56 protein-coding genes (1 of these 56 only partly in view) are annotated in these 55,404 nt (G+C 68.7%); 36 read left to right on the top strand and 20 right to left on the bottom strand.

The genetic code is table 11. The annotated features are described in order from the left end of the window. Together obgE and proB are read left to right on the top strand one after the other, a co-directional pair. Positions 1-409: the 3' portion of a GTPase ObgE gene (obgE, locus tag ACM9LD_RS14865; RefSeq protein WP_415677392.1), read on the top strand. The gene continues 1,052 nt to the left of window position 1, outside the view; only the last 409 of its 1,461 coding nucleotides appear in the window; its start codon lies off the left edge, out of view; it ends in the stop codon at positions 407-409. Beyond that, positions 406-1,542, top strand: coding sequence for a glutamate 5-kinase (gene proB, locus ACM9LD_RS14860; protein WP_415677391.1), 1,137 nt, complete (start codon positions 406-408; stop codon positions 1,540-1,542). The genes obgE and proB overlap by 4 nt, the downstream gene beginning before the upstream one ends. Positions 1,543-1,559: 17 nt before the next feature. Here the strand turns inward: proB and ACM9LD_RS14855 are convergent, their stop codons facing one another. Beyond that, positions 1,560-2,006: an SRPBCC family protein gene (locus ACM9LD_RS14855; protein WP_415677390.1), complete on the bottom strand. Its 447-nt coding sequence runs from the start codon at positions 2,004-2,006 to the stop codon at positions 1,560-1,562. A 192-nt stretch (positions 2,007-2,198) separates the two neighbouring features. On the opposite strand from ACM9LD_RS14855, the gene ACM9LD_RS14850 reads away from it, so the two are divergent. The 3 genes from ACM9LD_RS14850 to ACM9LD_RS14840 all read left to right on the top strand — a co-directional run bounded on the left by ACM9LD_RS14850 (position 2,199) and on the right by ACM9LD_RS14840 (position 4,497). Next, positions 2,199-3,185: an AurF N-oxygenase family protein gene (locus ACM9LD_RS14850; RefSeq protein WP_224651875.1), complete on the top strand. Its 987-nt coding sequence runs from the start codon at positions 2,199-2,201 to the stop codon at positions 3,183-3,185. Between the two features lie 113 nt (positions 3,186-3,298). Then, positions 3,299-3,916, top strand: coding sequence for a ClpP family protease (locus ACM9LD_RS14845; RefSeq protein WP_415677389.1), 618 nt, complete (start codon positions 3,299-3,301; stop codon positions 3,914-3,916). Next, complete coding sequence (locus ACM9LD_RS14840; RefSeq protein WP_415677388.1) at positions 3,913-4,497, top strand: ClpP family protease; 585 nt, start codon at positions 3,913-3,915, stop codon at positions 4,495-4,497. Before ACM9LD_RS14845 ends, ACM9LD_RS14840 begins: the two co-directional genes overlap by 4 nt. Positions 4,498-4,501: 4 nt before the next feature. On the opposite strand, the gene ACM9LD_RS14835 is transcribed toward ACM9LD_RS14840, so the two are convergent. Genes ACM9LD_RS14835 through ACM9LD_RS14820 form a run of 4 tightly spaced genes read right to left on the bottom strand, consistent with a single transcriptional unit; the run spans position 4,502 to position 9,055 of the window. Beyond that, positions 4,502-4,849: a helix-turn-helix domain-containing protein gene (locus ACM9LD_RS14835; RefSeq protein WP_211131320.1), complete on the bottom strand. Its 348-nt coding sequence runs from the start codon at positions 4,847-4,849 to the stop codon at positions 4,502-4,504. A gap of 60 nt (positions 4,850-4,909) precedes the next feature. Next, positions 4,910-7,120, bottom strand: a complete 2,211-nt coding sequence (locus ACM9LD_RS14830) for a glycoside hydrolase family 3 C-terminal domain-containing protein (protein WP_415677387.1) — start codon at positions 7,118-7,120, stop codon at positions 4,910-4,912. A 28-nt stretch (positions 7,121-7,148) separates the two neighbouring features. After that, positions 7,149-8,015, bottom strand: coding sequence for a Sir2 family NAD-dependent protein deacetylase (locus ACM9LD_RS14825; protein ID WP_415677386.1), 867 nt, complete (start codon positions 8,013-8,015; stop codon positions 7,149-7,151). Between the two features lie 23 nt (positions 8,016-8,038). Then, positions 8,039-9,055, bottom strand: coding sequence for a magnesium and cobalt transport protein CorA (locus tag ACM9LD_RS14820; protein ID WP_415677385.1), 1,017 nt, complete (start codon positions 9,053-9,055; stop codon positions 8,039-8,041). A gap of 112 nt (positions 9,056-9,167) precedes the next feature. On the opposite strand from ACM9LD_RS14820, the gene ACM9LD_RS14815 reads away from it, so the two are divergent. Both ACM9LD_RS14815 and ACM9LD_RS14810 read left to right on the top strand, forming a co-directional pair. Then, positions 9,168-10,538 (top strand): MFS transporter, encoded by a 1,371-nt coding sequence (locus ACM9LD_RS14815; RefSeq protein ID WP_415677384.1) that lies wholly within the window; start codon positions 9,168-9,170, stop codon positions 10,536-10,538. 13 nt (positions 10,539-10,551) lie between these two features. Then, positions 10,552-11,907, top strand: a complete 1,356-nt coding sequence (locus tag ACM9LD_RS14810; RefSeq protein ID WP_415677383.1) for an MFS transporter — start codon at positions 10,552-10,554, stop codon at positions 11,905-11,907. Positions 11,908-11,940: 33 nt separating this feature from the next. Here the strand turns inward: ACM9LD_RS14810 and ACM9LD_RS14805 are convergent, their stop codons facing one another. After that, on the bottom strand, positions 11,941-12,726 hold the full coding sequence (locus ACM9LD_RS14805) for a hypothetical protein (protein WP_415677382.1): 786 nt from the start codon (positions 12,724-12,726) through the stop codon (positions 11,941-11,943). Between the two features lie 285 nt (positions 12,727-13,011). Between ACM9LD_RS14805 and ACM9LD_RS14800 the strand changes: the two genes are divergently transcribed. Further along, on the top strand, positions 13,012-13,713 hold the full coding sequence (locus ACM9LD_RS14800; protein ID WP_415677381.1) for a hypothetical protein: 702 nt from the start codon (positions 13,012-13,014) through the stop codon (positions 13,711-13,713). Between the two features lie 26 nt (positions 13,714-13,739). Then, positions 13,740-14,345, top strand: a complete 606-nt coding sequence (locus tag ACM9LD_RS14795; RefSeq protein WP_415677380.1) for a TetR/AcrR family transcriptional regulator — start codon at positions 13,740-13,742, stop codon at positions 14,343-14,345. 3 nt (positions 14,346-14,348) lie between these two features. On the opposite strand, the gene ACM9LD_RS14790 is transcribed toward ACM9LD_RS14795, so the two are convergent. Further along, a complete protein-coding gene (locus ACM9LD_RS14790; RefSeq protein WP_415677379.1) occupies positions 14,349-15,101 on the bottom strand; it encodes an isocitrate lyase/PEP mutase family protein in 753 nt (250 codons plus the stop codon). A gap of 92 nt (positions 15,102-15,193) precedes the next feature. Here ACM9LD_RS14790 and ACM9LD_RS14785 point away from each other — a divergent pair, with 92 nt between their 5' ends. Then, complete coding sequence (locus ACM9LD_RS14785; RefSeq protein WP_415677378.1) at positions 15,194-17,185, top strand: ATP-binding cassette domain-containing protein; 1,992 nt, start codon at positions 15,194-15,196, stop codon at positions 17,183-17,185. Then, complete coding sequence (locus ACM9LD_RS14780) at positions 17,182-17,952, top strand: energy-coupling factor transporter transmembrane component T family protein (protein WP_415677377.1); 771 nt, start codon at positions 17,182-17,184, stop codon at positions 17,950-17,952. Before ACM9LD_RS14785 ends, ACM9LD_RS14780 begins: the two co-directional genes overlap by 4 nt. 75 nt (positions 17,953-18,027) lie before the next feature. Here the strand turns inward: ACM9LD_RS14780 and ACM9LD_RS14775 are convergent, their stop codons facing one another. The 5 genes from ACM9LD_RS14775 to ACM9LD_RS14755 all read right to left on the bottom strand — a co-directional run bounded on the left by ACM9LD_RS14775 (position 18,028) and on the right by ACM9LD_RS14755 (position 22,129). Next, positions 18,028-18,417: an ectoine synthase gene (locus ACM9LD_RS14775; RefSeq protein ID WP_224646148.1), complete on the bottom strand. Its 390-nt coding sequence runs from the start codon at positions 18,415-18,417 to the stop codon at positions 18,028-18,030. Then, entirely contained in the window at positions 18,414-19,712 is a 1,299-nt protein-coding gene (gene ectB / locus ACM9LD_RS14770) for a diaminobutyrate--2-oxoglutarate transaminase (RefSeq protein WP_415677376.1), read from the bottom strand. The genes ACM9LD_RS14775 and ectB overlap by 4 nt, the downstream gene beginning before the upstream one ends. A 38-nt stretch (positions 19,713-19,750) precedes the next feature. Then, positions 19,751-20,281, bottom strand: coding sequence for a diaminobutyrate acetyltransferase (ectA, locus tag ACM9LD_RS14765; protein ID WP_415677375.1), 531 nt, complete (start codon positions 20,279-20,281; stop codon positions 19,751-19,753). Positions 20,282-20,390: 109 nt separating this feature from the next. Further along, entirely contained in the window at positions 20,391-21,269 is an 879-nt protein-coding gene (locus tag ACM9LD_RS14760) for a Vgb family protein (protein ID WP_415677374.1), read from the bottom strand. Further along, positions 21,266-22,129, bottom strand: a complete 864-nt coding sequence (locus ACM9LD_RS14755) for a PfkB family carbohydrate kinase (protein ID WP_415677373.1) — start codon at positions 22,127-22,129, stop codon at positions 21,266-21,268. The genes ACM9LD_RS14760 and ACM9LD_RS14755 overlap by 4 nt, the downstream gene beginning before the upstream one ends. A gap of 40 nt (positions 22,130-22,169) precedes the next feature. Between ACM9LD_RS14755 and ACM9LD_RS14750 the strand changes: the two genes are divergently transcribed. Then, positions 22,170-22,550 carry a VOC family protein gene (locus ACM9LD_RS14750; protein ID WP_224646152.1) on the top strand — a complete coding sequence of 127 codons (381 nt, stop codon included), beginning with the start codon at positions 22,170-22,172 and terminating at the stop codon, positions 22,548-22,550. Positions 22,551-22,649: 99 nt separating this feature from the next. Continuing rightward, positions 22,650-24,053 (top strand): LLM class flavin-dependent oxidoreductase, encoded by a 1,404-nt coding sequence (locus ACM9LD_RS14745; RefSeq protein ID WP_224646153.1) that lies wholly within the window; start codon positions 22,650-22,652, stop codon positions 24,051-24,053. Here ACM9LD_RS14745 and ACM9LD_RS14740 read toward each other — a convergent pair. Beyond that, positions 24,026-25,630, bottom strand: a complete 1,605-nt coding sequence (locus ACM9LD_RS14740) for an alkaline phosphatase D family protein (protein ID WP_415677372.1) — start codon at positions 25,628-25,630, stop codon at positions 24,026-24,028. The two genes, ACM9LD_RS14745 and ACM9LD_RS14740, sit on opposite strands and share 28 nt — an antisense overlap. A 235-nt stretch (positions 25,631-25,865) precedes the next feature. On the opposite strand from ACM9LD_RS14740, the gene ACM9LD_RS14735 reads away from it, so the two are divergent. The 9 genes from ACM9LD_RS14735 to ACM9LD_RS14695 all read left to right on the top strand — a co-directional run bounded on the left by ACM9LD_RS14735 (position 25,866) and on the right by ACM9LD_RS14695 (position 33,254). Further along, a complete protein-coding gene (locus ACM9LD_RS14735; RefSeq protein ID WP_415677371.1) occupies positions 25,866-27,263 on the top strand; it encodes an MFS transporter in 1,398 nt (465 codons plus the stop codon). Between the two features lie 22 nt (positions 27,264-27,285). Beyond that, a complete protein-coding gene (gene rsmD, locus ACM9LD_RS14730) occupies positions 27,286-27,846 on the top strand; it encodes a 16S rRNA (guanine(966)-N(2))-methyltransferase RsmD (protein ID WP_415677370.1) in 561 nt (186 codons plus the stop codon). Next, positions 27,843-28,316, top strand: coding sequence for a pantetheine-phosphate adenylyltransferase (gene coaD / locus ACM9LD_RS14725; RefSeq protein ID WP_068742524.1), 474 nt, complete (start codon positions 27,843-27,845; stop codon positions 28,314-28,316). The genes rsmD and coaD overlap by 4 nt, the downstream gene beginning before the upstream one ends. Positions 28,317-28,448: 132 nt before the next feature. Beyond that, the gene (locus tag ACM9LD_RS14720; RefSeq protein ID WP_415677369.1) at positions 28,449-29,240 is read left to right on the top strand and encodes a DivIVA domain-containing protein; all 792 of its coding nucleotides are present in this window, start codon (positions 28,449-28,451) and stop codon (positions 29,238-29,240) included. A gap of 57 nt (positions 29,241-29,297) precedes the next feature. After that, positions 29,298-29,876, top strand: coding sequence for a YceD family protein (locus ACM9LD_RS14715; RefSeq protein ID WP_415677368.1), 579 nt, complete (start codon positions 29,298-29,300; stop codon positions 29,874-29,876). Next, on the top strand, positions 29,873-30,655 hold the full coding sequence (gene rnc / locus ACM9LD_RS14710) for a ribonuclease III (protein ID WP_415677367.1): 783 nt from the start codon (positions 29,873-29,875) through the stop codon (positions 30,653-30,655). The genes ACM9LD_RS14715 and rnc overlap by 4 nt, the downstream gene beginning before the upstream one ends. Beyond that, positions 30,655-31,512, top strand: a complete 858-nt coding sequence (gene mutM, locus ACM9LD_RS14705; protein ID WP_415677366.1) for a bifunctional DNA-formamidopyrimidine glycosylase/DNA-(apurinic or apyrimidinic site) lyase — start codon at positions 30,655-30,657, stop codon at positions 31,510-31,512. The genes rnc and mutM overlap by 1 nt, the downstream gene beginning before the upstream one ends. Positions 31,513-31,695: 183 nt before the next feature. Next, positions 31,696-32,289, top strand: a complete 594-nt coding sequence (locus ACM9LD_RS14700) for a PadR family transcriptional regulator (RefSeq protein ID WP_415677365.1) — start codon at positions 31,696-31,698, stop codon at positions 32,287-32,289. Between the two features lie 149 nt (positions 32,290-32,438). Continuing rightward, complete coding sequence (locus ACM9LD_RS14695; protein WP_415677364.1) at positions 32,439-33,254, top strand: alpha/beta fold hydrolase; 816 nt, start codon at positions 32,439-32,441, stop codon at positions 33,252-33,254. An 11-nt stretch (positions 33,255-33,265) separates the two neighbouring features. Here ACM9LD_RS14695 and ACM9LD_RS14690 read toward each other — a convergent pair whose 3' ends face one another. The 4 genes from ACM9LD_RS14690 to ACM9LD_RS14675 are packed head-to-tail and all read right to left on the bottom strand — an operon-like array spanning position 33,266 to position 35,688. Then, positions 33,266-34,168, bottom strand: a complete 903-nt coding sequence (locus tag ACM9LD_RS14690; protein WP_415677363.1) for an alpha/beta hydrolase — start codon at positions 34,166-34,168, stop codon at positions 33,266-33,268. A gap of 50 nt (positions 34,169-34,218) precedes the next feature. After that, a complete protein-coding gene (arr, locus tag ACM9LD_RS14685; RefSeq protein ID WP_102101563.1) occupies positions 34,219-34,641 on the bottom strand; it encodes an NAD(+)--rifampin ADP-ribosyltransferase in 423 nt (140 codons plus the stop codon). After that, positions 34,638-35,138 (bottom strand): DUF1648 domain-containing protein, encoded by a 501-nt coding sequence (locus tag ACM9LD_RS14680; RefSeq protein ID WP_415677362.1) that lies wholly within the window; start codon positions 35,136-35,138, stop codon positions 34,638-34,640. The genes arr and ACM9LD_RS14680 overlap by 4 nt, the downstream gene beginning before the upstream one ends. A 10-nt stretch (positions 35,139-35,148) precedes the next feature. Then, the gene (locus tag ACM9LD_RS14675) at positions 35,149-35,688 is read right to left on the bottom strand and encodes a DUF1648 domain-containing protein (protein WP_415677361.1); all 540 of its coding nucleotides are present in this window, start codon (positions 35,686-35,688) and stop codon (positions 35,149-35,151) included. 93 nt (positions 35,689-35,781) lie between these two features. Between ACM9LD_RS14675 and ACM9LD_RS14670 the strand changes: the two genes are divergently transcribed. The 11 genes from ACM9LD_RS14670 to ACM9LD_RS14620 all read left to right on the top strand — a co-directional run bounded on the left by ACM9LD_RS14670 (position 35,782) and on the right by ACM9LD_RS14620 (position 50,704). Further along, positions 35,782-36,219 (top strand): OsmC family protein, encoded by a 438-nt coding sequence (locus ACM9LD_RS14670; protein WP_224646170.1) that lies wholly within the window; start codon positions 35,782-35,784, stop codon positions 36,217-36,219. Positions 36,220-36,222: 3 nt separating this feature from the next. Next, positions 36,223-36,504: an acylphosphatase gene (locus tag ACM9LD_RS14665; protein ID WP_336670646.1), complete on the top strand. Its 282-nt coding sequence runs from the start codon at positions 36,223-36,225 to the stop codon at positions 36,502-36,504. Positions 36,505-36,507: 3 nt separating this feature from the next. Beyond that, a complete protein-coding gene (locus tag ACM9LD_RS14660) occupies positions 36,508-37,338 on the top strand; it encodes a hypothetical protein (protein ID WP_415677360.1) in 831 nt (276 codons plus the stop codon). Further along, positions 37,338-38,543: a glutathionylspermidine synthase family protein gene (locus ACM9LD_RS14655; protein WP_415677359.1), complete on the top strand. Its 1,206-nt coding sequence runs from the start codon at positions 37,338-37,340 to the stop codon at positions 38,541-38,543. Before ACM9LD_RS14660 ends, ACM9LD_RS14655 begins: the two co-directional genes overlap by 1 nt. Next, positions 38,540-38,998, top strand: coding sequence for a DUF350 domain-containing protein (locus ACM9LD_RS14650; protein ID WP_068524835.1), 459 nt, complete (start codon positions 38,540-38,542; stop codon positions 38,996-38,998). Before ACM9LD_RS14655 ends, ACM9LD_RS14650 begins: the two co-directional genes overlap by 4 nt. Before the next feature lie 10 nt (positions 38,999-39,008). Beyond that, on the top strand, positions 39,009-40,028 hold the full coding sequence (locus tag ACM9LD_RS14645) for a LacI family DNA-binding transcriptional regulator (protein WP_415677358.1): 1,020 nt from the start codon (positions 39,009-39,011) through the stop codon (positions 40,026-40,028). Between the two features lie 160 nt (positions 40,029-40,188). Next, positions 40,189-41,490 carry an MFS transporter gene (locus tag ACM9LD_RS14640; protein WP_415677357.1) on the top strand — a complete coding sequence of 434 codons (1,302 nt, stop codon included), beginning with the start codon at positions 40,189-40,191 and terminating at the stop codon, positions 41,488-41,490. An 11-nt stretch (positions 41,491-41,501) separates the two neighbouring features. Continuing rightward, positions 41,502-42,986, top strand: coding sequence for a glycoside hydrolase family 32 protein (locus tag ACM9LD_RS14635; RefSeq protein WP_415677356.1), 1,485 nt, complete (start codon positions 41,502-41,504; stop codon positions 42,984-42,986). Between the two features lie 51 nt (positions 42,987-43,037). Further along, positions 43,038-46,622: a chromosome segregation protein SMC gene (gene smc / locus ACM9LD_RS14630; RefSeq protein WP_415677355.1), complete on the top strand. Its 3,585-nt coding sequence runs from the start codon at positions 43,038-43,040 to the stop codon at positions 46,620-46,622. A 679-nt stretch (positions 46,623-47,301) separates the two neighbouring features. Next, entirely contained in the window at positions 47,302-48,201 is a 900-nt protein-coding gene (locus ACM9LD_RS14625) for a hypothetical protein (RefSeq protein ID WP_415677354.1), read from the top strand. Between the two features lie 571 nt (positions 48,202-48,772). Continuing rightward, complete coding sequence (locus ACM9LD_RS14620; protein ID WP_415677353.1) at positions 48,773-50,704, top strand: hypothetical protein; 1,932 nt, start codon at positions 48,773-48,775, stop codon at positions 50,702-50,704. On the opposite strand, the gene ACM9LD_RS14615 is transcribed toward ACM9LD_RS14620, so the two are convergent. Together ACM9LD_RS14615 and ACM9LD_RS14610 are read right to left on the bottom strand one after the other, a co-directional pair. Beyond that, positions 50,705-51,145 carry a (deoxy)nucleoside triphosphate pyrophosphohydrolase gene (locus ACM9LD_RS14615; RefSeq protein ID WP_415677352.1) on the bottom strand — a complete coding sequence of 147 codons (441 nt, stop codon included), beginning with the start codon at positions 51,143-51,145 and terminating at the stop codon, positions 50,705-50,707. It abuts the gene before it with no gap. After that, entirely contained in the window at positions 51,142-52,047 is a 906-nt protein-coding gene (locus tag ACM9LD_RS14610; RefSeq protein WP_415677351.1) for an HNH endonuclease, read from the bottom strand. The genes ACM9LD_RS14615 and ACM9LD_RS14610 overlap by 4 nt, the downstream gene beginning before the upstream one ends. A gap of 154 nt (positions 52,048-52,201) precedes the next feature. Here ACM9LD_RS14610 and gndA point away from each other — a divergent pair, with 154 nt between their 5' ends. The 3 genes from gndA (at position 52,202) to ACM9LD_RS14595 (ending at position 54,753) form a co-directional block, all read left to right on the top strand. Further along, positions 52,202-53,644 (top strand): NADP-dependent phosphogluconate dehydrogenase, encoded by a 1,443-nt coding sequence (gene gndA, locus ACM9LD_RS14605; RefSeq protein ID WP_415677350.1) that lies wholly within the window; start codon positions 52,202-52,204, stop codon positions 53,642-53,644. A gap of 138 nt (positions 53,645-53,782) precedes the next feature. Continuing rightward, on the top strand, positions 53,783-54,163 hold the full coding sequence (locus ACM9LD_RS14600; protein WP_415677349.1) for a WXG100 family type VII secretion target: 381 nt from the start codon (positions 53,783-53,785) through the stop codon (positions 54,161-54,163). After that, positions 54,160-54,753 (top strand): DUF3558 domain-containing protein, encoded by a 594-nt coding sequence (locus tag ACM9LD_RS14595; RefSeq protein WP_415677348.1) that lies wholly within the window; start codon positions 54,160-54,162, stop codon positions 54,751-54,753. The genes ACM9LD_RS14600 and ACM9LD_RS14595 overlap by 4 nt, the downstream gene beginning before the upstream one ends. 7 nt (positions 54,754-54,760) lie before the next feature. On the opposite strand, the gene ACM9LD_RS14590 is transcribed toward ACM9LD_RS14595, so the two are convergent. Next, the coding region (locus tag ACM9LD_RS14590) for a TetR/AcrR family transcriptional regulator (RefSeq protein ID WP_415677347.1) at positions 54,761-55,404 on the bottom strand (644 nt) is incomplete at its 5' end.

Raw genomic sequence — 55,404 nt, 5'->3', positions numbered from 1 at the left:
GCGCCGCCCCGTCATCCGGCCCATCGCGATCGACGAGTCCGGCTTCGAGGTCATCTCCGATCCGGACCAGCCGGGCGGCTTCATCGTGCGCGGCCCGCGGCCGGAGCGGTGGATCAAGCAGACCCCGTTCGACAACGACGAGGCCGTCGGCTTCCTCGCGGACCGGCTCAACCGGCTCGGCGTCGAGAAGGAACTGTTCAAGCTCGGCGCGGAGCCCGGCTGCCCCGTCACGATCGGCGACGTGTGCTTCAACTGGGAGCCCTCGCTGGGCACCATCGATGACGTGCCCGTCACGGGCCGCGGTACCGACATCCGCCTCGAGCAGAACGATCGTGTGGGGGCGGCCGAGCGGCGCCACCAGCACGACGTGCGCCGTGGCCTCGCGAGCGACGACGAGGACGACGAATGACGGCGGCGCCCGCGACCGGTGATCTCCTCGCCGGCGACATGCGCGCCGCGGTCGCGGGTGCCCGCAAGCTGGTCGTCAAGATCGGCAGCTCCGCGCTGACCGACCTCGAGCACGGCCTGGCCTCCGACCGGCTGGACGCGCTGACCGACGCCATCGTTGCGCGGCTGGACCGGGGGACCGAGGTCATCGTGGTCTCGTCGGGCGCGATCGGCGCGGGCATGGCGCCGCTGGGCCTCAAGCGCCGGCCGACCGACCTCGCCACCAAGCAGGCCGTCGCCTCCGTGGGGCAGCTGCAGCTCGCCAACGCGTGGGGTGCGTCGTTCCGCCGGTACGAGCGCATCGTCTCGCTGGTGCTGCTCACCGCGCACGACATCGGCCTGCGGGTGCACGCCGCGAACGCGCAGCGCACCCTGGACCGCCTCCGCACGCTGGGCGCCGTCCCGATCATCAACGAGAACGACGTGGTGGCCTCGAACGAGGTCCGCTTCGGCGACAACGACCGGCTCGCGGCCCTCGTCGCGCACCTCACCGGCGCGGACGCGCTGGTCCTGCTGTCGGACGTCGACGGGCTCTACGACGGTGACCCGCGCAAGGGCGACGCGTCGCTGATCGCGGCCGTCGACGGTCCCGAGGACCTGGACGGCGTCGTCGCGGGCTCCGGCGGCGCCCTCGGCACGGGCGGCATGGCCTCGAAGCTCTCGGCGGCCCGCCTGGCGGCGGACGCCGGCGTTCCGGTGCTCCTCACCGCCGCCGCGCTCGCCGATCGGGCGCTCGACGGCGCCGACGTGGGCACGGTCTTCCGGCCCCGGGCCGTGCGCCTCTCGGCGCGGCGGTTCTGGGTGCGGCACGCGGCCGACGTGCACGGCGACCTCACGCTGGACGACGGTGCCGTGGCCGCGGTGGTCGACCGGCGTCGCTCGCTGCTCCCGGCCGGCGTCACCGCGGTCAGCGGCACCTTCTCCGGCGGCGATGTGGTGAACCTGCGCGACCTGGGCGGCACCGTCCGGGCCCGCGGGGTGGCGGCCTACGACCACACCGAACTCGAGATGATGCTCGGCCGCGACACCACGGACCTGCCGGAGGGTCTGCGCCGCCCCGTCGTCCACGCGGACGACCTGGTGCCGGTGCGCTGACGCCCGCGCGCCGGGCGTCAGACCTGGGCGCCCTCGAGGTCGCGGCGGAGAGCGGCCTCGGAGGCCTTGACGGCCTGCACGGCGAAGGGCTCGATGATCATGCCGAGGGCCTTGCCGGCGAGCCCTCCGGGCAGCTCGTAGGTGAACTCGACGGCGAGCTCGGTGGCGGCGTTGCCGACGGCGCTGAACGTCCAGCGCGACGTGGTCTTGAAGCCCGCGATGGACGTCAGGGTGATCAGGCGGTCCTCCTCGAACTCGGTGACCTCGACGACGGAGCCGATCTCCTTCGGGCCGATCTTCACGGCCGAGTCGTAGGTCGCGCCGAGGCCGTAGTCCTTCTCGCCCTGCGGGACGAACTTGCTGATGCCGAAGAACCATTGCGGCACGGTCCGGTAGTCCGCGACGTGGGCGAACGCGGTGCTCAGGGGGACGGACGCCGATGCGGTGTGGTGGATGGTGGTCATGGAGGCCTCCGGTCTGGGCGAGCGACAGCGAACACGTGGGACCCGGTGTCCCGGGTGATCACCGGCGACCCTACATGCCCGACCAGCGCATTCATACAGACGGGTAGGAAATGTCCACGAACGTGGTACATTTTTGTCAGAACTGTGTCAGCCCAGCAGGAGGAGTCCGTCGTGGCACTGCACATCACCCACATGGGGCGCACCCGAGGCCGCCCGTTCGCCGGGCAGGCGGAGTACGAGCAGACCCTGCAGGACCTCTCCGAGGCCTCCGTCCAGCGCAACTTCGATCCCTACGTCGACATCGACTGGGACTCGCCGGAGCTGGCGGTCACGCCGGACGATCCGCGGTGGATCCTCGACTCCCGCTTCGACCCGATCGGCCGCACCGAGTGGTACCAGTCGCAGCCGCGGTCCAAGCAGATCGAGATGGGCATGTGGCGCCAGGCGAACGTGGCCAAGGTCGGCCTGCAGTTCGAGTCGGTGCTGATCCGCGGCATCATGCAGTACACGGCCCTGCAGCCGAACAACTCGCCGGAGTTCCGCTACGCCACCCATGAGGCGAAGGAGGAGTGCCAGCACACGCTGATGTTCCAGGAGTTCGTCAACCGGATCGGGATGGACGTGCCGGGCGGCCCGCTGTGGTTCCGCCGCCTGTCGCCGATCATCCCGCTGGCCGCGACCACCTTCCCGATGATCTTCTACATGGGCGTGCTCGGCGGTGAGGAGCCGATCGACCACGTGCAGAAGCAGTTCCTGCGCTCGGGGATCGAGCAGCATCCCACGATGACCGCGGTCATGCAGATCCACGTCGCGGAGGAGGCCCGCCACATCTCCTTCGCGCACCAACTGCTCGAGCACCGCATCCCCACGCGCGGCGCTTTCCCGCGCTTCCTGCTCTCGCTGGCGCTGCCGCTGGTGATGCGCTCGCTGCTCACCGCGATCGCGGTGCCGCCGCGCGAGTTCCGCAAGCGCTTCGAGATCCCGCGCTCCGAGTGGAAGCAGATGTACTGGCGCTCGCCGGAGTCGCAGGCGGTCAAGCGCGAGGTCTTCGGCGACGTCCGGCTGCTGGCCGAGAAGACGAAGCTGATGAACCCCGTCTCGCGGGTGCTGTGGCGCGTCCTGGGCATCGACGGTCGCGTCTCGCGCTTCCGCAGCGAGCCCGCCTACTCCGCCGGCTGACCCCCCGGCGGACCCGGACCCGACCGATCCGCCTGGAGCGGAGCTGCCGTGAGCGTTTCCGCCCCAGGCGGATTCGTCTGTCCGGGGGAGGGTTTCGGCGCCACGATGGGCGCATGAGTGAAAACCCGAAGATCCCGCACTTCACCGAACGGGTGCGCCGCGAGCTCTACGACCGCCGCGTCGTCGTCCTCGACGGTCCGCTCGACGACGACAACGGCTCCCTGCTCGCCACCCAGATCCTCTCGCTCGCGTCCACGAGCTCAGCCGACATCGCGCTGTGGATTCACTCGCCGGGCGGCTCCGTCCCGTCGATGCTCGCGATCCGCGACATCATGCGGCTCGTGCCGTGCGACGTCTCCACGCTGGTCCTGGGCATCGCGTACAGCGCCGGGCAGTTCCTGCTCTCCGCCGGTGCGCCGGGCAAACGTCGCGCGCTGCCGCACGCGCGGGTGCTCATGCACCAGGGTTCCGCGGGTATCGGTGGCACCGCGGTCGACATCGAACTGCAGGCCGGCGACCTGCGGCACACGCGCGACACCGTCCTCGGCCTCATCGCCGAGGACACCGGGCGGCCCCTGGAGCAGATCTTCGAGGATTCGCTGCACGACCGCTGGTACACGGCGGAGCAGGCGCGCGAGTACGGCTTCATCGACGAGATCGTGGAGTCCTTCGACACCGTGGTGCCGGGCCGGCGCAGGGCCGGCTTCGACCTGACGGGAGCCGCGCGATGAGCACCTACACGATCCCCAACGTCATCGATCGGCGCCCGAACGGCGAGCGGATCACCGACGTCTACTCGCACCTGCTGTCCGAGCGCGTCGTCTACCTGGGCACCGCGATCGATGCGGGCGTCGCGAACGCGATCGTCGCGCAGCTGCTCTTCCTCGCCTCCGACGGCGACGGCGAGATCCAGCTGTACATCAACTGCGAGGGCGGTGATCCCAGTGCGGCGCTGGCGATCTACGACACCATGCGCTACATCCGCCCGACGGTGGCGACCACGTGCGTCGGGCAGGCGGTCGCCGTGGGGGCGCTGCTCCTCGCGGGCGGTGCGCCCGGGCGCAGGATGGCGCTGCCGCACGCGCGGGTGGTGCTGCACCAGCCCTCCGCGCAGGGCCGCGGCACCATCCCGGACCTGATCCTCCAGGCCGACGAGGTGATCCGCGTCCGCGGGCAGATGGAGCGGGTGCTCGCCCGGCACACGGGGCGAACGCCGGAGGTACTGCGCGCCGATACCGACCACGACCGCGTCTTCACCGCCGAGGCGGCCGTCGACTACGGGCTGATCGACGAGGTGATCGAGGAGGCCTGACGGGTCACGCGGCCAGCGCCAGCAGGCGCGGTCCGGGGGAGGCCGGGGCGGGGGAGACCGGTCCCGCCGCCGGCCGGGCGGTGAGGTCGAGCCGCAGGACCGGGCGGGCGGCGCCCAGGCGGCGGCCCACCTCGACGGCGACGGCGCCCACGCCGGTGCCGAGCGCCCCGGCGATCGCCGCCAGCATCTCGCTCGACGGGTCCTTGAGGCCGCGCTCGATCTCGGAGAGGTACTGCGGTGAGATCCCCGCCCGCTCGGCGGTGTCCGCGAGGCGCTCGCCCCGCTCGTGGCGCAGTCGACGCAGGTGGGCGCCCAGTTCGTGCCGGAACAGTGCCTCGCCGTGGATCGTCATACCGGCAACGCTACGACTCCGGGGCGTGCGGCACCGTCGGATCTGCTCTGAGCAGCGCGGTCACTGCGCGGCGATGACGGCCTCCAACTGCGCGCGGGCCTCGTCGCCGGCCGGGCCCGGCAGCATGTCGAGGGCCTTGCCGAGTGGCATCGATCCGGCGAGCTCCAGCAACTGGTCGACGGGCAGGCCGCCCGCCGATCCCGCCAGCGCCGCCCGGAAACCCTCGCCCGCGACGGGATGCGCGGCCCACTCGGAGATCGTCGAGTCCATGTCCAGTCGCTGGGCGAGCACGTCCCCGTCGAGCGTGAGGGCGACGTCCGCGTCGATGTCCGCGCTGCTGCGGCCCACTTCGATCAGGTACTCGCCGGGCGCGACGACCCAGTCGCCGCGCGGCCCGTCCCAGTGGGCGAACGCGCGCCGCGGCAGGTCGAGGGTCACCGTCGTCGAGGCGCCGGGCTCGAGCGCCACCTTGTCGAAGGCGGCCAGCGACCGGCGCGGCCGGAAGACCGGGCCGGGCCCGCCGCCCACGTACAGCTGCACCACGTGGCTACCCGCCCGCTCGCCGGTGTTCGTCACGCGGACCGTGGCGGTGGCGCTGTCGTGGCCGGTGGCCTTGACCACGAGGTCGTCGACCGCGAACGTGGTGTACCCGAGGCCGTGCCCGAACGGGTACCGCGGCGCGATGCCCCGCGTGGTGTACCAGCGGTAGCCGACGAGGAGGCCCTCGCCGTAGCGCACGGTGCCCAGTTCGCCGGGGAAGTTCCCGAACGCCGGCGTCTCCTCGAGGCGGTGCGGAATCGTCTCCGCGAGCCGGCCCGACGGTGCCGCGAGCTCGAAGAGTAGGTCGGCGATCGCCGCGCCGCCGCCCTGCCCGAGGAGGAAGGCCTCGAGGATCGCGTCCACCTCGTCGTGCCAGGGTTCCAGCTCGATCACGCCGCCGCCGACCAGCACGACGACGGTGCGCGGCGCCGCGGCGGCGACCGCCCGCAGCACCTCCACCTGTCGCGGGTCGATCGCGAGGTCCGGCCGGTCGAAGCCCTCGGACTCCTCGGCCTCGGTGAGCCCGGCGAAGACCACCGCGGTCCCGCACCGCGCGGCGGCCGCGACGGCCTCGGCGCGGAGAGCGGCGTGGTCCTCGTCGCCGAGGCCGTAGCCCGCCGCGAACTCCACCGCGACGCCCAGGTCGGCGCCGCGCGCGGCGATCTCGTCGAGCGGCACGTCGACGCGGGTGGCGTTGATGTGGCTGGAGCCGCCGCCCTGGTAGCGCGGCGTGCGGGCCAGCTCGCCGATCACGGCGACCGAGCCCGACGCGGCACTGAGGGGGAGCGCGGCGTCCTCGTTGCGCAGCAGGACGGCGCACTCGGCCGCGGCCTCCCGCGCGAGCGCGTGGTGCGCGTCCAGGTCCGGCGCGGGCTCGTCGTCCGACGGCGCCCAGCGCGTCAGGTCGATCACCCGCTGCGCCGCGCGGGTCACGACGGCCTCGTCGAGCTCGCCGGACCCGACCGCGGCGACGATCCGCGCCGTGCTGTGCGGGCCGTGCGGCATCTCCAGGTCGAGCCCGGCGCGGACCGCGGCGACGGGGTCGTGCACCGCGCCCCAGTCGGAGACGACGAGCCCGTCGTAGCCCCACTCGTCGCGCAGCACCGTCGTGAGCAGCCAGGGATTCTCCGAGGCGTACACGCCGTCGATGCGGTTGTACGAGCACATCACCGTCGCGGGGGCCGCGTCCTTCACGATCCGCTCGAACGCGGGGAGGTAGATCTCGCGGACGGTGCGCGGGTCGGCGTCGACGCTCACGCGCATGCGCTCCGTCTCCTGGTTGTTGAGCGCGAAGTGCTTGACCGACGCGCCCGCGCCGCCGTCCTGCAGGCCCTGCACCTGGGCGGCGCCCAGTGCCCCGGCCAGCAGCGGATCCTCGGAGTAGTACTCGAAGTTCCGGCCGCACAGCGGATGCCGCTTGATGTTGACGCCGGGGCCGAGCACCACGGCGACGCCGAGCGCCCGCGCCTCCGCCGCCACGGCCCCGCCGATGCGCCGCGCCAGGTCCGGATTCCAGCTCGACCCCACGGCGACCGCCGGCGGGAAGCAGGTCGCGGGGGCGGCGGCGTTGAGTCCCAGGTGATCCGACGCGCCCACCTGGCGGCGCACGCCGTGCGGGCCGTCGGTCAGCACGATCGACGGGACGCCCGGGGCCGCGGCGGTGGTCCAGAAGTCGGCGCCGGTCAGCAGGCGGGCGCGGTCCTCGATCGGCAGGTCGGCGGCGGTGCTCACGGGGTGTCCTCTCGGTCGGGGCGGGGGTTCAGGGGGCGACGAGGCGGTGCAGCGCCGTCGCGACGTCCACGTCGACGGTGACGTCGGCCAGCCCGTCGCCCCGCGTGCGGCCGCGGTTGACGATGACGACGGGCGTGCCCTGCTTGTGCGCGTGCCGCACGAACCGGAGCCCCGACATCACGGTGAGCGAGCTGCCGAGCACGAGGAGGGCGTCGGCATCGTCGACCATGGTGAAGGCGCGCTCGACGCGCGGCTTGGGCACGGACTCCCCGAAGTAGACGATGTCGGGCTTGAGGATGCCGCCGCAGCGGCCGCAGTCGACCATGGTGAAGTCCGTCGTGTCCTCGACCACGACGTCGGCGTCGGGCGCCACCTCGACCGCGCCGCGGTCGGCGATGCGCGCGGCGAAGCCCGCGTTGAGCGGCTCGAGCTGCGCGTGCAGGCGGTGCCGGCTGATCCGGTTCTCACAGCTCAGGCACCGCACCTGCGCGTAGTTGCCGTGCAGGTCGATCACGCGGCGCGAGCCGGCCTTGAGGTGCAGCAGGTCCACGTTCTGCGTGATCACCCCCGTCACCCCGGGCAGCGCCGCCAGCGCCCGGTGCGCCGCGTTCGGCAGCGCGGCGTCCATGTGCCGCCAGCCGAGGTGGTTACGGGCCCAGTACCGCCGCCGGAACTCGGGCGAGCCGAGGAACTGCTGGATCGTCATCGGGGTTCGACGGGGCGCCCCCGGGCTGCGGTAGTCGGGGATGCCGGACGCGGTGGAGACGCCCGCCCCGGTCAGCGCGACGATGCGGCGACCGCGGAGCAGGGCCCGCGCGCGATCGAGCCGGTCGGCGTAGTCCGGGTCCGGCGCGGTCGCCTCAGCGGGTTCCCAGGCGGGCATCGCGGTGCGCACGTTCCCACGTTACGTCGGTCGGATCAGTCGGCGGCGCCCAGCGGATTCTCGGGCATCGACTCCTTGCGGCGCAGCCACAGGCGCAGCGCGATGAGCGGCACGAACAGGCCGCAGACGCCGAAGATCAGGAACTGCCAGGGCCCGCCGATGTGGTCGACGAGCCAGCCGAAGTTCTGCCCGAAGAAGCCGGTGACGAAGGTCAGTGGAAGGAAGATGGTGGAGAGCACGGTGAGCCGCTCGATGGTGGAGCTCTGCCGCGCCGCCGAGTGCGCCTGCTGCACCGAGACCACGGCGATGTTCGCCTGCAGGATCGTGCCGAGCAGGTCGCGCTGCGCGGAGACCTCCTCGTTGACGAGCTGCAACCGGTCGTAGACGTCGCGGAGGTACGGGGAGAGGCGTTCCTCTCCGAGGCTCTTGCCCACGGAGTTCACCACGGCGAGCAAGGGGTGCGCCGCCCGGTAGAAGTTGGTCACCTCGCGGCGCAAAAGGTAGATGCGCTCGGTGGGGGCGACCGCGCCCGAGAAGACCGTCGCCTCGATCTGCTCGATGTCGTGTTCCAGGCCGGCGACGACGGGCTCGTAGCCGTCCACGACCTGGTCGAGGATGGCCCACAGCACCGCGTCGGTGCCGAGCGCGAGGAGCTCGGGCTTCTGCTCGAGCCGGGCGCGGGCCTGGTGCAGCTCGCTCGCGACGCCCTGCCGCACGGTGATGACGAAGTTCCTCGCGACGAAGACGCTGATCTCGCCGAAATCGACCTCCTCGCGGGCGTCGTCGTAGCGGGCCGTTCGCAGGATGACCAGTTTCACCGAGGCTTCGAAGTCCTCGACCTTGGGCCGCAGGTGGTAGTCCTGCGCGTCCTCGACGGCGAGCTCGTGCAGGTCGAAGGCCTCGCGGACGGATTCCATCTCCTCGGGCGTCGGCTCGAACAACCCGAGCCAGACGAAGCCGTTCTCGGTGCACAGGCGCGCGGCGTCCAGCGGCGCGAGGGTCTCCTCGGCCTGCCGGGCGCCACCCAGGTAGTGGGCGCAATCGACGATCACCCCCGTGATTCAACTCCACGTCGGCCGCTCGCGTGGGGTATCGCACCGCTCATTCGCCCGGTGGTCACCGCCCGGAAACCGCTGTATTCGTTTACCGAAGTATATTTCGACGATGACCACCGAGACCTCGCAGGCGCCGTCGATCGCGGCGCGCCTGGACCGGCTGCCGATGACCAGGCTGCACTTCGCCGCGGTCGGCGTCATCGGGCTGGGCCTGTTCTTCGACCAGTACGAGAACTTCCTCGCCGCGACCATCGCGACGGTGCTCAAGAAGGACTTCGCGCTGGGGCCCGACGAGCTCAAGCTGCTGTTGGCGTCCGCGTTCATCGGCCAGTTCATCGGCGCCCTGTTCATGGGCCGCTTGGCGGACCGCTACGGCCGGCGCACCGCGTTCATGATCAACCTGGCCCTCTACTCGGCGATGTCGCTCGCGGGCGCGTTCAGCCCCAACGCCGCGTTCCTCGTGGTGACGCGGTTCGTCGCCGGGATCGGCATCGGCGGCGAGTTCGCGCTCGCCGACTCCTACCTCTCGGACATCCTGCCGAAGAACGTGCGCGGCAAGTACATCTCGCTCGCGTACGTGGTGTCCTTCCTCGGCGTCCCAGTGGTCGGCTTCGCCGCGCGCTGGCTCACCCCGCAGGTCTTCGATCTCGGTGGGGTGGAGGTCCAGGGCTGGCGGTTGTTGTTCGTCTTCGGCGCGTTCGGCTCCCTGCTGGTCTGGCTGGTCCGACGGGGCCTGCCGGAGTCGCCCCGCTGGTTGGAGGCGCAAGGGCGCTACGACGAGGCCGACGCCATCGTCCACAGGTTGGAGGCGCAGGCGGTCGCGGAGGGGAAGGTCCTCGCGGAGCCGGATGCGGCACTCCGGCCGGTGACCTCCCGGTCGATCACGATCCGCGCGCTGTTCCGCCCGCCGTACCGCCGGCGCACCGTCATGCTGTGGATCGTCTCCGCCCTGGAGGTCTTCGGCTACTACGGGTTCGGCACCATCGCGCCGCTCGTCCTCCTGGCCAAGGGGTACTCGATCCAGACCTCGTTGCTGTTCGTGGCGCTGTCGTACATCGGCTACCCGCTCGGCGCCGCGCTCGCGATGCCGATCGTCGAGCGGATCGAGCGGCGCTACCTCGTGATCGGCTCGGCGGGCCTGATGGCCGCCTTCGGCCTGTGGTTCGGTTTCGCCGCCAGCCCCGTCCAGATCGTGCTCGCCGGCTTCCTGTACACCCTCGCGTCGAACCTGTTCTCCAACGCGTACCACGTGTATCTCGCGGACTCCTACCCCACGGCGATCCGGGGGACGGCCGCCGGCGCCGCGTACTCGCTGTCGAAGCTGGTGACCGCGTTTCTTCCGTTCGTTCTGCTTCCGATTCTCGACGAGCGTGGCAGCGTGTGGGTGTTCGCGGTGGTGGCGGCGGCGATGCTCGCCCTGATGATCACGGTGGCCGCCCTCGGTCATCGGAGCACGGGCCGCTCCGCCGACGAGGTCTAGGACGGAAGGCATCATGACGGAATCGAGTGCGACGAAGCCTGTCTCGTCGCGGGCGGAGACCCGCCGGGCGATCTGGAACACGCTGCGCGGCAGCTCCGGGAACCTGGTCGAGTGGTACGACGTCTACGTCTACACGGTGTTCGCGACGTACTTCGAGAGCCAGTTCTTCGACAAGGCCGACAAGAACTCGACCGTCTACGTCTACGCGATCTTCGCGGTCACGTTCGTGATGCGACCCGTCGGCTCGTGGTTCTTCGGCCGGTACGCCGATCGCAAGGGCAGGCGGGCGGCGCTCACGATGAGCGTCTCGCTGATGGCCGCGTGCTCGTTCATCATCGCGATCGTCCCCGGCCGCGAGACGATCGGCATGGCGGCCGCGGTGATCCTCATCCTGTGCCGTCTGGTGCAGGGCTTCGCGACGGGCGGCGAGTACGGCACCTCGGCGACGTACATGTCGGAGGCGGCCACCCGCGAGCGGCGCGGCTTCTTCTCCTCCTTCCAGTACGTCACGCTCGTCGGCGGCCACGTACTCGCCCAGTTCATGCTGCTCCTGCTCCTGGGGATCTTCTCCAAGGCGCAGGTCTCCGACTTCGGCTGGCGCATCGCGTTCTTCGTCGGCGGCATCGCGGCGATCGTCGTCTTCTGGCTGCGCCGCACGATGGACGAGTCCCTGTCGGAGGAGCAGCTCGCCGCGATCCGCGACGGCGAGGACACCAGTTCCGGCACCATGCGCGAGTTGCTCACCGGCTACTGGCGGCAGCTGGTGCTGTGCTTCCTCGTCACGATGGGCGGCACGCTGGCGTTCTACGTCTACAGCGTCAACGCCCCGGCGATCGTCAAGACGGCCTACACCGATCACGCGCTGACGGCGACGTGGGTGAACCTGATCGGCCTGATCTTCCTCATGCTCATCCAGCCGATCGGCGGCATGATCAGCGACCGGATCGGCCGCAAGCCGATGTTGATCTTCTTCGGTGTGGGCGGCGTCTTCTACACGTACTTCCTCATCACGTTCCTGCCGAACATCCACGTCGCGATCGGGTCGCTCGCGATGGTGTGCGCCGGCTACATCATCATCACGGGCTACACGTCGATCAACGCGCTGGTGAAGGCGGAGCTGTTCCCCTCGCACGTGCGGGCGCTCGGCGTGGGCATCGGCTATGCGCTCGCCAACTCGATCTTCGGCGGCACCGCGCCGCTGATCTACGAGGCCGCCAAGAAGTCCGGTCACGTGCCCTGGTTCATCGCCTACGTCACGATCACCATCGCGATCTCGCTCTTCGTGTACATCTTCTTCCTGCACAACAAGTCCGAGACCTACCTCGATCGGGAGCGTGGCTCCGCCTGGGTTCCCGACGGTGCGCGGTAGCGCCCGTCGGCGCTGACGGGTTCGCGGTTCCGGTCAGCCGATCTCGCGGGTCGCGGCGGAGATCCAGTTCCCGAACTCGACGGCGAGGTGCCACTGGTGCTGTCGAAGGAAGTGCGCCGGCACCGCCGCCGGGAACTCGACGGTGAGCAGCGCGTCGAGGGTGCCGTCGTGATCGCGCAGCTGGTGCCGGACGCCGCCGATGCACGTCCCGTCGTCCAGGAGCGCGAGGCCGGCGATCTGGATCGGGTACGCGGGGTCGGCGGCGGTGGTCAGCCGGTCGCTGCGCGTGTAGTCGACGAGGAACCGCGACGCGGCGGGCGTGCCGCCCGTGGTCTCGACGACCTCCTGACGGCCGTCGCGGAGGCCGCGGAGCAGGTAGTGATCCGGGCACGCGGCGAGCATCGCGCCCTCGCGGTTCGACGCGGTGAGGTCGTCGAACCACTCCGCGAAGCGCTCCGCGGACACGCCCGGTGCTTCGAGGCGCGTGACCGAGGTCGCGGTCCGGCCGCGGCTCACCGCGACGGTCGCGCGCGTGGTGGCTTCCGAGACAGCGAGCTCGCGCCGGAGGAGGGCGTAGATCCCGGCGTGCCCCAGGCGCGTCTTCATCGCGGTGAGCGTGTCCCGCTGCACCTGGATCGGTGCGTGCCGTACGTCCGCGATCGACTCGTCGGGCAGCAGCTCGGCGGTCGCGCGGGCGCCGAGCCCGGAGGCGAGCCTGCGGAACGCGGCGCGGAGCCGGCGCTCCTCCCACGCGCGCACCGCCTCGGGTGCGATCGCGCGGTCGTCGATGAAGGTCCTGATGCCGGTGTGGTCGGTCATGGGTGTCGCCCGTTCCTCGAGTCTTGACAAGTGATCGCTGTCACCCCAGTCTATCCACTAACGCTATAAGGCCAAGCGTTAAGAGACGGGATCACGATGACGGTGTCGAGGCCGACGAGGCGGGGGTTCCTCGCAGGGGCAGTAGGAGCGGGGATCGCGGCGGCCGTCGTGACGCAGGGCGCCGGCCGGGCGCTCTCCGAACCCGCCGGGCAGGCGGGGCTCCGGACGCGTCTCGCCGGCGTATCCGTCTCCCGATCGAGCGTTCAGGCGTGGGAGCGCCGCCGCGTGCCGATCGCAGCCGCGCGCCTGCTGCGGGATTACCCGGGTGTCGCCGCGGGGGAGCTGCGCGCGCTGGCGGACCGCGGCGTCGCGACCCCGTCGGATCTGCCGGCCGCGCGTGCTGCGCTCGCCCGCACGCGCGAGCGGCTCGGGGTGGACCACATCCGCGAGCTGCTCGCGCCCGAGACCGCGCTCGCCGGCGCCGCGACGCTCGCCGCCAAGGCCGCGTCGGGAGGCCGGTGGGCGATCGCGGACACCGAGATCACCGCGACGCGGGGCACCGCCGCGGGCATGGTCGCGTGGTTCACCCGCGAGCGCACGACGGACGACCGCCCGACGTGGACCGGTGCGTGCCCCGACCACTACGTGATCGTCACCGGCGCCGACGGGAGACAGGAGGTGATCGAGGTGACCGGCGGTGCGGTGCTGCCCCTGCGCTTCTTCGTCGACTACACCGACGTGCGTGGCGTCCCGATCCCGCGCGACCCCTCGTATCCGCTCGAGATCGCCGGCACGGCCTCGCTCGCGACGGGCGAGATGATCGGCGGCGTGCGCCACCAGTTCCGTGACCTCCCGGGCGCCGGATTCCGCTGCCGGCTCCGCGTCGCCTTCCCCGTGGCGGTGCCGGGCCTGTACATCACCGAGCATCAATGGCATCTCGCCGCCGAGTTCGGCAACTGGGTCGACGACTACCTCGCCTCGGTGTGACGGCGGCGGTCGCGTAGAACTGGGGTATGGACCAGGAGGCAGGGCCCCGTCGGCGGACGGGCGGTCGATCGGCGCGCGTTCGTGAGGCGGTGCTGGCAGCGGCGCTCGCGCAGGTGGCCGAGCACGGCTTCGAGGGCCTGCGCATCGCGGAGGTAGCGGCCCGGGCGGGCGTCGCGGAGACCACCGTCTATCGACGGTGGCCCACACCGACGGCCCTCGTCGCCGATGCGGTCACCGAGCTGGCGGCGCAGGGAAATCCCGCCCCGGACACCGGTGACCTGCGCGAGGACCTTCTCCAGGTCGCGCGGCAGATCACCGCGCTCCTCGAACGGCCCGGACTGGCGCGGCTCCTCGGGACCACCCTCGCGATGTCGCAGGACCCCGAGGTCGACGCCGCGCGGATCAGCTTCTGGGACGCGCGATTCGCGAGCACGGCGCCGGTGATCGAGCGCGCGATCGCCCGCGGCGAGATCCCCGACGGGGTGCTCTCGCGCGACCTGCTCGAGTCCGTGGCCGCGCCCATCTACTTCCGCGTGCTGGTGGGCGGGGAACCACCGGACGACGCGTTCGTCACCCGGTGCGTCGACGACGCCCTGGCGCTCCTCGCGTCCAGGGCGTCGCGCGAGGCATGAGGATCAGCGCCAGCGCGCGAGCAGTTCGTTCGACCGCTCGGTGAGCGCCATCTGCCAGATCGGGCCGAAGCTGATCCGGCCCGCGCCGGCGGCGGCGAGCGCGGCCAGATCGTCGGTCGCCGGATTCGCGATCGCGTTCACGGGGAGCGGCAGGGCGTCCGCGAGGTGCCGGAGCGTGGCCGCGTCGTGGAACGCGACCGGGTAGAGCGAATCGGCGCCCGCGTCGGCGCACAGCTGCATCCGCGCGATGGCGCGCTCCACGCGGTCCTCCGCCTCACCCACCTGGTTCTTGAAGATGTCGGTGCGGGCGTTGATCACCACGTGCACACCCGCGGCGTCGGAGGCGGCGCGCAGCGCGGCGACCAGGTCGGCGTGCTCCTGCGCGTCGCGGAACCGGCCACCCTCGGAGTGCACCGTGTCCTCGATGTTCAGGCCCACCGCGCCGGCGCCGAGGAGGCCCTCGACGATCCGCTCCGCGGACTGCCCGTAGCCCGACTCGATGTCGACGGACACGGGAACGTCGACCGCCGAGGTGATCTGCGCGACGCGGGTCATCGCCTCGTCGAAGCTCATGCCCTCGCCGTCGGGGCGGCCGATCGAATCGGCCATCGGGTGCGAGCCCACGGTGAGCGCGGCGAAGCCCGCCGCGACCGCGGTGTTGGCGGACCAGGCGTCCCACGTGGTGGGCAGGACGACGGGATCTCCCTTGCGGTGCAGGGACTTGAGAGTGACGGCCAGATCGGCGAGCGAGGTCATGTCCCCAGTCTGGTCCATGCGCGCGCCCGGCGCACTGAATCGGACGGGCCCGTCGCCCCACCGATATGTGCGGTCGCGGATAGGGTGATTCGATGTCGGAAACCGAGTCGGGCCCGCTGCGGCCCGTCGAGCTCGCGCACGCCGCGGTCACGGCCGCCCTCATGTCGGCGATCGCGGTGCTCTCGATGGTCGTCCCGGGCGCCGTCGTCTTCGCCTGGGCCGGCGCCGTTCCCATGGGCGTGCTGGCTTTCCACCACCGCGCCCGGGTCGCGGTCGCCACGACGATGGCCTCCGGGACGGTGGCCTTCCTGCTCGCGGGCTTCGGCGGCCTGGTCTCCGCATGGACGTGCGTGTACATGGGCGTGATCTGCGGTCAGGTGCGCCGACGGGGCCGCGGGCGCGGCGTCATGCTCGGCGTCGCCGCCCTGTGGGGCGTCGTGGTCGCGACCGCGGTCCTCGCCTTCCTCGCGGTGTTCGCCGAGATCCGCACGGTGGTGCTCGGCGCCGTCGCCGCGAACGTGCGCGGCCTGGGCGCGCTCCTGCTGCCGCTCCCGGGCGGCGCCGGACCGGGGGCGGCGCTGCAGCGTCTCGCGGCCTTCGGGCTGCAGCACTGGCAGGTCTTCGTGTGGGTGTCGGTCTGGCTCATCGTGGTGATCGGCTGCTCCTTCGCCTGGCGCATCCTCACCCCGGTGCTCCGCCGGGTCCGGGCCACCAGCGCGGCGCCGCGCGACCTCTTCCCCCGCGAGTCCGAGGACGGTGCGCCCCGCCCGCTGCCGATGCGGCTGCAGGACGTCGCCTTCCGTTACCCGGAGGCCCGGCAGGACACGCTCTCGGGCGTCTCCTTCGGCGTGGAACCCGGCGATCACGTCGCGGTGACCGGCGCCAACGGCACCGGTAAATCGACGCTCATGCGCGTGCTGGCCGGGCTCCCGCCGACGGCCGGCATCGTCGACCGACCCGGCGCCGTGGGGCTCGGCCGGGTCGGTGGAACGGCCCTCGTCCTGCAGCACGCGGACAGTCAGGTGCTCGGGATCCGCGTCGCCGACGACGTCGTCTGGGGCCTGCCGGACGGGGTGGAGGTCGACGTCGACGGTCTGCTCGCGGAGGTCGGGCTCGGCGGTATGGGGGACCGGGACACCTCCGGCCTCTCGGGCGGGGAGGCGCAGCGCCTCGCGGTCGCGGCCGCGCTGGCCCGGCGGCCCGCGCTCGTCGTCGCCGACGAGGTCACCACCATGGTGGACCGGGACGGCCGCGAGGATCTGATGGCACTACTGGGCGGCCTGACCCGGCAGCACGACCTCGGCCTGGTGAACATCACCCACTACCCGGAGGAGGCGGCCGGAGCGGACCGCACCGTCGACCTCGGGAGCGCGCAGCGTGCCGCCCCTCCCGCGTCCACCGAGGGCGGGCGCGTCCGCCCCGCCCTCGGCGCGCCGCTGCTCGTGCTGCGCGGCGTGCACTACGAGTACGACACCGGAACGCCCTGGCGGCGCACCGCGCTCCGCGGCGTCGACCTCGCCGTGCGCGAGGGCGAGGCGGTGCTGCTCTGCGGCGGCAACGGGTCGGGCAAGTCGACGCTCGCCTGGGTGATGGCCGGGCTCCTCGAGCCGACCGCCGGCACCTGCGACCTCGACGGTGCGCCCGTCGCCGAGCACGTCGGCGCGGTGGCGCTCGCGCTGCAGGCGGCGCGCCTGCAGCTAGTGCGCGGGACCGCCGGCGACGCTCTCGCCGCGCTGGCCGGCCTCCGCGGCGACGACGCCACCGCGATCGCCCGGGCGCTCGCCTCCGTCGGCCTCCCCGCAGCGACGGCGGAGCTTCTCGTCGACCGGCTCAGCGGCGGCCAGCTCCGCCGGGTGGCGCTCGCGGGCCTGCTCGCGAGGGCACCGCGGCTGCTCATCCTCGACGAGCCGCTCGCCGGGCTGGACCTGCCGTCGCAGCGCGAACTGGTCGAGCTGTTGGTCGGGATCCGCGACGGCGGCCAGGCGATGGTGATCATCTCGCACGACGTCGACCACCTCGACCGGCTGTGCGACCGGACCGTCCACCTCGCGCGTGGCGCGATCGACGCGGAGGAGGTGGCATGAGCCGGGCGACGTCGTTGGTGCTGCGGCCGCTGCCGCAGCGCTCCTACCTGCACGACCTCTGGGCCGGCACGAAACTGTTGGCGGTGGCGGCGATCTCCGTCGTGCTCACGGTCGACCCGAGTTGGCCGGTGATCGGGCTGCTCGCCGCGCTGCTCGTCCTGGCCGCGGCCTCGGCCAGGATCCCGCTCTCGGTCCTACCGTCCGTGCCGCGGTGGGTGCTCGTGGTGGTGCTGATCGGCGGCTGCCTGATGGCGGCGAGCGGCGGTGCGCCCCACGTGGACGTCGCCGGCGCCACGGTGGGCCTGGGCGGCCTGCTCAACCTGCTGCGCGTGATCCTGCTGGGGTTGGTGCTGCTCGAGGCCGGCGCGCTCATCGCGTGGACCACCGATCCGGCCGATGTGGCGCCCGCCGTCGCGCGGCTGTGCGGGCCCTTGCGCCGGTTGCGGATTCCGGTGGACGAGTGGGCCGTCACGCTCGCGTTGGCGCTGCGCACGTTCCCGTTGATGATCGACGAGTTCCGGACGCTGTCGGCGGCGCGCCGGCTCCAGCCGCCGCCCGCAGTGAAGCGTTCGCGCCGTGCGGATCTGGTCGACCTCTGCGTCGCCGCCATGGTCGTCTCCCTGCGCCGCGCGACCGAGATGGGGGAGGCCATCGCCGCCCGCGGCGGCACCGGCCGCCTCGTCGTGCGCGCCGCCGGTCCCGGCCGCATCGACGCGATCACCGCAGTGGTCGTCCTCGCCGTCTGCGCCCTCGCCCTCACCCTCTAACGCAATTGAACGACGTTATGGAGAACCCGACCTGGGGTTTTACTCTCCATAACGTCGTTCAATTGCTGAGGGGTGTCAGTCGACGGCGACCAGGGGGTAGACGCCGTTCTCGTCGTGCACCTCGGTGCCGACGACGGGCGGGTTGAAGACGCACAGCATGCGCATGCGGGTCCTCGTGGTGACGGTGTGCCGCTCGTTGCCGTCCAGCAGGTACATGGTGCCGGGGGCGAGCGGGTACTCGACGCCGGTCTCCCGGTCCAGGAGCGTGCCCTCGCCCTCCACGAGCCATACGGCCTCGACGTGGTTGGCGTAGTGGAACTCGTTGACGGTGCCGGGCTCGATCACGGTCTCGTGGAAGGAGAAGCCGACCCGGTCGCCGCCGAGCACGATGCGCTTGCTGCGCCAGTTCCCGGCGGCGACGTCGCGCTCGGTGCCGGTGATCTCATCGGTGGTGCGGACGATCATGCGGACAGTGCCTTTCGGGTCGCGGTGGCGAGGATGTCGAGGCCGAGATCGAGCTCGGAGTCGGTGATGGTGAGCGCCGGAAGGAGCTTGACCACCTCGTCCGACGGGCCGGACGTCTCCGCGAGCAGGCCCTGCTGGTAGGCGGCGGCGCAGACCGCGCCCGCCTTGTCGGCGTCGGCGAAGACCAGGCCCTGCACCAGGCCGCGGCCGCGGTGGCTGAGCTGCTCGGGGAACTCGGCGCACAGCTCGTCGAAGCGCTTCTCGATGTGGGCGCCCTTGCGGAGCGTCTCCTTCTCGAGCACGTCGTCCGACCAGAACTCGTCGATCGCGTGCTTGGCGGTGACGAACGCGGGGTTGTTGCCGCGGAAGGTGCCGTTGTGCTCGCCGGGACCCCAGACGTCGAGCTCGGGCTTCATCAGCGTGAGCGCCATCGGCAGGCCGTACCCGCCGATCGACTTCGACAGCGTCACGATGTCCGGCGTGATCCCGGCCTCCTCGAAGGAGAAGAACGGACCCGTACGGCCGCAACCCATCTGGACGTCGTCCACGATGAGCAGCATGTCGTGCCGCTCGCACAGGTCGGCCAGTGCGCGCAGCCACTCGGCGCGCGCGACGTTGACGCCGCCCTCGCCCTGGACGGTCTCGACGATGACGCCGGCCGGCTTGTTCAGGCCCGAGCCGGAGTCGGCGAGCACGGCCTCGAACCACTGGAAGTCCGGTGCCACGCCGTCGAAGTAGTTGTCGAAGGGCATCGGCGTGGCGTGCACCAGCGGGATGCCGGCGCCGCCGCGCTTCATCGAGTTGCCGGTCACCGACAGCGCGCCCAGCGTCATGCCGTGGAAGGCGTTGGTGAAGTTGATGATCGACTCGCGGCCCTTGACCTTACGGGCCAGCTTCAGCGCCGCCTCCACCGTGTTGGTGCCGGTGGGGCCGGGGAACTGGACCTTGTAATCCAGGCCGCGGGGCCCCAGGATCTTGTCCTCGAAGGTCTGCAGGAACTCGCCCTTCGCCACGGTCGACATGTCGAGCGAGTGCGTGATGTGGCCCTCGGAGATGTACTCCACCAGGGCCTGCTTCAGCTTGGGGTGGTTGTGCCCGTAGTTGAGGGCACCGGCGCCCGCGAAGAAGTCGAGGTAGCGGCGGCCGTCGCGATCGATGAGCCATGAACCCTCGGCGCGATCGAAGACGGCAGGCCAACCGCGCGAGTAGCTGCGCACCTCCGACTCGCGGGTGCTGAAGATCGAGGGCTGCTCGAAATCTGCGGTGCTGGTGTTCTCGTCGGTCAGGGTGGACATGGTGATCCTCCTAGTGGGCCGGCAGCGGCCCCGCCGGGTCAGGCGGGGTCGATGATGTACAGCTGCTCGGGCTCGTGGGGGTCGGATTCAGTGGGGGAGATGTGGTGCGAGGCGAACAGATCGCGCACCGTGAGGGTGGAACGGCGCTTCTTCGCCACGGAGCCGAAGAGCTCCTGGGACGCCGTGTTGGACGCGGTGATCGTGGTCTCCAGGCGTGAAACGCCCCTCACCGCAAGATGATCCAACAGATCGATGAGCATACGCGAGGCGATGCCGTGGCCCCGATGGGCGGCATCCACCGCCACCTGCCACACGAACAGGGTGTCCGGGCGGTCGGGACGGCGGTACCCCGTGACGAAACCGGCGACGGCGCCACCGTGCTCGGCGACGATCGACGAATCGGCGAAGTCACGGCACAACAGCGTGTACGCGTACGTCGAATTGAGATCGAGAACCTCGGTGTCCCGGGCGATCTCCCACAGTCGTATTCCATCGTCGATCGACGGGCAACGGGTGGTGACCCCCGTTTTTGCGGGGGCAGTGGGATCGCTCTTGTGAGACGGGCTCATCACTTTCGACGCTAACAACCGGCAATGCGGAAGTCACCCGCGCTTCGGAATCGGTCAGCGGAACCCCGGGGTATCCCCAGCGAGCCGGGTCAATGTGAGATGGGTCACATCAGAGCTGTGGTGGGGCCAGTCGAGCGAGCGAACCGGCCTCCAACGCGGCCCACAGCGCACCGTCGGGTCCGAGGGCGATGCCGTGGGGCTCGGAGCCCGGCACGGGCAGCTCGTACCTGTGGATTCGTCCCTCGGCGTCGATGGAGCCGAGGGCGTTGCCGGCCCACTCGGTGAACCACATGCGACCGTCGGGCCCGGCGCAGATCCCGTGCGGGCGGGACGCGGCGTCGGGGAGCGGGTAGTGCGTGGCGGCACCGTCGGGCGTGATCCGGCCGATCCGGCCCGCCCCGATCTCGACGAACCACAGTGCCCCGTCCGGCCCTGCGACGATGCCGACCGGCGCGCAGCCGGGGGAGTCCAGGGCGAACACCGAGACCGTCCCGGTGGTGTCGATCCGGCCGATCGCGTCGGCCTGGTTGAGCGGGAACCACAGCGCGCCGTCCGGGCCGGCGGCGATCGCGGAGGGGAAGGCCCCAGGGATCGGCAGGTCGAACTCGGTGACCGTTCCCTCGACGGTGACCCGACCGATCCGGTTCGTGGCGGTCGCGGTGAACCACAGCGCACCGTCGGACCCCGTCGCCAGGCCGAACGGCCCGCACTCGGGCGGGAGGTCGACGTGCGAGACCTCCCCGTCGACGGTGATCCGGCCGAGGCGGTGGGAGCGGTACTCGGTGAACCAGAGCGCGCCGTCGGGCCCGGTCGTGATGATCGTGGGGCCGGTGTCCGGGCCGACGGGATACCGCACCGTCTGACCGGTGGCGGTGTCGTACCGCCCGATCTCGCCGCTCCCGACGAGCGTGAACCACAGTGCCCCGTCCGGCCCGGTGGTCAGGGCGTACGGGCCGACGCCGGGCACGTCGTGGACGGTGATCGTCATCGGGCGGTCTCCTGGTTGGCGAGGAAGGCGTTGACCTCGTCGGCGGTGGGGGCGGCCGCCGCGCCGGCGGCGGTGGCGGTGAGGGCGCCGGCCGCGTTGGCGCGGCGCAGCCGTTCGGCGGGTGGCAGGTCCCAGTGCGCCGCGAGCGCGCCGGCGAAGGCGTCGCCGGCCCCGGTGGTGTCCACGACGTCGACCGCGAAGCCCGGGGCGTCGACGGTGCCGTCGGGTCCGGTCGCTCGGGCACCGTCGCCGCCAAGGGTGGTGACGACGTGCGGCACGCGCCCCACGACCTCGGCGAGCGCCTTCTCCTCGTCCCGGTTGACGATCACGCCGTCGAGGAGCTCGACGAGCTCGTCGGGGAGGGGCTGCACGGGCGAGGGATTGAGCAGGACGACGGTGCCGGCCTCGCGCGCGGCGCGGGCGGCGTCGACGACCGCGGGGAGCGGGATCTCGAGCTGCAGGAGCAGCACGTCCGCGTCGGCGATCGCCGCGCGCGCCGCGTCGTCCACGCGGACCGCGGCGTTCGCGCCGGGCACGACCACGATGTGGTTCTCCCCGGAACCGTCGACGGTGACGTTCGCGAAGCCGGTGCTGCCAGGCGTGCGCGCGACGCGGGAGACGTCCACCCCCGCGCTCGCGAGGGAGTCCAGCACCGTGCCCGCGGCGTCGTCCTCGCCCACCGCGCCGACGAAGACGGTCGCCGCGCCCGACCGCGCCGCCGACCGGGCCTGATTCGCGCCCTTGCCGCCCTGCCCGAAGGCGACCGAGACACCCGTCACCGTCTCGCCCGGCTGCGGGAACCGCTCGCACACCGTGATCGCGTCCAGGTTCACGCTGCCCACCACGACCACCGATGTCATGCCCGCACCCTACGGCGCGCGCCGGACGTAGGCTCGCCGCATGACCATGATTCGTCCGTTCCTCATGTTCCAGGGCGCGGTCGCCGCGCAGGCGATCGACCTGTACGTCGCGACCTTCGACGGGGCGGTCCTGAGCTCGGTGCCGCACGCGGACCCGCAGCACGGAATCCAGCTCGCCGAGCTGGTGATCAAGGGCGAGCACGTGCTGATCAGCGACAGCTCCGTCGACCACGCCTTCGACTTCACCCCGTCGACGTCGCTGTTCGTGGACTGCGACGACCGCGAGGAACTGGAGCGTCTCACCGAGGCGCTCGGCGCGGGCGGGAAGACCTACATGCCACTGGGCGAGTACGGCTTCTCCACCGCCTTCGCCTGGGTGGGGGACCGGTTCGGCGTGTCCTGGCAGCTCAACCTGGCCTGACGGTGCGCAGTACCCTCGCGCAGGCCGGCGGGGCGGCCCTCGCGTCACGCTGAGCGCAAGCCTGGGCGGGCGCGGGCGCGCCGCCTAGCGTCGGCCTCCATGAGCCGTCAGATCCGTTTCAACGCCTTCGACATGAACTGCGTCGCCCACCAGTCCCCGGGCCTGTGGCGGCACCCGAAGGACCAGTCGCACCGCTACAAGGAGCTGAGCTACTGGACGGACCTGGCGAAGCTGTTGGAGCGCGGCACCTTCGACGGCATCTTCATCGCCGACGTCCTGGGCATCTACGACTCCTACAACGGCAACGGCGACGCCGCCATCAAGCACGCGGCGCAGGTCCCCGTGTCGGATCCGATCCTGCTGGCCTCGGCCATCGCGGGCGCGACGGAGCACCTCGGCATCGGCATCACCGCCGGCACCGGCTTCGAGCACCCCTTCCCCTTCGCCCGCAGGCTGACCACGCTCGACCACCTCACGAACGGCCGGATCGGCTGGAACGTGGTGACGGGGTACCTGCCGTCGGCGGCGAAGAACATGGGGCAACTCGACCAGCTGCAGCACGACGAGCGCTACGACCACGCCGACGAGTACCTCGAGGTGCTCTACAAGCTGTGGGAGGGCTCCTGGGAGGACGACGCGGTGATCCGCGACCGGGAGAGCGGCGTGTTCACGGATCCGTCGAAGGTGCACCCGATCAACCACCACGGCAAGTACTTCGACGTACCCGGCATCCACGTCGGCGAGCCCTCGCCGCAGCGCTCGCCCGTGATCTACCAGGCCGGGGCGTCGCCGCGCGGGCTGGCGTTCGCGACCGGCAACGCCGAGGCGATCTTCGTGGCGGCGCCCACCAAGGCCATCCTGAAGAAGGTCGTGCGCACGATCCGCGAGGGCCTCGTCGCGAACGGCCGCGACCCGTACTCGGCCAAGGTCTACACGCTGCTCACCATCGTCACGGACGAGACCGAGGCGAAGGCGCAGGCGAAACTCGAGGAGTACCACCGCTACGCCAGCATCGAGGGCTCGCTGGTCTTCATGTCCGGGTGGATGGGCGTCGACCTGGGCGCCTACGACCCCAGCGATCCGGTGGGCGACGTCAAGTCCAACGCCATCATCTCGGCCGTCTCCAACTTCCAGCAGGCGGATCCGTCGGGCAAGGACTGGACCGTGGAGGACATCGGCAAGTGGGGCCGCATCGGCGGCATGGGCCCCGTGCTCGTCGGCTCCGCCGAGCGGGTGGCCGACGAGTTGCAGGAGTGGGTCGAGGAGACCGACGTCGACGGCTTCAACCTGGCCTACGCGATCACGCCCGGCACCTTCGAGGACATCGTCGAGTTCATCGTCCCGGAGCTGCGCCGACGCGGCGTGTACCCGACCGAGTACGTGCCGGGAACGCTGCGACACAAGCTGTTCGGGCAGGGTGACCGGCTCGCCGCCGATCACCCCGCCCAGCGCTTCCGCTACGCGGGCGCGCAGGACTACGCCGGAGCGAGCTCCTTGGCGTAGAGCGAGGCGCCCTTGGCGTCGCGCAGGTGCACCGTCAGCGCCCGGGTGCCGCCGTCGATGGTGACGTGCCCGAAGTGCTGGAAGCCCTCGGCGGGGGAGACGTTCGCCTTGTCGGGGGCGTGCACGAACTCGTACTGCGCGCCGAAGGTCCCGTCGAGCGGGCTCTGTGGGAACGCGCCTGCGTTGAGCGGGCCGGACACGAACTCCCAGAACGGCGAGAAGTCCTGGAAGGCCGCCTTGTCCGGGTGGTACGAGATCGCCGCGGTGTAGTGCACGTCGGCGGTCAGGTACACGACGTTGTTCACGTCCTTGGTGCGGGAGAGGATGCGCGAGAAGGCGATCTCGCGGCCCAGGGGCGCGCCGTTGTCGCCCTGCGCGACGGCCTCCATCGACTTCGGGCCGCCGTCCTTGGGGTTCGTGGCGGCGTCGGGGACGACGATGCTCAGCGGCAGGTCGTTCGCGACCACCTTCCACACCGCCTTCGACGAGGTGAGGCCGTCGATGAGCCACTGGGTCTGCTTGTCGCCGAGGATGCCGGCGTCGTTGGACGTGGCCCACGCGTTGGGGTTCGGGTCCTTGTAGCTGCGCATGTCGAGCACGAAGACGTCGAGGAGCGGGCCGTAGGAGATCTTGCGGTACAGGCGCCCGTCGGCGGCCTCCGTGGGCTGCACCGGCTGCCACTCGCGCCACGCCTGGTAGGCGAAGTCCGCGAGCTTGTTCACGTCGGTCTCGGTGTAGCCCTTGCGGTTCTGCCCCGCCAGGCTCTCGCCCGGGAACCAGTTGTTGACCACCTCGTGGTCGTCCCACTGGATCAGCTGGGGCACGTTCGCCGCGAACCGCTTGTAGTGCTCGTCGGTGAGGTTGTAGGCGTAGTTGCCGCGGAACTGGTCGAGCGTCTGCGCCACCTGGTTCTTGGCCTCGGCCGTGACGTTGCGGTACGTGTTGCCGTCGTTCTGCTTCTGGGTCTCCGGCACGGGGTTGTCGGCGTAGATCGCGTCGCCCGAGTGCAGGAAGAAGTCGGGCCGCGCGTCGGCGATGGCGCCCATGATCGCCATGCCGCCGTCGCGGTTGATGCCCCATCCCTGGCCGACCACGTCGCCCGACCAGGCGAAGCTCACGTTCCCGTTCGCCGACGGTGCCGTCCGGAACGTGCCGGCCACCGGCTCGGATGTCGCGCCGTTCTCGCCCTCGAGGGTGACGCGATAGTGCACCGTCTGGCCGGGTTCGAGACCCGTGATGCGGAACCGCCCGGCGCCGTCGGACGACGGGTTCAGCTGCGGCCCCTCGAAACGGCGCGGGTTGCTGAAGGACTCTGACGAGGCCGTCTCGATGATCATCCGCGCGGGCGCGTCCGACCGCGCCCAGACCAGCGCGCCGTCGGTGCGGGGATCGCCGGACGCGATGCCGTGCGTGAGCGACGGGCGGCCCCGGACCACGCCGGGCGACGACGAGGCCGCCGCGCCGTCCGACGAGGTGCCGCAGGCCGAGAGCAGTGAGCCGGCCGGGATCAGGAGGGCGCCGGCGGTGCCGGCCTTGAGGAGCGAACGACGCGAGAACTGCGAATCACTGAGGGGCATTGCGGAAACGATGCCGCAGTCCGGTTCCCGGGCGGCGAACACCGGGTTACCAGCGAGGATGCCGGACAGTGTCCACCAGGTGAACCGTCCACACAAGAAGAGATCGTTGACTCTGTTAACGTCGAATGCGCGGTAATCACACGTCCGGTGGGCCCAGCAGTGTCTAGCCACAGGCAAGCCCGGTCCGCACGGTGACCAACGCCAGGGGCTGATCTGCATGCCTGATAACTCAAAAATGCCCTCCGTATCGTCCCCGCTCTCGGTGGCGGGACTGCAGGAGACCGAACAGCAGCGCAAGAGCAAGCTGCACAAGGCCATCGCGGCATCGGCGATGGGTAACTTCACCGAATGGTTCGACTACGGCGTCTACGCCGCGACCACCGCCTACCTGACGCAGGCGTTCTTCCCGGGGACCCTCGGCACGCTGGGCACGCTGCTCGGATTCGCCGTGTCGTTCGCGCTCCGCCCGCTCGGCGGCTTCGTCTGGGGACCGCTCGGCGACCGGCTGGGCCGGAAGGTGGTGCTGGCCACCACCATCCTGCTGATGGCAGGATCCACGGCGTTGATCGGCGTCCTGCCGACGCACGCCCAGGTCGGCGTCCTCGCGCCGGTGCTGCTCATCGGCCTGCGTGTCGTGCAGGGCTTCTCGACCGGTGGTGAGTACGGCGGCGCCGCGACCTTCATGGCGGAGTACTCCCCGGACAACAAGCGCGGCCGCTACGGCAGCTTCCTGGAGTTCGGCACCATGTGCGGTTTCGCGGGCGGCACCGCGTTCGTGCTGCTCCTGCAGCAGCTGCTCACGCGCGACGAGATGTACGACTGGGGTTGGCGCATCCCGTTCTTCGTTGCGATCCCACTGGGTTTCGTGGGCTGGTACCTGCGGCACCAGCTCGACGACACCCCGGTGTTCGAGGAGATGGCCGACGAGCAGGAGAAGCAGGGCTCCGCCTGGCAGCGCTTCGTGTCGCTGGTGCGTGACTACAAGCGCCCCATCATGATCATGTTCGGCCTGGTCATCGCCCTCAATATCGCGAACTACACGCTGATCGCGTACATGCCCACCTACCTGCAGGGTTCGATCGGGATGACCGAGTCCGACTCGTCGATCCTGATGCTGATCGGCCAGGTGCTGATGGCGCTGTGCATTCCGTTCTTCGGCGCCCTCTCGGACCGCACGGGCCGCAAGCCGATGTGGTGGTTCTCGCTCATCGGACTGCTGGTCATGGCGTGGCCCATGTTCTGGTTGATGGGCCAGGGATTCGGCTGGGCCATCCTCGGATTCGTGGTGCTCGGTCTGCTGTACATCCCGCAGCTGTCCACCATCACCGCAACCTTCCCGGCGATGTTCCCCACTCAGGTGCGCTACGCGGGCTTCGCGATCTCCTACAACGTGGCGACCGCCGCCTTCGGTGGTACCGCTCCGCTGGTGAACGACGCGGTGGTGGAGAACACCGGCTGGCTCCAGTTCCCGGCCTTCTACATGATGGGGGCCTGCGTGGTCGGCCTCATCGCGCTGCCCTTCCTGCAGGAGACGAAGGGCTGCTCGATCCGCGGCACCGAGGTGCCCGGCCCGGACACCGACGCCACGCGCCTCGCGCAGATCGAGGAGGCGAAGCTCGCCAAGGCGAGCTGACCGGCGTGACTAGAGTGGTGCGGTGACCAGGATCATCGCCGGGGCGGCACGCGGGCGCAGGCTCGCGGTGCCGCCCCGCGGCACTCGGCCCACGTCGGATCGCGTCCGCGAGGCGCTGTTCAGCGCGCTGCAATCGCGCCTCGACTTCGACGATCTGGCGGTCCTCGACCTCTACGCGGGATCGGGGGCCCTCGGCTTCGAGGCGCTCTCCCGCGGCGCCGCCCGCGCCGTGCTCGTGGACGCCGACGCCAAGGCGGTCGCGGTGATCAACCAGAACGCGCGCGCCGTCGGGCTGCCGGGGGCGACGGCGCACCGTCGGGCCGTGCGGGCGTACCTCGACCTCCCGGCCGAGCCGTACGACCTCGTCTTCCTGGACCCGCCCTACGACGTGCCGGCGGACACCGTCGACGGCGACCTCACCGCGCTGACCGCGGGATGGCTGGCGCCGGGCGCTCACGTGATCGTGGAGCGCTCCGCGCGGACGCCCACGGCGACGTGGCCCGAGGGCTTCGAGCTCGACCTGACGCGCGACTACGGGGAGACCCGCGTGGAGATCGCCGTCTGGCAGGATGACCGGGCATGAGCAAGGCGTGCTGCCCCGGATCGTTCGACCCCATGACCAACGGCCACCTGGACATCTTCCGCCGGGCCGCGCGGATCTTCGACGAGCTGGTGATCACCGTCGTCGTGAACCCCAACAAGCAGGGCATGTTCTCCATCGACGAGCGGATCGCGCTGATCGAGGAGAACGTCGCGGACCTGCCCGGCGTCACCGTCGATCGGTGGACGGGCCTGCTCGTGGACTACGCCCGGCAGGAGGGCGTCGCGTGCATCCTCAAGGGCTTGCGCAACTCGACGGACTTCGACTACGAGCTGCCGATGGCCGGGATGAACATGCACCTCACCGACGTCGAGACCGCCTTCCTCACCACCGCGCCGCAGTACTCGTACGTGTCGAGCTCGCTGGTCAAGGAGGTCGCGAAGCTGGGCGGCGACGTCTCCGCCCTGATCCCGCCCAACGTGCAGACCGCCCTGAGCGCCAAGCTGTCGTGAAATCGGCCGAATTCTGCGGTACGAGGCCGGATCGGGCTTCGTAGGTCAGGAATCAGCCGTTTTCACGACTCGACTCGACACGCGGCGACGGCGTTACGGCGAAACACCGGTCCCACCCGTCACAATGGGTGTATGTACCGCGTATTCGAAGCACTGGACGAGCTGGGCGCCATCCTGGAGGAGGCGCGCAGCGTCCCCATGACCGCCGGGTGCCTCGTACCCCGCGGTGATGTGCTCGAGCTCCTCGACGACATCCGCGACGCCTTCCCAGCCGACCTCGACGACGCGCAGGACGTGCTCGATCAGAAGGACCGCCTGATCAGCGAGGCGCGCACCCACTACGACACCACGGTGACCCAGGCCAACTCCGAGGCCGACGCCACCCTGAGCCGCTCCCGCGCCGAGGCCGACCGCCTCCTCGCGGACGCGAAGGCCCAGGCGGACCGCATGGTCGCCGAGGCGCACCAGCACGCCACCGGCCTGGTCGCCGAGGCCCGCGCGGAGGACGAGCGGATCCGACGCGGCGCCCAGCGCGAGTACGAGGCCGTCACCGGACGCGCCCGCGCGGAGGCCGAGCGCCTGGTCGCCGACGGCAACGCTGCGTACCAGCGGTCCGTCGCCGAGGGCATCACCGAGCAGGAGCGCCTCGTCGCCGAGACCGAGGTCGTGGCCGCCGCCAAGGGCGAGTCCGACCGGATCATCGACGCGGCGCACGCCGAGTCGGACCGCTTGCGCGGGGAGTGCGACGTGTACGTCGACACCAAGCTCTCGCAGTTCGAGGAGGTGCTGGGCGCCACGATGCGGTCGGTGAACCGCGGCCGCCAGCAGCTGCGCACCGCCGCCGGCGTGCACGACTACAGCGATCACGGCGCCACCGACGGCTACCTCGAGGAGTTCGCAGAGTCGCGGGTCGACGCGCGGTAGCCCGATTGACGTACAATCGGGTGTTTGGCTTGACCTGACGAGTTCCCGAGGATTGTTGTGAACGAACCCAATGCCGCCGTGCGACAGCCGGCCGGTAAGCCGTACGTACTCGACGTCCGCGCCTTCGGGCGTCGGCCTGGTACCTCTGCGCAGGTGCACCGCACGGTCGCCGCACCCGAGCGCGTCGGCGTCGACCTGATCGCCATCGAGTCCGGTGAGGAGGTCGATCTCGACCTCCAGGTGCAGGCCGTGTCCGAGGGGGTCCTCGTGACCGGCACCGTGAGCGCGAACACCGCGGGCCAGTGCGCCCGGTGTCTCGACCCGCTGTCGGGCGCGCTCAACGTCTTCGTGACGGAGCTGTACGCCTACCCGGGCAGCGAGACCGCGAAGACCACCGACGACGACGAGATGTACCGCATCGAGGACGACATGATCGACCTCGAGCAGGCCATCATCGACGCGGTCGGCATGGAGCTGGCCCTCGACCCCGTCTGCTCCGACGACTGCAAGGGCCTGTGCCAGGGCTGCGGCGAGAAGCTGGCCGACCTGCCGGCCGACCACCACCACGAGCAGATCGACCCCCGGTGGGCCGGGCTCGCGAAGTTCGCCACCGAGGGCGAGGCCGACGGCAAGTGAGCAAGCGCCTCCCTGCGCCGCCCGCCACGGACCGCGCCCCGCTGCTGGAAGCCCTGGGCGTCGGTCTCGACGACGAGCTGCTCACCCTGGCGCTGACGCACCGCTCCTACGCCTACGAGGCCGGCGGGCTGCCCACCAACGAGCGGCTCGAGTTCCTCGGCGACAGCGTGCTCGGCATCTCCGTGACCGAGTGGCTCTACGTGACCCACCCGGACAAGCCCGAAGGCGAGCTCGCGAAGATCCGCGCCAGCGTGGTCAACATGCACGCCCTCGCGCGCGTCGCGCGCGGGCTGGGGGAGGGCGGCCTCGGCGCCCACCTGTACCTGGGCCGCGGCGAAGAGCTCACCGGCGGCCGCGACAAGGATTCGATCCTCGCCGACGGGATGGAGGCCCTGCTCGGGGCCGTGCACATCGAGCACGGCATCGACACCGCCCGCGAGGTGGTGCTCCGGCTGTTCCTGCCGCTGCTGACGGCTTCGTCGTCGATGGGTGCCGGGTTGGACTGGAAGACGTCGCTGCAGGAGCTCGCCGCGGAGCGGGATCTCGGCGCGCCGGCGTACCGCATCACGTCGACGGGGCCGGACCACGACAAGGAGTTCACCGCCGTCGCGGTCGTGGACTCCAGCGACCTCGGCGAGGGCGTGGGCCGCACCAAGAAGGAGGCCGAGCAGAAGGCCGCCGCGGCAGCGTGGAAGTCGTTGGACGTGAACGACTCCGAGACTTCTGATGATAGTTCGGCGGCGGCGAGCGACGCCGAACAGGCGCCCGAGTCGGCCTAATGCCCGAGCTGCCCGAGGTCGAGGTCGTCCGCCGCGGCCTCGTCGATCACCTGGTGGGCCGCGGCGTCACTTCCGTGGAGGTGCTCCACCCCCGCGCCGCGCGGCGGCATGTCGCCGGCGAGGCGGACATGATCGGCCAGATCACCGGCGCCGACGTCGAATCCGCGGAGCGTCGCGGCAAGTTCTTGTGGCTGCCGCTCGCGCGCGGCGGCGCCCCCGCGGACGCCGCGATCGTCGTGCATCTCGGCATGAGCGGACAGATGCTCGTCGGGCCGGGCGACGACCGGCACCTGCGCATCCGGGCCGGGTTGTCCGACGGTGCCGTGCTCCGGTTCGTCGACCAGCGCACCTTCGGCGGCTGGGCCGTCGACCCGCTCGAAGAGGTCGCCGGCACGCTCGTGCCCGCGTCCGTCGCGCACATCGCCCGGGATCCCTTGGACCCCTTGTTCGATCGCGACGCGGTCATCGCCCGGATGAAGCGCAAGGACACCGAGGTCAAGCGGGTGCTGCTCGATCAGACCGTGATGTCCGGCGTGGGCAACATCTACGCCGACGAGGCCCTGTGGCGCTCCGGCGTGCACGGCCGCCGTCGCGCTTCCGCCCTCACCAAGCCCGCGCTGGGGCGGCTCATCGACGACGCCACCGACGTGATGCGGCAGGCTCTCGACCAGGGCGGCACCAGCTTCGACTCGCTGTACGTCAACGTGAACGGGCAGTCCGGGTACTTCTCCCGCAGCCTCGACGCCTACGGCCGCGACGGCGAACCCTGCCGTCGGTGCGGCACCATCATGCGGCGTGAGTCCTTCATGAACCGCGGCTCCCACTTCTGCCCGACGTGTCAGCGCACGCCGCGTTGACCAGGCACGGTCAGCCTCACATCGGGATCGGCGTGCTCATCGCGGCCAGTACGGGGATGCTCATATGCTTGAGCCTAAGAACGAGTGAACCGAGCGCAGGCAGCGCTTGCGCTGGCTGCTGAGGCGATTGAACTCATTGAGCAGCACGGAGCGAGTCCGAGCAGGTTGAGCGAAGGTGGGCGCATGTCGGCGACGAAGCTCTTGGTACTCGGCATCGTGCACCTCTCCGGCGGCGCGCATGGTTACCAGGTGCGGTCCGAACTGCAGAGCTGGGGTGCGGAGACGTGGGCCAAGATCAATCCCGGCTCGGTGTATCACGCGCTCAAGAAGGCGGCGGCTGATGGCCTCCTCACCGAACACGCCGAGCCGGGCAATTCCGGGCCGGAGAGAGTCCTGTACCGCGTGACAGCGCGGGGACGTGACGAGATGGTCGACATGGTCCGCGACGGTCTGCGGCGCACCCACGACGCGGACATGCTCAACGCGGCGATTGCGATGTTGCCCATGCTGACCAGGTCAGATGCCATCGCGCAAGTCGGCGAGCGGGTCGCGCGCCTGGAAGCAGAGCTCGTAGCGCAGGCCGAGTGGCGGAAGCACCCCAATCGGGACACCCCGGAGCACGTCCGCGAGCAGGCCGACCTGTGGGCGGGGCACGCACGCACCGAACTGGAGTGGGCGAAGAGCCTGAGCGGACGCCTCTCTGAGGGTGCCTACATCATGGCTGATGATCCGGGGTCGTGGCGAACGGTCCCTGATCACCTCAAGAAGAGCTCCTAATCAAGCTTGACTAGATGGTCCTCGAGGTGCACTCTGAGCTAGTAATCAAGTTTGACTAGAACGCTCAGCCAACGCCACCACCGGTGCCAAGCCCGGAACTCCCGATGCTCCGACGGTGACGACCGCGCATCGATAAGAGGAGAGAAGCAATGAACGAGATGACACTTCGTGTGACGTCCGTCGACGGTACGAGAATCGCCTACGACCGGACAGGCGCTGGCCCGGCGGTGATCCTCGTCGGCGGCACCCTGGACGACGGCACTGAGAACGCGCCGCTGGCCAGGTCCCTTGCCGACCATTTCACGGTCTACAACTACGCACGACGCGGCCGGGGAGCCAGCGGCGATGCGTCGCCGTACGCACTCGCGCGTGAGGTGGAAGACCTCGACGCGCTGATTGCGATGGCCGGCGGCTCAGCTCATGTGTACGGCTCGTCATCTGGCGGTGCTCTCGTGCTGGAGGCAGCTGCGGCAGGGTCGGCGATCGACAAGATCGCGGTGTGGGACGTGCCGTACGCGATCGGAGACGACCTGCGGCCGAGGTTCGATCAGTACCTCGCGGACACCCGCGAGGCGTACGAAGCCGGCCGGGATGAGGAGCTCCTGGAACTGTTCATGACATTGACCGGCGGACCCGACGCGGACATCGCGGCCAGCAAGCAACACCCGCTCTGGACCTCGTCCGTCGTGCTCGCCCACACGCTCGTCAAGGACGCCGTGGTCCTCAATGACTACACGATCCCCACTGACCGACTCACCCGCATCACGCAGTCGGTCCTGGTGACCACCGAGGGGTCGATCACCCAGCCCCAGCTGGCGGGCATGCCGACCGACTTCTTCGTCCGCGCCGCGAGCGCGATAGCCGCTGTCATCCCTCAGGCCGGACGACACACGCTGGACGGGCAGGGACACGTCGTCGCCCCTGAATCCATGGCCCGTGTGCTGACGACGTTCTTCACGCAGTGAATGGGCCTGGCTCAAGCACGCAGCCATGCGTCGACGGCAGCGGTGGCACTGCGACCCACTGGCGTGGGATGGTTCGAGAAGCCGTGCGGCACATCCGGATAGATCCGAAGATCCACGTCGTTCCCTGCGGCCGCCAGCCTCGCCGCCATGAGCAGACTGTCGGGGAGAACGACGTCGTCGCTGCCGACGGTCAGCAACGTCGGCGGCAACCCCTGGAGGTCGCCGTACGCGGGTGACACATCGGGATCGGTGCGGTCCTCCACCTCGCCGACGTACGCCTCGACGAAGTAGTCGTCGACGACAGCGGCCCCTGACGGATTGAGTCTGGTCAGGTCGTAGGTCCCGGCCTCCAGCACCGCTCCGCGGAAAGCGTCGCCGCGTCCTCCTGCCCGCAACCGCAGCAGGACGCATGCCGCCAGCGTCGCTCCCGCCGAGAAGCCGCTGATGAAGAGCCTGTCCGTTCCGAAGCGCTCTGACGCGCGTTCGATGAGCCACTCGGCGGCTGCGCAGCAGTCGTCCGGGGCTGCCGGCCACGGGTGCTCCGGCGCGAGACGGTAGTCGACCGTGACCACCGCGAGCCCTGTGGCATCCGCACGACGAGCGTTCCGCTCGTCGTCGGCGACCGCCGAGCTCATGTAGAACCCGCCGCCGGGGCAATGCAGTAGAACGCCGACGGCCGGACGCTGCTGCGGCTCGATGATTCGGATCGGTACGGCGTGCCCGGCGAGATCCGCAGACTCGGCTTCGGCGCGAACGGAACCGGCGAACCGCAGGCTTCGTTCGTGCCGGACCGCGATCAGCTCGTCGTAGCCGGCGATCGCCGAGCCACGAGGCCTTGCCGCGTAGAACTCGCGGGTGAGGGCCGCATCGGTGGCCGATACCGATTCGAGGAGACCGTTCAGCGCGAAATCCATACCTCAGGCCAACCGGGCTGAGGGCCGGTTCTCGCGGGACCCGGAGGTGATCAATTGATGATCTCGCCGCGGTCGGCGGGTGCCTTGGAGACGATCGTGTCGCGCCACATCTGCAGCGCCTCGGGGGTGAGCCGGGTCCAGTCGGTCACCTCGGCGACGACGCGCAGCGGCTCGGTGCTGCGGTACGAGCGGGTGGGATTGCCGGGGAACTTCTTGTCGGTGACGTTGGGGTCGTCCTCGAAGGCGCCGGTGGGCTCCACCTCGTAGACGCGCGGGGCGGCACCGTCGGACTTGAGCTCGGAGGCGAGCTCCGCGGCGAGCCCGGCACCGTCGCGCAGGGCGGTGAAGTAGATGTGGTTCATGACCACATCGGGGCGGTAGTTCGAGACGAAGCCCGCGCTGAGCAGGTCGCCGGGCTGGAGGTCTGCGGTGGTTCCGTGGAAGAAGGGGCCGGTTTCCGTGGAGGCGCTCATGCGGCCAGGTTATCCGCCGGCGGCCGGACCAGCCGCCACAACAGGTGACCGCTGCCCACGGCGATGACCGCGAAGACGGCCCAGATGCCGACGCCGAGAATCGGATTCCCCTCGGGGCTGACGATGGCACCGGTCACCGACACGGCAAGAAGGAGCAGCACCGCGGTCCCGACCGTGAGCAGGTATCGCTGCAGGAGGGCGTCGAGGCCGGGGCGATGCGCGGGATCGAGCCAGTACGCGCGAGCCGTGGGCGGAAGGTTGATGAGGCCGTCCGGGAGGGCGGACGTGCAGGCGGCGAGGACGCCGAACAGCGCCGCGAGGGCCGCCGCAGAGACGGCCAAGATTCCGACCGCCGAACCACGGGGACTCCAGGAGTCGGCTGTCCCACCGGCGCCCCAGTGCGTGGGGAAGGGATCGGGACCCGACGTCGCGGCCCAGGCGAGCGAGGCGCCGCAGAGCAGGACCGCGGCGAGGAAGATCCACCATCGAGGTCGCATGCGGATGACGTTACCTCGACGAACGATCTCCGGTGCGACCCGGGCGGACGCCCCGCGACGTCGTCGTCGACCGCTTCGGCGGGTGGGTGAGCAGCCAGATCAGGTAACCGATCGAGCCCACGAGCGCGACGAGGAAGAGGATGACCAGCGTCGACTTCGCGGCGGTCTCCGTGGGGTCGATGACCGTCACCACGAACGTCGCGCCCTGGAGGACGAGGAAGAGGCCGCCCGCCCAGAGCAGGAACCCGGAGACGATGTCGTCGAACGCGGGCCGGTGCTCGGGGGACAGCCAATAGTCGCGCCGCGGCGTGTTGATGATCGAGGTCGGGATCCGCGGCGCGATCAGTGCGAGCACCGCGATCAGGACGGCGACGCCCGCCGCGATGCCCGCGTGCAGGGACACGGCCTCGGCGCGCGGGGTCCACGAGTCCGGCTGCCCGGACAGGCCGAAATGCGTGGGGAACGGGTCCGGTCCGGAGACCGCCGCCCACGCGGCGGCGGCCGCGTACGCGAGGACTGTTCCGAGGAACGACCACCACCGCGCACGCATGTTCACAACGCTACCGGTCTCCCGCCGATAGGGACGGCCGAGCCCGGCCCTCCGAGCGCTGGTCGTGGACGGTGCTGCCGTAGATTGGGGCATATGGCCGACGACACGAACGCGCAGGCACCGTCCACCGAACTCTGGGTCGAGCGCACCGGCGTGCGCCGCTACACCGGGCGCAGCTCGCGCGGCGCCGAGGTGCTGGTCGGCTCGGCGGACGTCGAGGGCGTGTTCACCCCCGGTGAGCTGCTCAAGATCGCCCTCGCCGCATGCAGCGGCATGTCGACCGACCACGTGCTGGCCCGCCGCCTGGGGGAGGACTACGACGCCACCGTCCGGGTCTCCGGCGACGCGGACCGGCAGAACGAGGTCTACCCCGAGCTCAACGAGATCCTCGAGCTCGACCTGTCCGAGCTCGACGAGGCGGCCCAGGAGCGGCTGATCACCGTCGCCCGCCGCGCCGTCGACCAGGTGTGCACCGTCGGCCGCACGCTCAAGGCCGGCACGACGGTCAATCTAGACATCACTTCGGGGTAGCGCGTGCCCGATGATCAGGCCCGGATGACGGCGTGGGTGCACGGTCACGTCCAGGGCGTCGGGTTCCGGTACTGGACGAAGACTCAGGCCCTGGAACTGGGCCTGCTCGGTTACGCTGCGAATCAGCCGGACAGACGTGTGCGGGTCGTGGTCGAGGGAGACCGCTCCGCATGCGACACTCTGCTGCAACGCCTGTGGTCGGGGGATACTCCGGGCAGGGTCGATCTGGTCGTGGAACTGTTCGGGCCCGCGCGAGGCGGGCTCCCGTCGTTCGAGGAGAGGTGAGGCATGCAGCCGCCCATCCCTGAGAACCGCCCGGTGGGCGACATCCCCGGGCCGGAGTCGAACTACATGCCCGTCCCCGGGATGCCGCCGGAGCTGCATCTTCCGGACACGGGAGAGGCGCCGCGGCGGCCCGGTCGGATGCGGCAGCAGGACGAGAACACGCAGGCCCGCCCGGAGACGGTGGGCGAGGCCCGTGCCCGGCAACGGGCCCAGCGGCAGCGCGCCGAGGACGAGCAGCGCGAGGCGGCGGAGGCCGCCGCCGCGGCCGCGAAGAAGAGCCGTCGGCGCAAGCAGATGATCGGCGCCGGGGTCGGCGTCGGCGTGGTGGGCGCGATCGCGCTTCTCTACGTCGCGATCCCGGACAACGACAACACCCAGAACGTGAACACGCAGACGGCGTACTGCACCGTCGACGGCGATCAGGTGGTCTCCGACGACTATTGCTCGCGGGGCACGTACAACCCGGTGACCGGCTTCATCTTCCTCAACGGCATGAGCTACCGGTACAACTACGGCGGCTCCTACAACAACGGCCGCATCACCGGCGGCAGCTACGACCGGCCCGCCAACACCGCCTTCCGCACCTCGACGGGCGCGGCGGTGGACCCGGCGAAGACCACATCGTTCGGCACCAACGGCCAGACGAACGCGGCGAGCAAGCCCGCGGCGCCGGCCGCCGGTTCGCGGACGGGATCGGGGAGCGGCTCGGGCAGCGGGAACACCAACGCCGGCAGCAACAGCGGGTCCAGCGGAAAGAACATCGATCGCGGCGGCCTAGGCACCTCCAGCAAGGGCGGGAGCTCCAAGGGCGGCTCCGGATCGAGCGGCTCCTAGTGCGGCGCATGCGGGGAACGCCCCGCGCGGGCTGGCAGCGGACCGTCGAATCGCAGGGCCTGGTGTTCGGCACCCCCGCGCGCGACGGTGCCGGCGACAGCCGGAACTACTGGGACGAGTCCGTGTTCTACGAGTTCGACATGGACGAGGTTCTCGCCCTCGAGGCGCAGGTCGAGGTGCTGCACTCCATGTGCCTCAAGGCCGTCGAGAACGTGATCCTCACCGAGCGGTACGCCGACTTCGGCATCCCCGAATGGGCGTGGGGCCCGATCGAGGAGTCGTGGAAGCGGCAGGACCCGCACGTCTACGGCCGGTTCGACCTGCGCTACGACGGCCGGCGGCCCGCGAAGCTGCTGGAGTACAACGCCGATACGCCCACCTCGCTGCTGGAAGCCGCTGTGGTGCAGTGGTACTGGTTCCAGGACACCGCGCCGGACAAGCGCTCCTGGGACGAGGGCGGCTACGACCAGTGGAACTCGCTGCACGAGGCGCTCGTCGCGCGCTGGGGCGAGATCCGCAACGTGATCCCGGCGTCGGAGCTGCACTTCACCTGGTCCGGCGCCGACGCGACGGGCGAGGACCACGTGACCACCGGGTACCTGCAGGAGACGGCCGCCGAGGCCGGCTTCGACACCGTCGGCCTGCCCATCGAGGACATCGGCTGGGACCACGACCTCAAGACCTTCGTGGATCTCGAAGACGCCCCGATCAATTCGGTGTTCAAGCTCTACCCGTGGGAGTGGATCCTCGAGGACGACTTCGGCAAGCGGGTCGTCGAATCGATCCCCGCCACCACGTGGATCGAGCCGCTGTGGAAGGCGATCCTCTCCAACAAGGCGATCCTCGCGGTGCTGTGGGAGATGTACCCCGACCACCCGAACCTGTTGCCCGCCTTCATCGACAGCCCCGGCTTCCTCACCGAGTACGTGAAGAAGCCCAAGCTCGGCCGCGAGGGCGCGAACCTCACGATCGTGGACGCGGGCCGCGAGACGGCCACCGGCGGCGTCTACGGCGCCGAGGGCTACGTGTACCAGATGTTCGACCCGCTGCCCGAGTTCGACGGCTACCGCCCCGTGATCGGCGCCTGGGTCGTCGGCGACGAGTCCGCCGGTATCGGCATCCGCGAGACCTCCGGACTCATCACCGACGACGGTGCCGCCTTCATCCCGCACCGCATCACTCCGAAAGGCACGACCGCATCATGAACACGACCCTCCTCGCCGCCGCAGACCTGGGCACCCTGGGCAAGGGCATCGGCGCGATCTGCTTGTACGCCCTCGTCGGCCTGCTGCTCATGGTGGTCGGCTTCTACGCCGTCGACCTCTCCACCCCCGGCAAGCTGCGCGACCTGGTGAAGGCCGGCAAGCCCAACGCCACCTACATCACCGGCGCGGGCATGCTCTCGATGGCGTTCATCATCGTCGTCGCGATCTACGCCAACTACACCGGCGGCGGCAACCTGCTGGACGGCGTCATCTACTCGCTGGTCTACGGCGTGGTCGGCATCATCGCGCAGATCGTCTCCGTGCGCGTCCTCGACCTGGTCACGGGCGTCGACATGGACGAGCTCATGTACTCCGAGGTCTTCCTGCCGCAGGCCCGCGTCATCGCCGCGTCGCACGTCGCGCTCGGCCTGATCGTGGCGATGGCCGTCCTCTGACGGCAGCGTCGTGAGGCAGCACCGCGTCACCCTCGCCGACGTCGCCCGGGAGGCGGGTGTCTCGGTGACGACGGTGTCGTTCGTGCTCTCCGGGCGCGAGGGCATGCGGATCACCGAGACGACCGCCGACCGGGTTCGTGCCGCTAGCGAACGGCTCGGATACCGGCCCGATCTCGCGGCCCGCAGCCTCCGAGCGCGGTCGACGATGACGCTCGGACTCGTCTCCGACACGATCGGATCCGAGCCCTACGCCGGGTACATGGTGCGCGGCGCGATAGAGGAGGCCGGGGCGACGTCGCGGATGGTGATCCTCGCGGAGACCGAGGACTACTCCTCGGACGGCGCGGACCTCGTGGAGGCGATGCTGGACCGGCGCGTGGACGGGCTGATGTACGGCGCCATGTACACCCGCGAGGTCGTCCCGCCCGCACGTCTCTCCTCCGTCCCGCACGTCTTCCTCAACTGCCTGCCGACCGAACTCACCGGGCCCGCGGTGGTCCCCGCGGAGCGCGCCGCCGGGCGGACCGCTGCCGCGGCGCTCCTCGCGGCGGGGCATCGTGACGGGATCCACCACATCGGTGGCCGTCAACTGTCGGACCTGCACCCGGACGGCATCTACGCCGGACATCAACGGCTGCAAGGGATCGAGGAGGAGCTCGCGGCCGGGGGAGTCGAGCTGGCCGGCGTCGTCGAGTGCGAGTGGGTGCCCGAACAGGGATACCGGGTGGTGTCCGAGCTGTTGCGCTCGACGCGGCCCTCGGCGCTGATCTGCGCGAACGATCGCACCGCGTTCGGGGCGTATCAGGCCATCGAGGAGGCGGGGCTCGTTGTGCCGGAGGGTGTTTCGGTCGTCTCCTTCGACGACTCCCAGCTCGCCGGATGGATGCGGCCGGGCCTCACCTCGGTGGCGCTGCCGCACCGGGAGATGGGGGCGCGCGCGGTCGACCTGCTGGTGTCGGGCGACCTCGACCCGGTCGTCCACGAAGTGCCGATGGAGCTCGTCGTGCGGGGTTCGGTCGCGTCGGTCTGAGCCGGCGACTTCCATTGCTCGTCCTAGCAACAATTTCTGCTGTCGCTAAAACGATAAGCTAAAACGATTAAGCCCTTGTGAACTGGGTGTTCCTCGTTGTAGTCTTCGTCACACCCGGACGGTGATGGTCGTCTGGATCACGGCGAGAGTTTGGACCCCCATGGCATCGTTCACCCAGGCCTTGAAGAACAGGGCCTACCTGCATTCCTCTGTCACGTTCCTGCTGTTCTTCGCCTCCTGGGGCATCTGGTGGTCGTTCTTCTCGCCGTGGCTGCTGAAGAGCCCGGAGGAGGGCGGGCTCGGGCTCAGTGGTGCCGAGCAGGGCACCGTCTACTCGACCAACTCGATCGCCGCGCTGATCGTGATGTTCCTGTACGGCACGGTGCAGGACAAGCTCGGTCTCAAGCGGCACCTGGTGATCCTCGCGTCGATCGCGATGGCCGCGATCGGGCCGTTCTTCATCTTCGTCTACGAGCCGCTGCTGAAGAGCGCCTTCACGGCGGGTGTGATCGTGGGCGCGATCTACCTCTCCTTCGGCTTCCTCGCCGCGGCGGGCCTGCTCGAGGCCGTCAGCGAACGCACCAGCCGCCGTTTCGGATTCGAATACGGCCAGGCCCGCATGTGGGGCTCTTTCGGCTACGCGATCGTGGCCCTGGTGGCCGGCTTCCTGTTCGCGATCGATCCCCACCTGAACTTCATGGTGGGCTCGGCGTTCGGTGTGCTGTGCCTGCTGGTGCAGATCTTCTGGAAGGACGAGAAGGCCGATGCGGCGGCTGCGCACGTCGAGCCGAGCACCCCGTCGTTGGGTGAGATGGTCGCGCTGCTGAAGATGGGCCGCTTGTGGAAGGTGATCCTGGTCGTCCTCTTCACCTGGACCTTCTACACCGTCTACGACCAGCAGATGTTCCCCGACTTCTACACGCACCTCTTCGACTCCGTGAAGCAGGGCGAGCAGGTCTACGGCGTGCTCAACTCCGTCCAGGTGTTCCTGGAAGCCGCGATGATGGGTGTCGTCCCGATCCTCATGCGCAAGGTGGGCGTGCGGAACATCCTGCTGCTCGGCTTCACCGTGATGACGCTGCGCATCCTGGGTACCGCGGTGTTCAGCGACCCGGTCACGGTGTCCATCGTCAAGCTCTTCCACGCCCTGGAGGTGCCGTTGTGCATCCTCGGCGTCTTCCGCTACTTCACGCTGCACTTCAACGCGAAGCTGTCGGCCACGCTGTACATGGTGGGCTTCCAGATCGCCTCGCAGGTGGGCGTCGTCATCCTGTCGCCGCCGCTGGGCGCGCTGCGCGACCAGCTGGGCTATCAGCCCACCTTCTACATCATCGCGGCCACCGTCGCGGTGGCGAGCACGATCGGCTACCTCATCCTCAAGAGGGACGACGAGGAGGTGGACGGCGATCCGTTCTACCGGGACGGCCAGGAGCCGCTCGACACCGCGAAGGCCGGCGCATGAGGGGCGGGAATGTGACCGGTTCGACCATGGAGGCGGAGCTCGCGCGTGCCGAGGCCGCCGTGGCCGCGCTCGCCGCCGGCCGCGGTGACCGCTGGTACCCGCGCACGCACATCGCCGCGAACGCCGGCTGGATCAATGACCCGAACGGCCTGTGCCACTTCGGCGGCCGCTACCACGTGTACTTCCAGCACCACCCGTACAGCGCGCAGTGGGGCCCGATGCACTGGGGCCACGTCTCGAGCGAGGACCTGGTGACCTGGCGGCACGAGCCGATCGCCCTGGCCCCGAGCCTCGACGAGGACCGCGACGGCGTCTTCTCCGGTTCCGCGATCGTCTCAGAGTCCGGTGATGAGCTGGTGGTCTATTACACCGGCCACCGCTGGCGCAACGGCGTGAACGAGGACGAGGGCAACCTCCAGGTCCAGTGCATGGCGCGATCCTCGGACGGGACGACCTTCGTCAAGGAGGGCGTCGTCGTCACGGGCCCGCCGGAGCTGCCGCACTTCCGTGATCCGAAGGTCTGGCGGATGGGGGACACCTGGTACATGGTGTTCGGCGTGTGCTCGGCCGACGAGCGGGGCGAGGTCTGGCTCTACACCTCCGCCGACGGAGCCGCCTGGGAGTTCGATCGCGTCGTCTTCCGCGATCCGGACCCGAACGCCTTCATGCTCGAGTGCCCGGACATGTTCCCGCTCGGCGACAAGTGGGTCATCGTCTACTGCCCCATGGGCCCCAAGCCGCAGGGTTACGGCCTGCGCAACGGGCACAAGGCGGGCTACGTGGTGGGGGACTGGGCGCCGGGCCAGGACTTCGTGCAGCTCACCGACTTCCGGCCCGCCGACTGGGGCGGCAACTACTACGCGCCGCAGAGCTTCACCTCGCCCGACGGCCGTCGCATCGCCTTCGGCTGGATGGGCGGCTTCGACCACCCGATCGTCTCGCAGCGCGACTCCTGGTGTGGCCAGCTCACCGTGCCGCGCGAGCTCACCCTGGCCGACGACCTGAGGGTCCGCGCCATGCCGGTGGCCGAGTTCGCCGGCTTGCGCACCGCCACCGTCGACCTGGGGGAGGTGACGATCGGGCGCGACGAGGAGCTGACCCTCCTGCCCGACCTCGACTCGGCCGACATCGAAGTCACGATCTCCCTGCCCGACGGCGACGCGGAACGCGTCGGCCTCGTGCTCCGCACCGAGACCGGCAACGAGATCCTCGTCGCCTACGACGATCTCGCGCAGCGCGTGCTGATCGACCGCCGGCGCGCGGGGTACGGGGAGCGCGGCTACCGCGCGGCGCCCTTCGACGGCGACGTCCTGCGGCTGCGCATCGTCGTGGATCGCGGATCGGTGGAGGTCTTCGTGGGTGACGGCGCGGAGTGCGTCAGCTCGCTGGTCTTCCTCGGCGAGGGCGTGCGCTCGGCGATCCTGTTCGCAGAATCGGGCTCCGCACGGTTCACGCAGGCCACGGCCCATCGCCTCGGGTCGATCTGGGAGAACTGACCGCGCGCGCCCATCGGGCCCGGCCGGGCGCGGAGGGTATTCTCGACAATCGTGTATCTCAAGTCGCTGACGTTGAAGGGCTTCAAGTCCTTCGCTTCGGCGACGACTCTGCGCCTCGAACCGGGCATCACCTGCGTCGTCGGGCCCAACGGCTCGGGTAAGTCGAACATCCTCGACGCGCTGCGCTGGGTGATGGGCGAGCAGGGCGCGAAGGGCCTGCGCGGCGGCAAGATGGAGGACGTCATCTTCGCCGGCACCTCCGGCCGCGCGCCGCTGGGCCGCGCCGAGGTCACGCTCACCATCGACAACTCCGACGGTGCGCTGCCCATCGACTACTCCGAGGTCTCCATCACGCGGCGCATGTTCCGCGACGGCGCGGGCGAGTATGAGATCAACGGCACGAAGTGCCGCCTCATGGACGTGCAGGAGCTGCTCTCGGACAGCGGCATCGGCCGCGAGATGCACGTCATCGTCGGCCAGGGCCAGCTCGCGGCGATCCTCGAGTCCAAGCCCGAGGAGCGTCGCGCCTTCATCGAGGAGGCGGCCGGCGTGCTCAAGCACCGTCGCCGCAAGGAGAAGGCGGTCCGCAAGCTCGACTCCATGCAGGCCAACCTCGCCCGCCTCACCGACCTCACGACGGAGCTGCGCCGCCAGCTCAAGCCGCTGGGGCGGCAGGCCGAGGTGGCCCGTCGGGCGCAGACGATCCAGGCCGACCTCCGCGACGCCCGGCTCAGGTTGGCCGCCGACGACCTGGTGCGGCGGCGCGCCGAGCTCGCCGACCAGAGCGGTAACGAGGCGGCGGTGCGTGAGGAGCAGAATCTCGTCGCGGAGCAGTTGGACGAGGCGAATGCGCTGGTCGCGGAGCACTCGGAGGCCGTGGCTGCCTTGGACCCGGCGGTGAAGGCCGCGGGCGAGGGCTGGTTCTCGCTGTCTGCGCTCGCCGAGCGGGTCTCGTCGACGGAGCGCATCGCCTCCGAGCGCGCCCGGCTGCTGTCTGAGCCCGTCCAGCACGCTCCCGGCCGCGACCCCGACGAGCTGGAGGCCGAGGCCGAGCGCGTCGCCCAGGAGGAGGCGGAGCTCATGGAGGCCCTCGAGGAGGCCGCCATGATCCTCGAGGAGGCGACCGAGGAGCTCGCGTCGCGCGAGGAGTCCGCCCGCGACGCGGAGAAGGCGCACATGGCCGCGGTCGCGGCGATCGCGGACCGTCGGGAAGGGCTCGCGCGCCTGGCAGGCCAGGTCGAGACCCTGCGGACTCGCGCCGAGTCCGTGGAGGCGGAGTCCGGTCGGCTCACCGCCGCCATCGCCGAGGCGGTGGAGCGGGCCGAGGCCGCCGAGGCCGAGTTCGAGCAGGTCCAGGGCCAGATCGCCGAGCTCGACGCCTCCGAGGCCTCGCTCGACGAGCACCACGAACGCAGCGTCGCGGCTTATAACGCCGCCAGCGCGCGGGTGGAGGAGCTACGGGCGTCGGAGCGGGAGGCCGAGCAGAAGGTCGCCTCGCTCGTCGCGCGCATCGAGGCGTTGTCGATGAACCTGGACCGGGGCGACGGTGCCGCCTGGATCGCCGAGCACGTCGACGGTGTGACGGCCGCCGTGTCGTCGCGGCTCTCCATCCGCGCGGGTTACGAGAAGGCCGTCGCCGTCGCACTGGGACCGGTGGCGGAGGCTGTCGCGGCGGGCTCGGTCGATGCGGCCGTGACGGCGGTTGCTCGGCTGCGCGAGGCCGACGGGGGCCGGGCGGCCGTCGTCGTCGAGGGCGTCGCGCCCGGCACGGTGCCCACGGGCCCCCTGCCCGACGGTGCGGTCTGGGCCGTGTCGTGCGTGACGGCTCCGTCGTCGTTGGAGGGGGCGGTTTCCGCGGCGCTGGCCGGGTACGTGCTCGTTTCGTCTGTCGACGAGGGCCTGGCGGTGGTCGCCGCGCGGCCCGAATTACGGGCCGTCACGTCCGACGGTGACGTCATCTCGCACGGGGTGCTGACCGGCGGCTCCGCGGCGCGGCAGTCGACGCTGGAGGTGCAGAAGTCGATCGACGCCGCCGAGGCGACGCTGGGGGAGACCCGGCGGTCGGTGGAGTCGCTGTCGGCCGCTCTGGCCGGGGCTAACGAGGACTTGGCGGCGCGGCGCGAGGTGACGGAGTCGGCGCTGGCGGCGCTGCACGAGTCGGATGCGCAGTTGGGCGCGATCTACGAGCAGTTGGCCCGGTTGGGGCAGGCGGCGCGGAGTGCGCGCGACGAGGCGGAGCGCCTGGTGGCGCAGCGTGCGCGGATCGAGTCGTCGCGCGACGAGACCCGCGCCGCGCTGGTGGAGCACGAGGAGCGCCTCCGCCTCGCCGAATCGCTGCCGGACGAGACGGTCGCGGTGGGGACGGACGAGCGGGACGCGGCCGCTGCGGCCCTGTCGGCGGCGCGGTCGGTGGAGATGGAGGCCCGGCTCGCACGGCGGACGGCTGAGGAGCGCGCGGCCGGCGTGCGGGGCAAGGCCGAAGGGCTTCGACGGGCCGCTGCTGCCGAGCGTGCGGCGCGGGAGCGGGCGGAGGCGGCGGCTGCGGCGCGGCTGGCCGCCGCTGCGGTGGCTTCGTCGGTGGCGGAGGGTGCCGCGCTGGTGACCTCGCGCCTGGGGCGCGCGGTGACGCGTGCTGCTGCGCATCGTGATGCGCTGGAGGCATCACGTGCCCAGCGCGCCGGCGCTCTGGACGTCGCGCGGCAGGAGGCGACGGCGCTGACGGCGCGGTTGGCCCAGCTGACCGATGCCGTGCACCGCGACGAGGTGGCGCGGGCGCAGGCGGCGCTGCGGATCGAGCAGCTCGAGGAGCAGGTGCTGGAGTCGTTCTCGATGTCGCCGGACGATCTGGTGGCGGAGTATGGGCCGGACGTTCCGCTGCCGCCCTCTGCGCTCGAGTTGGAGGAGTACGAGGCGGCGCGCGAGCGCGGCGAGACGGTGGTGAAGCCCCAGGGGCTCCCGTTCGACCGGGCGGTGCAGGAACGGCGTTTGAAGCTCGCGGAGAAGGACCTCGCGACGCTGGGGCGGGTGAACCCGCTGGCGCTGGAGGAGTTCGCGGCGCTGGAGGAGCGCTACAACTTCCTCTCCACGCAGCTCGAGGACGTGAAGTCGGCCCGCGAGGACCTGCTGAGCGTGGTCGAGGAGGTGGACGCCAAGATCCTGCAGGTGTTCACCGAGGCATGGGTGGATGTGGAGCGCGAGTTCGTCGAGGTGTTCAAGACCCTGTTCCCGGGTGGCGAGGGCAAGCTGATCCTCACCGATCCGTCCGACATGCTGACCACCGGCATCGACGTGGAGGCCCGGCCTCCGGGCAAGAAGGTCAAGCGCCTGTCGCTGCTCTCCGGTGGCGAGAAGTCCCTGACCGCCGTCGCGATGCTGGTCGCCATCTTCCGCGCTCGCCCCTCACCCTTCTACGTCATGGACGAGGTCGAGGCTGCGCTGGACGACACCAACCTGCGCCGCTTGATCTCCCTGTTCGAGCAGCTGCGCGACAAGAGCCAGCTCATCGTGATCACGCACCAGAAGCCGACGATGGAAGTCGCCGACGCGCTGTACGGCGTCTCGATGCGAGGCGACGGCATCACCCAAGTCATCTCCCAGCGGATCCGTGGGCAGGAGCTCGGCGCCTTGCCGGTGTGAGGTCTCTCGAAGACTCAACTTTGAGCCCGGTTCAGTTAGCCAAACTTGGATGCTTCTCGCACCCCACGTCGGTGCAGGCGCATGAGAAGCCTATGAGGAATTTGGCATCCCAATCACGTTCGTCTTCTGACGTTGGTAGTACAGCGTCGGCGATTGTCCAGCATGACAGGCAGCGCCCTGATACGTTGCGCAGTGTGGCATCGCATACGGAGTGGCGGGAGTACGTATGAGCGTTGCGGATGTTCTATTCGAAATCGACCCCCCTGACGATTCCGGTGCCGAAACCGCTGATCGTTACGACTGGCAGGCGGCGGCTGCGGCGGCGGACGGAATGTTGGCGTACATGGAGGCTTGTGATGCGGGCAGTCCGGCGGGGGCAGAATTGCGGATCATATGCGAGTATCACGAGGACTGGGTGGTGTGTATTGGATCCGAATTCGAGCTTGTGTCTGCTAAGCACCGGGAGCCGGCCACCGGACCATGGAGCAGTATTACGATACTAGTATCTGCCGGTGGTATAGGACATCTCTTTGTTCGATGGCTGGAGCTTAACAAGTCGGGGACAGCTCGATTGGTCACATCCGCTGCGTTAGGCACTGGAGAAGCAACCGGCTTCCGAGATTGGACAAGGAGCCTGCGTGCTGGCGATGCTACCGACAGCCGCCAAATAAGAGGCGGAATGACCGTCAAGCAATGCTTGAACAAGTTCTGCCGGGCTTTGATGATGTATCGGAAGGGAGTGCCGAAAGAATGGCACGCCCCTGAGGGGGCGCGTGCAAGCGCGTTAAGGATCCCGAGAGATCTATTAGACACTGCCAGGGAATTTCTTACGGTCCTGACAATAGACGAACCAAGACCGGGGCGTGAATTGATTGATCACGCCGCACCAAGTCTCTACGTCGCGCCCCTCATGGAACATATGGGGCACCCGCCTGCATCTGCCGAGTCGGTATGGCAAGCTGTGCGCGAGTTGTTTAGGGCAAGAATGCGCTCAAATGTGTTGTCGAAAGGAGTTGGCGGAGGCCTGGCCGGCCATGTTAAGCGGTGCAGGTTTGGTATGGATTCGCACGAGACTATCGAGATTCGCACAGTCACGCTATCTGATATCAAACTTGCCATTCTGATGGCATTGCAGAACCCGCAGGCGTACTCGCTATTGACCCCACCGCCCTTTGTGACCAAGCTTTCGGTGAAGATGGCCCATGGCGGTTGTTCTGACAACAGTATTTATCGCGCCGAACGGCTTAGAATTGATTACAACAACTATCGGCGAGATCGACGAGAAATGGTCCCAGGTAGCTCGATTGAGGATCGAGAGATTGAGCGATACTTATCGAGGGTTGCTGACGAGGAAACAAGCACGTCCGCAACACCATCAGGAATGTGGGGAGACAAGCTATGGAGAGGCCTATCCAACCGCCTGGATTCGTCGCGAAACGGCGAATTTGAAGGACTTGATGGGGATCTAGCGCTTGGAGGCATTTGCGAGTTGAGCGCACGGTGCGAGGTTTGGTTCAGTCCGAGATTCGATGTTGACCAAGCAATTGCCTCAGCGCTTGAAATCTCGGAGAAGTCATGAACTTCCTTTCGCGTGACGAGCAGAACCTTTCTCGACTCGCGGCAGCCCGAAACGAATTGCCTTATCACGAAGTGCGAGTCCTCCTAATAGTGGCTGCAGTTGCACATTCAGAAGAGAGCGCGAATGGCAGGTTGGACGGATTGACGAAGTTGGCGAAGCTTGACTTTCTTATCCGATATCCACATGTCGCTACTCGTGTGCTCGATCTGATCGATGCGAGCGACGATAGACTTCACTTGGATCGAGAAGCTGACGGACTAGTCACTGACCCGATGATTCGCTACAAATTCGGACCCTGGGATGCTCGCTACTACTCGATTGTGGGCTCACTAGTTGGCAGAGGGTTGATGAGTGCGCAACGGGGCACGCGTAACCAAATCTCTTTTGCACCAACCCAACTGGGGAACAAGGTGTTGGTCGAGCTCGTATCAAAGCACGAATGGCGGGCGGTCGGAGAACGATGCAGCGCGATAGCGGAGGCCGCGGCAGGTATGTCGGGTACACAACTCAAGGATCTAGTGTATGCACGACTACCGGAGATGATGGATCGTCCCTATCGTGAGGAGATCTCGTGACAACAAGATTCCGCATTGATCGGATTCTGATCGATTCGTTACAAGGCGAAATCGAGTACAATTTACCTTCCCCGTTGACTGTTTTTGCCGGCGGTGTTGGCGTTGGAAAGAGCACACTCTTTGAGCTAATCAAGTACGGGCTGGGTGGGAGAGGACTGCTCGCAGATGTAGTCCGGTCTAATGTGACTTCCATCAGCCTCGACATTGCTGTTGGCGTCGAGAATCTTCGTCTGGTGCGCACGGTGTCGGCGGGTAAGATATCGCGAAAAGTCTTCGTTTTCGATTTGAATACTCAAGCATCGATTGGAGACCTTTCTGCCGACGGTTCTGGAGCTGACTCGATTAGTTCATTGCTGCTAACTTCAATGGGACTACCCGACGATGTAAAAGCGGCACCCAAGGTGTCGACGTCGACTAACCAGGGGGCGAAGATCACGTTTAACGACGTGTTTCGCTACATGTATATTTCCCAAGGCGACATCAATGAGCAAATTGCGGCGAGCTCGGACAACTACTATCAGCCCAAGCGCAAAGCGGTCTTCGAACTACTATTTGATCTAACGAACCGTGAGATCCTGGAAAAGCGATCGAAGCTTGCAAGGGTCAGGGGGGAGTGGGAGGTTGCTGATCGTGAGCATCAGTTGGCTCTCCGGTTCTTGTCTGACACGAAAACAAGAACGAGGCAGGAAGTTGAAGCAACTCTCGAGAGGATTGTGTCTACACGGGATGCGGCAACTCGAGAGATCGAGACCATAAGGGCTTCCATAGACGCTTCGGCTGATCGCGAGGAACGCACATTGAGGGAGTTGTTGTCAGACTCCGAAACGCGCGTGTTAGAGGCGGAGACACAACTAGCCATCTTGCGACAACAACGTTCAGATTTTGACCGCGAGCGAAACCGCATTGAGGGTGATATTGAGAAGGTCAAGCGGACGACTAGTGCAACAGAGAGCCTATCTGGTATCGAGTTTGTCACGTGCCCACGATGTCTTCAAGGAATATCGGAAAGGGGCCACTCGCGTGATGTATGTCCGCTCTGCCTGCAGGTGGATCCTATGGCAGAGAATGCCGATATCGCGGATGTGAGGATGGAACGCGATATGGAACACTTGGTTGGTCAGATTGGAGAACTTGGCGCGCAGATAGGCGCGATAGATGTGGCGCTTAACGACGTGTCAGAAGCGCTCGATGCGCGATTGGCGTTGAGAAGTAGCCTGTCAGAAAAGTTGCGCGGAAAGGGTAGTATTCAAATGGGGGATGCTATTCAGCAGTTTGCAGACGCTACGAAAGTCGTGGCGGAATCTGATGTGCTGAGGAATGAGCTTGAAAAGACGCTTATTCAGTGGGATCGTGCCGATGACTTGTTTGAGTCGGCTTTGTCACTGAGGGGGGAGATTGACGATCTCACTCGTAAGATTGACGAGGAAGAGACGATCCTGGGTGAGCGACGAGATGAATTATTATCTGAACTTAGTCTGGAATTTGATCGTGTGGTAGCGGAAGTTGGCATCCCGGGCGTTGAGGATGCATCCATATCGGGTTCAACCTACCTCCCTGTGATTAATGGACAGTCCTTTGACAAGTTTAGTCCGGTCGGCGGGGTGCGTACGGCGGTTCAAGTATCGTACTGGGTGACATTGTTGAATGTGTCACTTCGGCGGCGCGATACGTGGTATCCCGCCTTCATGCTACTTGATAGCCCGAGGACGTCTCTCAACAATGACGATGACCTGTCGGCAGCGCTATACAAATTGCTTGTTACGGCGGCTGATGTCGCAGAAGATCGCGTTCAGATGGTTATTGGAGACAATGAGTTGCCTGCTACGTATCGGGGGGCGTATGCACAGATCGATTTCAGCTACGAGCGACCGGCAGTTAGTACGGTTCGGCACCCCGGTAGGGATGCTGTTACTACAATTGGTGGGTGACTACGAGCAGCGGCCTCGCTTGTCTTTGGTTAGCAACCTTACGGCAGTGATTGCCTGCTGATCGGCGGGCAGCCATTGTATCCTGTCCAGCTCGCCTATCGGTACCCACTCCAGTCTATCGTGGGCGACCAACGGTTTTGGTACGCCAGATTCTATTGCGGCAAGAAATAGTCTCATTGAATACTTATGAGAAATTGTCCAGCTGCCTGAATTGTTGAATACTTCCTCTCCTAGAATGATCTGTACTCCAAGCTCCTCGAGTAATTCGCGTTTCAGCGCTTCATGTGCGGACTCAGTCTGGAGGGCCTTCCCGCCCGGAAATTCCCACTGGCCAGCAAGTGCTGGAGGGTAGGTGCGTCGGGCCGCCAGTATGGAGGTGGGGGAGCTTAGGCTGTCTACAATGACGGCGGCAACAACGAGTTGGTGGCTACACTCGCTCATGCGCTCAGGAATCTCTCATATTGCGTCTTGAGCAGGCTCGGTGAAGGCAGCTGGTCACGCCGTTTTGGGAGAAACATTAGGTTCTGGTTGTGAAGGTTCTTGAGGCCGTGCTCGAGCATCGGACCATCGATTTCATCGAGGATGTCGTTCCGAATCTGTACTTGGTAATCGGGCGTGATACCCAGGATCCTGACGTCATACGCTCGGTGGTGAATCTTGCACAGGCTGAGTCCGTTGGAGACGATTGGCTCGCCGTCCTCACTGTCGGGGATGATGTGGGAGGCGTCTAGAAGTTCACGATGGTTGAGGTTGCACACCGCGCAGTGGTCCTCGTAGGCGCGGAGGACACGGGACCGGAAGACTGGCTGGTGGACTCGGGACTTGACTTCGCGGGTGACGTACTTGCGGATAGCGGCTTCAACAGGAGAGTCGGGGCGATACATCTCCGCAGTGTCGGCGAATGCGACGACGAACCGGCGATCGGTAGGCTCCTCGCCAACGACGTAGACGGGGAAGATCGCCTGCAATTCACCAGGTGCGACACCGAAGAACCACGTCAGCGGTTTGTGGGTGCCGATGAGGCTTCGGAGACCGACGTTGTCAGCATCGTTCGGATTGACGCCCTTCCAGCTGTAGCGGAGAAACCCGTCTTCCCCGATCTCGTCTGAGTAGTTGAATGCGCTCTTCGTCTTGTAACTCGTCATGATCGTGAGGGCATGCTGCAGCTGTCGCGGCTTCCTGATTCCACGAGTCGGGTCGATGAGCTTGAAGGGCTCACCGTCGAACTCGAAGTCGTGCAGAAGCATGTCGCGCGTGACGGGATGCTCCTGGTCGTTCGTCACCCGGCGCAGAAACTCCATCGCTTCGAGACGTAGACGGAGATCTGTTGCGTCATCGAACACTTCGGCTCCTGTCAGTTGGATCTTTGAATTTAGCCGACAGGACCGACATGTTGGGCAAGGTCGGGTACGTCAGGTTCAACGGTCACCGTCGGGCGTGGGGACGTAACGTAGGGACCGAGTGTGAACCACCATGAGGAAGAGGGACGAACAAGCGATGAGCAGCTACGACGCCAAGGCGAACATCGGAGTGGTGGGGATGGCGGTGATGGGCTCCAACCTGGCCCGCAACCTGGCGTCCCGTGAGGGCAACACCGTCGCGATCTACAACCGCTCGCCGGAGAAGACGCACGAGGTCGCCAAGAACCACCCCGAGGCGAACTTCGTTGCCAGCGACACCATCGACGAGTTCGTCGCGAGCCTGGCGAAGCCGCGCACCGCGATCATCATGGTGCAGGCCGGCGCGGGTACGGATGCGGTGATCGAGCAGCTCAAGGAGCGGTTCGAGCCGGGCGACATCATTGTCGACGGCGGCAACGCCAACTTCCACGACACCATCGCCCGTGAGGCGAAGATCGCGCCGACGGGCATCCACTTCGTCGGCGCCGGCATCTCCGGCGGCGAGGAGGGTGCGCTCAAGGGTCCGTCGATCATGCCCGGCGGCACCGCCGAGTCCTACAAGACCCTCGGCCCGATCCTCGCGTCGATCGCCGCGGTCGCGGAGGGGGAGGCCTGCGTGACCCACGTCGGCACCGACGGCGCCGGCCACTTCGTCAAGATGATCCACAACGGCATCGAGTACGCCGACATGGAGCTCATCGGCGAGGCCTACGACCTGCTACGCAACGTAGCCGGCTACACGCCCGCCCAGATCTCGGGCCTGTTCGCCACGTGGAACGAGGGGCCGCTCAACAGCTACCTCATCGAGATCACCATCGACATCCTCAAGCACGTCGACGCGGAGACGGGCAAGCCCTTCGTCGACATCGTCACCGACCAGGCCGGCAGCAAGGGCACCGGCGTCTGGACCGTGCAGACCGCCCTCGACCTGGGCGTGCCCGTCGGCGGCGTCGCCGAGGCCGTCTTCGGCCGCGCCGTCTCGTCCAAGAGGGCGCAGCGCGACGCGGTCCGTGCGCTCGGCATCGAGCGCCCCACGGCCCCGCGGGTCGACGATTCCTTCGTCGACGACGTCGCGAAGGCCCTCTACGCCTCCAAGATCGTTGCCTACGCCCAGGGCTTCGACGCGATCATCGCCGGCGCGGAGAAGTACGGCTGGAACATCGACAAGGGTGCCGTCGCCAAGATCTGGCGCGGCGGCTGCATCATCCGCGCCCAGTTCCTCAACGTCCTCGCCGACGCCTACGCCGAGAACCCCAACCTCAACACCCTGCTCGAGGCACCGTACTTCGCGCAGGCCATCCGCGACGGCGAGGAGGCGTGGCGCCGCGTCGTCATCACCGCTACACAGGCCGCCGTCCCGGTGCCGGGCTTCGCGACGGCGCTGAGCTACTTCGATTCGCTCAACGTCGACCGCCTGCCCGCCGCGCTCGTCCAGGGGCAGCGCGACTTCTTCGGCGCGCACACCTACAAGCGCGTCGACAAGCCGGGCACCTTCCACACCCTATGGTCGGGCGACCGCAGCGAGGTGAAGACGGACTGAGTTCGGCTCGAGAAGGGGCGCGGCCGCATCGGCCGCGCCCCTTCTGGGTTCGGTGGACGAGTTGGGAACCGATCGCCGAGCTGGTGCGTCCAATAGATGAGGGCGCGTGCTCGCCTGCCGGTGACGATCGGAGGAATCATGGGTAGTCCCGAAGCGGACAAGATCCGAGACGAGGCGCAGCAGCGCATCGCCGATCGTCCGAACATGGTGCTCGACGGTGACCCGATCGAGGAGCTCGCCAAAGCGCATGATCGGCACGCCGCAAGGCTGAAGGAGATTGTTCAGTCCCTCACGGAGGTTGGCCGCACCAACTATCTCGGCGACACGATTGAGGGGCGCGCCGCGACTTTCAACATCGGCGTTGCAGTGCACAATCACGAGAACTCAGTCGTTCAGAATCTCAATCGAGAGGCTGACGAGGCGAAAGTAATCGCTGCAGCACTACGGCAGATCGCTAAGGATCTTGGCGACACCGAGCTTGAGAACGCCGCGGGGATAGGGAAGGTCCGGCTCGGGTGAAGCATGGTGTTTCGGTGCTGGCGTGTGCTGTGCTCGTCGTCAGTTGCGCGGTATCGGTGCCAGGGGAGGGAGTGTCGGACGAGCGAGCCGTGAAGCGAGCTTCTGCGAGCGCGCGACCTCTGCCGTTCGTGCCGCAGTATGAAGGCCGAACTAATGAACGCAACGACGGAACAACCTTCGAACCGTGCACCGCGTACTCAGACAATGAGATGCGTGCTCTTGGAGCGGATCCGCGGACGCTCAAAGACGTCATGATCTCAGTCTCCCCGAACTACCGAGGATGTAGGTGGCAGTCCCCTGATGGGTCTGCCTACTTCAGTCAAACACTTGGCAATGAGGTCTCGTTGGAGGTCTACAAGGCGAAACAGAGTCGTCGTCCGTGGCAGTCTGATCGTCTGATCGACGGACGCACAGTCATCCTGACGACGGAGGGTGACGACGGATGCTTCGCCTCATTCATGTCGGAGAACGCCATCATTCATTCTGCCTACACGGTCGACGGGTGGGGCGCGAAGCCGTCCACAGGCCTGGTGGCCGAGTGCAACAAGGCGATCGAGTGGGCGACGCTGGCGATCTCGAAGGCGCCGTGACGACGATCTACGCCAGCACCCGCTGAATCGCTCGACAGATCGCGTCCACCACGTCATCGTCGTCGAACCCCGCCCCGGAACCACCGCCCGCACCTGCGCCGACGGCACCGTCGGACCGCAGACCGATCACGGACTCCACGAGCCGGAACGGTAGGAGCGTGCGCGGGTCACCGTCGTCGCCCAGAACAGCAGCGGCCAGAGACCGGTAGTGCGAGGCCAGCTCCGCCCGGTCGGCGCGGAACTCGGCGAACTCGTCGGCCGCCAGCTCGGGCAGGTGATACAGAGCCCCAAGGTTGTACCGTGCCGCCAGCAACTGCCCGGCGTCGGACCGAGCCAACGTCAAAAGCCGGTCGAGAGGCGAACCGTCGGCGGAGACCACGGAGCGTGCGAGCGCGAGCGGCGCCTGCACCGTCGCCTCCAGCAGCGCGGTCAGGATCTCGCCCTTCGTGGGGAAGTAGTGGTACAGCGAGGCCTGCCGGATGCCCACGGCCTCGGCGATCTGCCGCGTGGAGGTGGCCGCGTACCCGCGCTGGGTGAACAGCTCGGCCGCGGCGTCGAGGATCTCGTCGACGGCCGTGGCGCCGGGCCGGCGCGGATCGTTCGCCCGCGGACGCCCCCGCCTACCTGCGGTTTCCGCCCCGCCGGCCCGGC

The organism is Tsukamurella hominis (assembly GCF_965137015.1).
GTDB lineage: Bacteria > Actinomycetota > Actinomycetes > Mycobacteriales > Mycobacteriaceae > Tsukamurella > Tsukamurella hominis.
This window is presented reverse-complemented; position numbering and strand designations above follow the sequence as displayed.

What these genes read in the sequence shown, in the direction of transcription:
- ACM9LD_RS14680 (WP_415677362.1), bottom strand. Translation starts at nt 35,138, where the DNA reads ATGCGACCTCGATGGTGGATCTTCCTCGCCGCGGTCCTGCTCTGCGGC.
- ACM9LD_RS14840 (WP_415677388.1), top strand. Translation starts at nt 3,913, where the DNA reads ATGAGCACCTACACGATCCCCAACGTCATCGATCGGCGCCCGAACGGC.
- coaD (WP_068742524.1), top strand. Translation starts at nt 27,843, where the DNA reads ATGAGCAAGGCGTGCTGCCCCGGATCGTTCGACCCCATGACCAACGGC.
- ectA (WP_415677375.1), bottom strand. Translation starts at nt 20,281, where the DNA reads ATGAGCCCGTCTCACAAGAGCGATCCCACTGCCCCCGCAAAAACGGGG.
- proB (WP_415677391.1), top strand. Translation starts at nt 406, where the DNA reads ATGACGGCGGCGCCCGCGACCGGTGATCTCCTCGCCGGCGACATGCGC.
- ACM9LD_RS14855 (WP_415677390.1), bottom strand. Translation starts at nt 2,006, where the DNA reads ATGACCACCATCCACCACACCGCATCGGCGTCCGTCCCCCTGAGCACC.
- ACM9LD_RS14835 (WP_211131320.1), bottom strand. Translation starts at nt 4,849, where the DNA reads ATGACGATCCACGGCGAGGCACTGTTCCGGCACGAACTGGGCGCCCAC.
- ACM9LD_RS14785 (WP_415677378.1), top strand. Translation starts at nt 15,194, where the DNA reads ATGTCGGAAACCGAGTCGGGCCCGCTGCGGCCCGTCGAGCTCGCGCAC.
- ACM9LD_RS14780 (WP_415677377.1), top strand. Translation starts at nt 17,182, where the DNA reads ATGAGCCGGGCGACGTCGTTGGTGCTGCGGCCGCTGCCGCAGCGCTCC.
- ACM9LD_RS14695 (WP_415677364.1), top strand. Translation starts at nt 32,439, where the DNA reads ATGAACGAGATGACACTTCGTGTGACGTCCGTCGACGGTACGAGAATC.
- ACM9LD_RS14640 (WP_415677357.1), top strand. Translation starts at nt 40,189, where the DNA reads ATGGCATCGTTCACCCAGGCCTTGAAGAACAGGGCCTACCTGCATTCC.
- ACM9LD_RS14750 (WP_224646152.1), top strand. Translation starts at nt 22,170, where the DNA reads ATGACCATGATTCGTCCGTTCCTCATGTTCCAGGGCGCGGTCGCCGCG.
- ACM9LD_RS14795 (WP_415677380.1), top strand. Translation starts at nt 13,740, where the DNA reads ATGGACCAGGAGGCAGGGCCCCGTCGGCGGACGGGCGGTCGATCGGCG.
- ectB (WP_415677376.1), bottom strand. Translation starts at nt 19,712, where the DNA reads ATGTCCACCCTGACCGACGAGAACACCAGCACCGCAGATTTCGAGCAG.
- ACM9LD_RS14615 (WP_415677352.1), bottom strand. Translation starts at nt 51,145, where the DNA reads ATGAGCGAGTGTAGCCACCAACTCGTTGTTGCCGCCGTCATTGTAGAC.
- ACM9LD_RS14735 (WP_415677371.1), top strand. Translation starts at nt 25,866, where the DNA reads ATGCCCTCCGTATCGTCCCCGCTCTCGGTGGCGGGACTGCAGGAGACC.
- ACM9LD_RS14775 (WP_224646148.1), bottom strand. Translation starts at nt 18,417, where the DNA reads ATGATCGTCCGCACCACCGATGAGATCACCGGCACCGAGCGCGACGTC.
- ACM9LD_RS14745 (WP_224646153.1), top strand. Translation starts at nt 22,650, where the DNA reads ATGAGCCGTCAGATCCGTTTCAACGCCTTCGACATGAACTGCGTCGCC.
- ACM9LD_RS14845 (WP_415677389.1), top strand. Translation starts at nt 3,299, where the DNA reads ATGAGTGAAAACCCGAAGATCCCGCACTTCACCGAACGGGTGCGCCGC.
- ACM9LD_RS14670 (WP_224646170.1), top strand. Translation starts at nt 35,782, where the DNA reads ATGGCCGACGACACGAACGCGCAGGCACCGTCCACCGAACTCTGGGTC.
- ACM9LD_RS14650 (WP_068524835.1), top strand. Translation starts at nt 38,540, where the DNA reads ATGAACACGACCCTCCTCGCCGCCGCAGACCTGGGCACCCTGGGCAAG.
- gndA (WP_415677350.1), top strand. Translation starts at nt 52,202, where the DNA reads ATGAGCAGCTACGACGCCAAGGCGAACATCGGAGTGGTGGGGATGGCG.
- ACM9LD_RS14850 (WP_224651875.1), top strand. Translation starts at nt 2,199, where the DNA reads ATGGGGCGCACCCGAGGCCGCCCGTTCGCCGGGCAGGCGGAGTACGAG.
- ACM9LD_RS14760 (WP_415677374.1), bottom strand. Translation starts at nt 21,269, where the DNA reads ATGACGATCACCGTCCACGACGTGCCCGGCGTCGGCCCGTACGCCCTG.
- ACM9LD_RS14700 (WP_415677365.1), top strand. Translation starts at nt 31,696, where the DNA reads ATGTCGGCGACGAAGCTCTTGGTACTCGGCATCGTGCACCTCTCCGGC.
- ACM9LD_RS14815 (WP_415677384.1), top strand. Translation starts at nt 9,168, where the DNA reads ATGACCACCGAGACCTCGCAGGCGCCGTCGATCGCGGCGCGCCTGGAC.
- ACM9LD_RS14600 (WP_415677349.1), top strand. Translation starts at nt 53,783, where the DNA reads ATGGGTAGTCCCGAAGCGGACAAGATCCGAGACGAGGCGCAGCAGCGC.
- ACM9LD_RS14805 (WP_415677382.1), bottom strand. Translation starts at nt 12,726, where the DNA reads ATGACCGACCACACCGGCATCAGGACCTTCATCGACGACCGCGCGATC.
- ACM9LD_RS14740 (WP_415677372.1), bottom strand. Translation starts at nt 25,630, where the DNA reads ATGCCCCTCAGTGATTCGCAGTTCTCGCGTCGTTCGCTCCTCAAGGCC.
- ACM9LD_RS14675 (WP_415677361.1), bottom strand. Translation starts at nt 35,688, where the DNA reads ATGCGTGCGCGGTGGTGGTCGTTCCTCGGAACAGTCCTCGCGTACGCG.
- ACM9LD_RS14660 (WP_415677360.1), top strand. Translation starts at nt 36,508, where the DNA reads ATGCAGCCGCCCATCCCTGAGAACCGCCCGGTGGGCGACATCCCCGGG.
- ACM9LD_RS14690 (WP_415677363.1), bottom strand. Translation starts at nt 34,168, where the DNA reads ATGGATTTCGCGCTGAACGGTCTCCTCGAATCGGTATCGGCCACCGAT.
- mutM (WP_415677366.1), top strand. Translation starts at nt 30,655, where the DNA reads ATGCCCGAGCTGCCCGAGGTCGAGGTCGTCCGCCGCGGCCTCGTCGAT.
- ACM9LD_RS14755 (WP_415677373.1), bottom strand. Translation starts at nt 22,129, where the DNA reads ATGACATCGGTGGTCGTGGTGGGCAGCGTGAACCTGGACGCGATCACG.
- ACM9LD_RS14810 (WP_415677383.1), top strand. Translation starts at nt 10,552, where the DNA reads ATGACGGAATCGAGTGCGACGAAGCCTGTCTCGTCGCGGGCGGAGACC.
- ACM9LD_RS14625 (WP_415677354.1), top strand. Translation starts at nt 47,302, where the DNA reads ATGACCGTCAAGCAATGCTTGAACAAGTTCTGCCGGGCTTTGATGATG.
- arr (WP_102101563.1), bottom strand. Translation starts at nt 34,641, where the DNA reads ATGAGCGCCTCCACGGAAACCGGCCCCTTCTTCCACGGAACCACCGCA.
- ACM9LD_RS14720 (WP_415677369.1), top strand. Translation starts at nt 28,449, where the DNA reads ATGTACCGCGTATTCGAAGCACTGGACGAGCTGGGCGCCATCCTGGAG.
- ACM9LD_RS14790 (WP_415677379.1), bottom strand. Translation starts at nt 15,101, where the DNA reads ATGACCTCGCTCGCCGATCTGGCCGTCACTCTCAAGTCCCTGCACCGC.